This is a genomic window from Parasphingorhabdus sp. (genome assembly GCF_039982395.1).
GTDB lineage: Bacteria > Pseudomonadota > Alphaproteobacteria > Sphingomonadales > Sphingomonadaceae > Parasphingorhabdus.
The window spans coordinates 850314-906829 of the sequence record NZ_JBDWYO010000001.1; the positions used below are offsets into that span (position 1 = coordinate 850314).

At 52.8% G+C, this 56516-nt stretch carries 59 protein-coding genes (2 of these 59 cut by a window edge); 34 read left to right on the top strand and 25 right to left on the bottom strand.

The genetic code is table 11. The features are described 5' to 3' along the window. Positions 1-1324: the 3' portion of an EAL domain-containing protein gene (locus ABJV08_RS04245; protein WP_348041387.1), read on the top strand. It extends 1046 nt beyond the left edge of the window; only the last 1324 of its 2370 coding nucleotides appear in the window; its start codon lies off the left edge, out of view; the stop codon is at positions 1322-1324. 16 nt (positions 1325-1340) lie between these two features. Here ABJV08_RS04245 and ABJV08_RS04250 read toward each other — a convergent pair whose 3' ends face one another. Both ABJV08_RS04250 and arsC read right to left on the bottom strand, forming a co-directional pair. Further along, positions 1341-2072 (bottom strand): ParA family protein, encoded by a 732-nt coding sequence (locus ABJV08_RS04250; RefSeq protein WP_348041385.1) that lies wholly within the window; start codon positions 2070-2072, stop codon positions 1341-1343. Positions 2073-2118: 46 nt separating this feature from the next. Continuing rightward, positions 2119-2469, bottom strand: coding sequence for an arsenate reductase (glutaredoxin) (gene arsC, locus ABJV08_RS04255; RefSeq protein ID WP_348041383.1), 351 nt, complete (start codon positions 2467-2469; stop codon positions 2119-2121). A gap of 168 nt (positions 2470-2637) precedes the next feature. Here arsC and ABJV08_RS04260 point away from each other — a divergent pair, with 168 nt between their 5' ends. Beyond that, positions 2638-4755 carry a TonB-dependent siderophore receptor gene (locus ABJV08_RS04260; RefSeq protein WP_348041381.1) on the top strand — a complete coding sequence of 706 codons (2118 nt, stop codon included), beginning with the start codon at positions 2638-2640 and terminating at the stop codon, positions 4753-4755. Between the two features lie 80 nt (positions 4756-4835). On the opposite strand, the gene ABJV08_RS04265 is transcribed toward ABJV08_RS04260, so the two are convergent. Both ABJV08_RS04265 and ABJV08_RS04270 read right to left on the bottom strand, forming a co-directional pair. After that, positions 4836-5375, bottom strand: coding sequence for a (2Fe-2S)-binding protein (locus tag ABJV08_RS04265; RefSeq protein ID WP_348041379.1), 540 nt, complete (start codon positions 5373-5375; stop codon positions 4836-4838). A gap of 98 nt (positions 5376-5473) precedes the next feature. Beyond that, a complete protein-coding gene (locus tag ABJV08_RS04270) occupies positions 5474-6238 on the bottom strand; it encodes a class II aldolase/adducin family protein (RefSeq protein ID WP_348041377.1) in 765 nt (254 codons plus the stop codon). Positions 6239-6499: 261 nt separating this feature from the next. Here ABJV08_RS04270 and rpsU point away from each other — a divergent pair, with 261 nt between their 5' ends. From rpsU to ABJV08_RS04285, 3 genes are read left to right on the top strand one after another with little or no spacing between them, the layout of a single operon-like run. Next, on the top strand, positions 6500-6706 hold the full coding sequence (gene rpsU / locus ABJV08_RS04275; RefSeq protein WP_067197663.1) for a 30S ribosomal protein S21: 207 nt from the start codon (positions 6500-6502) through the stop codon (positions 6704-6706). A gap of 35 nt (positions 6707-6741) precedes the next feature. After that, positions 6742-7320 carry an FKBP-type peptidyl-prolyl cis-trans isomerase gene (locus ABJV08_RS04280; protein ID WP_348041375.1) on the top strand — a complete coding sequence of 193 codons (579 nt, stop codon included), beginning with the start codon at positions 6742-6744 and terminating at the stop codon, positions 7318-7320. 34 nt (positions 7321-7354) lie between these two features. Further along, entirely contained in the window at positions 7355-7969 is a 615-nt protein-coding gene (locus tag ABJV08_RS04285; RefSeq protein WP_348041373.1) for an FKBP-type peptidyl-prolyl cis-trans isomerase, read from the top strand. A 17-nt stretch (positions 7970-7986) separates the two neighbouring features. Here the strand turns inward: ABJV08_RS04285 and ABJV08_RS04290 are convergent, their stop codons facing one another. Beyond that, positions 7987-10077 (bottom strand): bifunctional (p)ppGpp synthetase/guanosine-3',5'-bis(diphosphate) 3'-pyrophosphohydrolase, encoded by a 2091-nt coding sequence (locus ABJV08_RS04290; protein ID WP_348041371.1) that lies wholly within the window; start codon positions 10075-10077, stop codon positions 7987-7989. Positions 10078-10251: 174 nt separating this feature from the next. Then, positions 10252-10581 (bottom strand): hypothetical protein, encoded by a 330-nt coding sequence (locus tag ABJV08_RS04295; RefSeq protein ID WP_348041369.1) that lies wholly within the window; start codon positions 10579-10581, stop codon positions 10252-10254. A gap of 176 nt (positions 10582-10757) precedes the next feature. Here ABJV08_RS04295 and ABJV08_RS04300 point away from each other — a divergent pair, with 176 nt between their 5' ends. The 3 genes from ABJV08_RS04300 (at position 10758) to ABJV08_RS04310 (ending at position 13464) form a co-directional block, all read left to right on the top strand. After that, complete coding sequence (locus tag ABJV08_RS04300; protein ID WP_348041368.1) at positions 10758-11297, top strand: helix-turn-helix domain-containing protein; 540 nt, start codon at positions 10758-10760, stop codon at positions 11295-11297. Positions 11298-11434: 137 nt separating this feature from the next. Then, positions 11435-12667 carry a histidine kinase gene (locus ABJV08_RS04305; protein WP_348041367.1) on the top strand — a complete coding sequence of 411 codons (1233 nt, stop codon included), beginning with the start codon at positions 11435-11437 and terminating at the stop codon, positions 12665-12667. Beyond that, positions 12664-13464, top strand: a complete 801-nt coding sequence (locus ABJV08_RS04310; RefSeq protein ID WP_348041366.1) for a LytTR family DNA-binding domain-containing protein — start codon at positions 12664-12666, stop codon at positions 13462-13464. Before ABJV08_RS04305 ends, ABJV08_RS04310 begins: the two co-directional genes overlap by 4 nt. Positions 13465-13467: 3 nt before the next feature. On the opposite strand, the gene tadA is transcribed toward ABJV08_RS04310, so the two are convergent. After that, positions 13468-13899: a tRNA adenosine(34) deaminase TadA gene (gene tadA, locus ABJV08_RS04315; protein WP_348041773.1), complete on the bottom strand. Its 432-nt coding sequence runs from the start codon at positions 13897-13899 to the stop codon at positions 13468-13470. A 178-nt stretch (positions 13900-14077) separates the two neighbouring features. Here tadA and rpmB point away from each other — a divergent pair, with 178 nt between their 5' ends. Next, positions 14078-14368, top strand: coding sequence for a 50S ribosomal protein L28 (rpmB, locus tag ABJV08_RS04320; protein WP_348041364.1), 291 nt, complete (start codon positions 14078-14080; stop codon positions 14366-14368). Between the two features lie 4 nt (positions 14369-14372). On the opposite strand, the gene ABJV08_RS04325 is transcribed toward rpmB, so the two are convergent. Then, positions 14373-15446, bottom strand: coding sequence for an esterase-like activity of phytase family protein (locus tag ABJV08_RS04325; protein ID WP_348041362.1), 1074 nt, complete (start codon positions 15444-15446; stop codon positions 14373-14375). A gap of 102 nt (positions 15447-15548) precedes the next feature. Here ABJV08_RS04325 and ABJV08_RS04330 point away from each other — a divergent pair, with 102 nt between their 5' ends. From ABJV08_RS04330 to ABJV08_RS04345, 4 genes are read left to right on the top strand one after another with little or no spacing between them, the layout of a single operon-like run. Continuing rightward, positions 15549-16256, top strand: coding sequence for a CoA transferase subunit A (locus ABJV08_RS04330; protein WP_348041360.1), 708 nt, complete (start codon positions 15549-15551; stop codon positions 16254-16256). Further along, a complete protein-coding gene (locus ABJV08_RS04335; RefSeq protein ID WP_348041358.1) occupies positions 16256-17200 on the top strand; it encodes a hypothetical protein in 945 nt (314 codons plus the stop codon). The genes ABJV08_RS04330 and ABJV08_RS04335 overlap by 1 nt, the downstream gene beginning before the upstream one ends. A 2-nt stretch (positions 17201-17202) precedes the next feature. Further along, positions 17203-17844, top strand: coding sequence for a 3-oxoacid CoA-transferase subunit B (locus ABJV08_RS04340; RefSeq protein WP_348041356.1), 642 nt, complete (start codon positions 17203-17205; stop codon positions 17842-17844). 9 nt (positions 17845-17853) lie between these two features. Then, a complete protein-coding gene (locus tag ABJV08_RS04345; RefSeq protein ID WP_348041354.1) occupies positions 17854-19125 on the top strand; it encodes a serine hydrolase domain-containing protein in 1272 nt (423 codons plus the stop codon). Here the strand turns inward: ABJV08_RS04345 and ABJV08_RS04350 are convergent. After that, positions 19044-19910 carry a TIM barrel protein gene (locus ABJV08_RS04350; protein ID WP_348041352.1) on the bottom strand — a complete coding sequence of 289 codons (867 nt, stop codon included), beginning with the start codon at positions 19908-19910 and terminating at the stop codon, positions 19044-19046. The genes ABJV08_RS04345 and ABJV08_RS04350 overlap by 82 nt on opposite strands. Before the next feature lie 147 nt (positions 19911-20057). On the opposite strand from ABJV08_RS04350, the gene ABJV08_RS04355 reads away from it, so the two are divergent. Both ABJV08_RS04355 and ABJV08_RS04360 read left to right on the top strand, forming a co-directional pair. Further along, a complete protein-coding gene (locus ABJV08_RS04355; protein ID WP_348041350.1) occupies positions 20058-21644 on the top strand; it encodes a fatty acid--CoA ligase in 1587 nt (528 codons plus the stop codon). A 22-nt stretch (positions 21645-21666) separates the two neighbouring features. Continuing rightward, on the top strand, positions 21667-22410 hold the full coding sequence (locus ABJV08_RS04360) for an enoyl-CoA hydratase/isomerase family protein (RefSeq protein WP_348041348.1): 744 nt from the start codon (positions 21667-21669) through the stop codon (positions 22408-22410). Positions 22411-22422: 12 nt separating this feature from the next. Here ABJV08_RS04360 and ABJV08_RS04365 read toward each other — a convergent pair whose 3' ends face one another. The 5 genes from ABJV08_RS04365 to ABJV08_RS04385 form a co-directional block, all read right to left on the bottom strand. After that, entirely contained in the window at positions 22423-23487 is a 1065-nt protein-coding gene (locus ABJV08_RS04365) for an NAD(P)-dependent alcohol dehydrogenase (RefSeq protein ID WP_348041346.1), read from the bottom strand. Positions 23488-23593: 106 nt separating this feature from the next. Beyond that, positions 23594-24352, bottom strand: coding sequence for an SDR family oxidoreductase (locus tag ABJV08_RS04370; protein WP_348041344.1), 759 nt, complete (start codon positions 24350-24352; stop codon positions 23594-23596). A 41-nt stretch (positions 24353-24393) separates the two neighbouring features. Beyond that, positions 24394-25179: a ThuA domain-containing protein gene (locus ABJV08_RS04375; RefSeq protein WP_348041342.1), complete on the bottom strand. Its 786-nt coding sequence runs from the start codon at positions 25177-25179 to the stop codon at positions 24394-24396. Beyond that, on the bottom strand, positions 25180-25728 hold the full coding sequence (locus ABJV08_RS04380) for a VOC family protein (protein WP_348041340.1): 549 nt from the start codon (positions 25726-25728) through the stop codon (positions 25180-25182). It abuts the gene before it with no gap. Beyond that, complete coding sequence (locus ABJV08_RS04385) at positions 25725-26354, bottom strand: glutathione S-transferase family protein (protein ID WP_348041338.1); 630 nt, start codon at positions 26352-26354, stop codon at positions 25725-25727. The genes ABJV08_RS04380 and ABJV08_RS04385 overlap by 4 nt, the downstream gene beginning before the upstream one ends. 192 nt (positions 26355-26546) lie before the next feature. On the opposite strand from ABJV08_RS04385, the gene ABJV08_RS04390 reads away from it, so the two are divergent. Next, a complete protein-coding gene (locus ABJV08_RS04390; protein WP_348041336.1) occupies positions 26547-28124 on the top strand; it encodes an aromatic ring-hydroxylating dioxygenase subunit alpha in 1578 nt (525 codons plus the stop codon). Between the two features lie 2 nt (positions 28125-28126). Then, complete coding sequence (locus ABJV08_RS04395; protein ID WP_348041334.1) at positions 28127-28564, top strand: PaaI family thioesterase; 438 nt, start codon at positions 28127-28129, stop codon at positions 28562-28564. Between the two features lie 3 nt (positions 28565-28567). Here the strand turns inward: ABJV08_RS04395 and ABJV08_RS04400 are convergent, their stop codons facing one another. The 4 genes from ABJV08_RS04400 to ABJV08_RS04415 form a co-directional block, all read right to left on the bottom strand. Then, positions 28568-29380, bottom strand: a complete 813-nt coding sequence (locus ABJV08_RS04400) for a helix-turn-helix transcriptional regulator (RefSeq protein ID WP_348041332.1) — start codon at positions 29378-29380, stop codon at positions 28568-28570. 121 nt (positions 29381-29501) lie between these two features. Next, entirely contained in the window at positions 29502-29735 is a 234-nt protein-coding gene (locus tag ABJV08_RS04405) for a biotin/lipoyl-containing protein (protein WP_348041330.1), read from the bottom strand. A 7-nt stretch (positions 29736-29742) separates the two neighbouring features. Then, the gene (locus ABJV08_RS04410) at positions 29743-30735 is read right to left on the bottom strand and encodes an alpha-ketoacid dehydrogenase subunit beta (protein WP_348041328.1); all 993 of its coding nucleotides are present in this window, start codon (positions 30733-30735) and stop codon (positions 29743-29745) included. After that, complete coding sequence (locus tag ABJV08_RS04415) at positions 30732-31715, bottom strand: thiamine pyrophosphate-dependent dehydrogenase E1 component subunit alpha (RefSeq protein WP_348041326.1); 984 nt, start codon at positions 31713-31715, stop codon at positions 30732-30734. Before ABJV08_RS04415 ends, ABJV08_RS04410 begins: the two co-directional genes overlap by 4 nt. A gap of 297 nt (positions 31716-32012) precedes the next feature. Between ABJV08_RS04415 and ABJV08_RS04420 the strand changes: the two genes are divergently transcribed. The 3 genes from ABJV08_RS04420 to ABJV08_RS04430 all read left to right on the top strand — a co-directional run bounded on the left by ABJV08_RS04420 (position 32013) and on the right by ABJV08_RS04430 (position 35463). Beyond that, positions 32013-33014 carry an NADP-dependent oxidoreductase gene (locus tag ABJV08_RS04420; protein ID WP_348041324.1) on the top strand — a complete coding sequence of 334 codons (1002 nt, stop codon included), beginning with the start codon at positions 32013-32015 and terminating at the stop codon, positions 33012-33014. Between the two features lie 86 nt (positions 33015-33100). Next, a complete protein-coding gene (locus ABJV08_RS04425; protein ID WP_348041323.1) occupies positions 33101-34312 on the top strand; it encodes an acyl-CoA dehydrogenase family protein in 1212 nt (403 codons plus the stop codon). 11 nt (positions 34313-34323) lie between these two features. Then, positions 34324-35463: an acyl-CoA dehydrogenase family protein gene (locus ABJV08_RS04430; RefSeq protein WP_348041321.1), complete on the top strand. Its 1140-nt coding sequence runs from the start codon at positions 34324-34326 to the stop codon at positions 35461-35463. 19 nt (positions 35464-35482) lie between these two features. Here ABJV08_RS04430 and ABJV08_RS04435 read toward each other — a convergent pair whose 3' ends face one another. Next, positions 35483-35863, bottom strand: a complete 381-nt coding sequence (locus ABJV08_RS04435; protein ID WP_348041319.1) for a nuclear transport factor 2 family protein — start codon at positions 35861-35863, stop codon at positions 35483-35485. A gap of 84 nt (positions 35864-35947) precedes the next feature. Here ABJV08_RS04435 and ABJV08_RS04440 point away from each other — a divergent pair, with 84 nt between their 5' ends. The 6 genes from ABJV08_RS04440 to ABJV08_RS04465 all read left to right on the top strand — a co-directional run bounded on the left by ABJV08_RS04440 (position 35948) and on the right by ABJV08_RS04465 (position 40976). Beyond that, positions 35948-36718: an SDR family oxidoreductase gene (locus tag ABJV08_RS04440; RefSeq protein ID WP_348041317.1), complete on the top strand. Its 771-nt coding sequence runs from the start codon at positions 35948-35950 to the stop codon at positions 36716-36718. Between the two features lie 84 nt (positions 36719-36802). After that, complete coding sequence (locus ABJV08_RS04445) at positions 36803-37216, top strand: OB-fold domain-containing protein (RefSeq protein ID WP_348041315.1); 414 nt, start codon at positions 36803-36805, stop codon at positions 37214-37216. 2 nt (positions 37217-37218) lie between these two features. Beyond that, the gene (locus ABJV08_RS04450) at positions 37219-38364 is read left to right on the top strand and encodes a thiolase family protein (protein ID WP_348041313.1); all 1146 of its coding nucleotides are present in this window, start codon (positions 37219-37221) and stop codon (positions 38362-38364) included. Positions 38365-38372: 8 nt separating this feature from the next. After that, a complete protein-coding gene (locus tag ABJV08_RS04455) occupies positions 38373-39548 on the top strand; it encodes an acyl-CoA dehydrogenase family protein (protein ID WP_348041311.1) in 1176 nt (391 codons plus the stop codon). 3 nt (positions 39549-39551) lie between these two features. Continuing rightward, positions 39552-40574: an NADP-dependent oxidoreductase gene (locus tag ABJV08_RS04460; RefSeq protein WP_348041309.1), complete on the top strand. Its 1023-nt coding sequence runs from the start codon at positions 39552-39554 to the stop codon at positions 40572-40574. Positions 40575-40589: 15 nt separating this feature from the next. After that, entirely contained in the window at positions 40590-40976 is a 387-nt protein-coding gene (locus ABJV08_RS04465; protein ID WP_348041307.1) for a limonene-1,2-epoxide hydrolase family protein, read from the top strand. Between the two features lie 8 nt (positions 40977-40984). On the opposite strand, the gene ABJV08_RS04470 is transcribed toward ABJV08_RS04465, so the two are convergent. Then, the gene (locus ABJV08_RS04470; protein ID WP_348041305.1) at positions 40985-41746 is read right to left on the bottom strand and encodes an SDR family oxidoreductase; all 762 of its coding nucleotides are present in this window, start codon (positions 41744-41746) and stop codon (positions 40985-40987) included. 280 nt (positions 41747-42026) lie between these two features. On the opposite strand from ABJV08_RS04470, the gene ABJV08_RS04475 reads away from it, so the two are divergent. Both ABJV08_RS04475 and ABJV08_RS04480 read left to right on the top strand, forming a co-directional pair. After that, positions 42027-44504, top strand: coding sequence for a TonB-dependent receptor (locus ABJV08_RS04475; RefSeq protein WP_348041303.1), 2478 nt, complete (start codon positions 42027-42029; stop codon positions 44502-44504). A 149-nt stretch (positions 44505-44653) separates the two neighbouring features. Further along, on the top strand, positions 44654-45445 hold the full coding sequence (locus tag ABJV08_RS04480; protein ID WP_348041301.1) for an SDR family oxidoreductase: 792 nt from the start codon (positions 44654-44656) through the stop codon (positions 45443-45445). Positions 45446-45499: 54 nt separating this feature from the next. Here the strand turns inward: ABJV08_RS04480 and gyrB are convergent, their stop codons facing one another. Then, complete coding sequence (gyrB, locus tag ABJV08_RS04485) at positions 45500-47992, bottom strand: DNA topoisomerase (ATP-hydrolyzing) subunit B (RefSeq protein ID WP_348052767.1); 2493 nt, start codon at positions 47990-47992, stop codon at positions 45500-45502. Between the two features lie 301 nt (positions 47993-48293). On the opposite strand from gyrB, the gene ABJV08_RS04490 reads away from it, so the two are divergent. The 6 genes from ABJV08_RS04490 (at position 48294) to ABJV08_RS04515 (ending at position 54216) form a co-directional block, all read left to right on the top strand. Beyond that, complete coding sequence (locus ABJV08_RS04490) at positions 48294-48695, top strand: PaaI family thioesterase (RefSeq protein ID WP_348038600.1); 402 nt, start codon at positions 48294-48296, stop codon at positions 48693-48695. A gap of 64 nt (positions 48696-48759) precedes the next feature. Next, complete coding sequence (locus ABJV08_RS04495) at positions 48760-49281, top strand: hypothetical protein (protein ID WP_348038598.1); 522 nt, start codon at positions 48760-48762, stop codon at positions 49279-49281. Positions 49282-49635: 354 nt separating this feature from the next. After that, positions 49636-52053 carry a TonB-dependent receptor gene (locus tag ABJV08_RS04500; protein WP_348038596.1) on the top strand — a complete coding sequence of 806 codons (2418 nt, stop codon included), beginning with the start codon at positions 49636-49638 and terminating at the stop codon, positions 52051-52053. A 279-nt stretch (positions 52054-52332) separates the two neighbouring features. Then, on the top strand, positions 52333-53019 hold the full coding sequence (locus tag ABJV08_RS04505; RefSeq protein ID WP_348038594.1) for a CPBP family intramembrane glutamic endopeptidase: 687 nt from the start codon (positions 52333-52335) through the stop codon (positions 53017-53019). Positions 53020-53340: 321 nt separating this feature from the next. After that, positions 53341-53664 (top strand): hypothetical protein, encoded by a 324-nt coding sequence (locus ABJV08_RS04510; RefSeq protein ID WP_348038592.1) that lies wholly within the window; start codon positions 53341-53343, stop codon positions 53662-53664. Positions 53665-53820: 156 nt separating this feature from the next. Continuing rightward, positions 53821-54216: a hypothetical protein gene (locus ABJV08_RS04515; RefSeq protein WP_348038590.1), complete on the top strand. Its 396-nt coding sequence runs from the start codon at positions 53821-53823 to the stop codon at positions 54214-54216. 217 nt (positions 54217-54433) lie between these two features. Here ABJV08_RS04515 and ABJV08_RS04520 read toward each other — a convergent pair whose 3' ends face one another. The 4 genes from ABJV08_RS04520 to dut form a co-directional block, all read right to left on the bottom strand. Continuing rightward, positions 54434-54838, bottom strand: a complete 405-nt coding sequence (locus ABJV08_RS04520; RefSeq protein WP_348038588.1) for an MAPEG family protein — start codon at positions 54836-54838, stop codon at positions 54434-54436. A 106-nt stretch (positions 54839-54944) separates the two neighbouring features. Then, positions 54945-55730, bottom strand: coding sequence for a molybdopterin-synthase adenylyltransferase MoeB (gene moeB / locus ABJV08_RS04525; RefSeq protein WP_348038586.1), 786 nt, complete (start codon positions 55728-55730; stop codon positions 54945-54947). Next, positions 55727-56134 (bottom strand): hypothetical protein, encoded by a 408-nt coding sequence (locus ABJV08_RS04530; protein WP_348038584.1) that lies wholly within the window; start codon positions 56132-56134, stop codon positions 55727-55729. The genes moeB and ABJV08_RS04530 overlap by 4 nt, the downstream gene beginning before the upstream one ends. Before the next feature lie 35 nt (positions 56135-56169). Next, positions 56170-56516, bottom strand: partial view of a dUTP diphosphatase gene (gene dut / locus ABJV08_RS04535; protein ID WP_348038582.1) — the 3' portion only. The gene runs 100 nt beyond the window's last position; 347 of the gene's 447 nt are visible here — the last part of the coding sequence; its start codon lies beyond the right edge, outside the window — the gene reads right to left on this strand; the stop codon is at positions 56170-56172.

A 56516-nucleotide genomic window follows, 5' to 3' on the forward strand; every position in this document is an offset into this window, starting at 1 on the left:
TAAAATTTCGCATATGGCGAGATTCGACACGCTTACCCGTCTGCCCAATCGCCTGCAGCTGACCGAAGCGGTCGGACAATCGATTGAGATGTCCGACAAGTGGAACGGTCGCTGTGGTTTCATGATGATCGACCTTGATCGATTCAAGGCGGTGAATGACACGCTCGGTCATCCGGTGGGTGATCGGCTGCTAGCGCGCGTGGCGGATCGTTTGCGCTCGATCATGACCGAGAATGAGCTCTGTGGTCGCCTGGGTGGTGATGAATTTGCTATCGTGGTCAGAGACGCGAGCGACACGAATTACATGGAGTCGTTGGCGCGACAGATTATTGAAACGCTCTCGCGGCCCTATGAGGTCGATCAGCATACATTATATATTGGCGCGAGCGTCGGAACGGCACTAGGCCCTCGTGATGGACGCACCGTGGAAATGCTGATGCGCAGTGCGGATCTCGCGCTTTATCGCTCAAAAGATCAGGGCGGCGGTTCCTTCAATCAATATGAACCCAAGCTTCACGTGCAAGCGGAAGAACGGCGCGTGATGGAAATGGCGCTGCGCAAAGCGCTGGATAATGATGAATTCTCGCTCAACTATCAACCTGTGGTCAGCGCTGAATCGGGCGGAGTAGTAGGATTCGAGGCACTTCTGCGGTGGACCAGTCCCCAATTTGGCGTTGTGTCACCGGCTAAGTTCGTGCCGTTAGCAGAAGACGCGCGTCTGATCGTTCCGATTGGCGAATGGGTCATGCGCACGGCCTGTAAGGAAGCCATGAAATGGCCATCTACAGTTAAAGTTGCCGTAAATGTCTCTGCCGATCAGCTGACCGAACCCAATTTTCTCGAGATGGTTGTGTCCGCGCTCGAAGACAGCGGACTTCCTGTCAATCGCCTGGAAATTGAAGTGACCGAGAGCATCTTCATGCGCGAAGGTACTGGCGCTGCCGAAATGCTCGATCAAATTATCGCGCTGGGAATAAATCTATCGCTCGACGATTTTGGCACAGGCTATTCTTCTCTTGGCTATTTACGCAAAACGCGCTTCACAACGATCAAAGTCGACCGCAGCTTTGTTCAGGGGGCCGCGAAAAATGCCCCAGAAAGTCTTGCGATCATTCGCGCGGTTGTTGCGATGGCCGACGCGCTTGGGATGTCCACTACCGCCGAGGGAGCTGAGACAGAAGAAGAAGTGAGAATGATCAAGAAGCTGGGTTGCCGGAAGATCCAAGGATATTATTTCGGACGACCCATGATCGCCTCTGATGCGCAAGAATTGTTCAGCACATTTGATGCTGGGCAGCCGGAGTATAATCAACGGTCCGCATAAGACCGCTGTACGCTGCCTATTTCTTCGCCAATCGCTTTTCAATGCCGCGCCAAATTTTGGTGTAAGCCTGCGCAGCCGGACTGCGCGGAGCGAAGCTACCGACCGGTTTTTGCAATTTTGTCATCTGTTCAACCGCACTCGACATCGGGATAACGGGCCATTTTGGTTTTCGGATCAAGCCTTGCTTATGGATCGATCGCCGCCGATCGACCATCGTGTATATGGGCAATAAAGGTGCGTGCTTTTTCCCTTTGCCGTTGAGGAACATCTGGACATCAGTCAGCGCTCGTTCCGAGAGTGGAGAGGGTATGACTGGTACAATGACGACATCCGCATTGCGCAAAATTTGCTCGCTCGTTTCCGCCAGACCTGGAGGGCAGTCGAGAATGATTCGATCATAGTCTTTGCTCATTTCCTTAAGCAGTTTGCCGAGATGCCGCTTTTTGCTGATCTGGAAAAACAGTCGATCAAGGCCGCGCAGAGAGACGTCGGCGGCCAACAGATCCAGGTTTTCCAAATCCGTATGCTTGATCAGCTTGCTCGGCTTGACATTGCCGGCAACCATTGCGCGTGCGCGGTCCTTTTCCGCCTGTCCCCCTTTGAGAATGAACGAAGCGGCGCCCTGCGGATCAAGATCCCATACCAGCGTTCTGCGCGAGCTGCCGACGGCGCTATTCCAGGCCAGGTTGACGGCGGTACAGCTTTTGCCAACGCCGCCTTTCATACTGTACACTGCGATTACCGACATAGTCTTTCCCGGTTGGTTTCTTCAAATCTGCCGAGAGAGCATCTTGTCAGAGTATTTCTTGTACGATGTCCTGTGGCCGGCACAGTCTGACCCCTTTTTCCGTCTCAACGAGAGGCCGGTTGATCAGGCTCGGTTCCTGAGCCATCGCATCCAAGATCTGATCGGCTGTCGCACTATCATTTGTCAGCCCCAATTCCTCGGCAGGGGATCCGCGCACTCTTAAGCCTTCCTGGGGGGTCATGCCAGCATCGCTGTACAGCTGTTCCAGCTTGGCACGTTCAGGCGGGTTTTTGAGATATTCAACGACGGTAAGCTCTACTCCGGGCGCTTCCTGCAAAATGGCCATGGTCTTGCGGGACGTACCGCATTTCGGATTGTGCCAAATAGTCGCTTTCATTTCTTCCTCCTCAAATATTTCGTTTGTTGCCAAAAAACATCATCATTTCCCAACTGCAAGGAAAAACGCAGTTATCAATATTTCTCGTTGCTTGTGAGAATCATTATCATTACCAGCAGGGTGATATTGAGAATGATTCTCAAGGACTGTTGATCAGGGAAATATTGAATGTTCAAGCCTAAAGCGACTTTGGCCTTTCTGGCTACAACCATGATGGTTCCATATGTTGCCCATGCCGCAGAAGCGGACGCCGAGAATAGAGACGACGATATCGTGGTCGTAGGTGATGTTCTGTATTCGAATCAAATCAATGCCGTAAAGACGCCAACGCCTATTATCGACGTTCCTCAGAGTCTGTCTATCACTACTGCTGATGAAATCAAACAGCGCGGCTTTACCAGCATCGGTCAGATAATCGACTATACGCCCGGTGTGAATAATACCCAGGGAGAAGGCCATCGTGATGCGGTCGTTTTTCGCGGTGTCCGTTCAACCGCTGACTTCTATATCGATGGTGTTCGTGACGATGTTCAATATTATCGAGGCCTCTACAATCTGGAACAGGTAGAAATTCTGCGCGGTCCAAACGCGCTGCTCTTCGGTCGTGGCGGCACTGGTGGCATATTGAATCGGGTGACCAAGAAAGGAACAATTGGCGAAACCTTTGGCGGAGGGCAGGTCGCGATCGATACTTTTGGTGAGTTTAGCATTCAAGGAGATCTCAACTTCTCTGCCGGTGAGAATGTTGGAATCCGTGTCAACGCAATGTATGAGAGCCTGAACAACCACCGCGATTTCTACAACGGGGATCGAATTGGATTCAATCCCACTATACGGTTTCAAGCCGGACCCGATACAACGCTCGATCTCTCTTATGAATATGCAAACCATGAACGTTTCATAGATCGCGGCATTCCAACAGGCACCGACGGGCGACCGGTTTCCGCTCTCAGAAACGTTGTTTTCGGAGACCCGGATCTTAACTTCACTGAATTGGAGGCGCATCTTCTGCGGGCCAATCTTCAGCATAGCTTCTCGGACAATTTCAAAGGCAATTTTAGTGCCTTTTATGGCGATTACGAGAAGGTCTATTCGAACTTCTATGCATCAGGCTATGATCAAGCAAACACACCTAATGTCGTTACGCTTGATGGCTATATCGATACAACCGAGCGTCAGAATCTAATTCTCTCGGGCAATCTGGTGGGAGAATTTGAAACGGGCAGCATCGGTCATACATTGATGTTCGGCGGTGAATATATCAGCACCTCATCTGATCAGAATCGGCTGAATGCATTCTGGAATACCACAATGGACGACAATGAGGTTTTTGCGATCGAACGTCCTCTGAATTTGCGTGGCGGCATTGGCGTGAACGCTGCGGGCATCGCGACCGCGAATGATTTTTTTGTTGATACCAACGATGACACGCGGGTCGATATCGATGTTTTCTCTTTCTATATTCAGGACGAGATTAAGGTGACGGATTGGCTGAATGTTGTCCTTGGCGGGCGTTTTGATAGTTTTGACATTACCGTCAATAATGTTGTGGCCGGAGATATCCGGACGCGCAAAGACGAAGAATTCTCGCCGAGAGCCGGTCTTGTTTTCAAGCCGATGGAGAATGTCTCTTTCTACGCAAGTTACAGCAAAAGCTTTTTGCCGCGCAGCGGAGAGCAATTTGCAAATATAAACGGAAGCAACAATGCTCTTGATCCCAATACATTCACGAATATGGAAGCAGGGATAAAGTGGGATTTTGAGCAAGGCTTGAGTTTCACAGCTGCGATATTCGAAATTGAGCAAAGTTCGCCGCAACCGAATGACAATGATCCTTCAACCCTGGATGTTATCGATTCTGACATTCGCGGATTTGAACTACAGCTTCGAGGCCAAGTGACAGACAATTGGTTTGTTTCTGCGGGCTATAGCTATCTTTCTGGTGAACAGGTCGATCGTGCGGGCGCGACAGGGCTGCGTCCACGCGAGCTTCCAGAAAATACATTTTCGATCTGGAACAGCATTCAGATATCAGACCGCATTGGTTTTGGCCTTGGATTGACCCATCAAGATGAGACTTTTGTTAACAATGGGAATACCGCTATTTTGCCAGCCTATACCCGTATCGATGCGTCAGCCCATTTTGATGTTTCCGAGAATTTGCGATTGCAGGTCAATATCGAGAATTTGACAGATACATTGTATTTCCCGAGTTCTCATAGCACGCATCAGACAACAGTGGGAGCGCCGTTGAACGCCCGTTTTTCGATTACCGGGCGATTCTAATCGATCTCTATAATGGTGGAGACTCGACCCCCTGATCGGGTCTCCAATTTCCCACCGAGTCTCGGCAAATATTGTAGATTCTAGTCTTTGGGTGTTAGCGCCGGCACGGCCTTGGCCGCGTCCTCCGGATCAATGCCGGGCGGTGGTGCTGCGCTGAGTACCGTTTCTCCGCGAGCGACGCGTCCGGCGCGCTGGATGGCTTCTCGGATCCGTGGATAGGTGCCGCAGCGACAGATGTTGGTAATTGCCTCATCAATATCATCGTTGGACGGATTGGTATTTTTCTTCAGCAGCACCGCGGCAGCCATGATCATGCCGGATTGGCAGAAACCACATTGCGGTACATTCTCGGCTGCCCATGCCTGTTGCACAGGGTGACTCCGGTCCCTCGATAGTGCCTCGATTGTGGTAACAAATCGGCCTTCCATTTCACCAATAGTAACGAGACAGGATCGGATAGCCTCGCCGTCTACATCGACCATACATGCTCCGCAATCGCCGGTACCGCAGCCATATTTGGTGCCGGTGAGATTGGATGCATCGCGCAATGCCCAGAGGAGCGGGGTTTCCGGGGCCATGCGATATTCGACCGGGCGATCATTGACGGTGAACTTTGTCATAGGACGTTACTCATCACCCCGAACCTGTTTCAGGATTTCCTAGGCTTGATCTATTCAATAAGACTTGCTGAAACAAGGTCAGCATGAGGACGGCACTATCATTCGCGCCAGCTTCTATCTTCGCGATCCACCAACCGCACCATGGCATCAAATTCTGGCACGCCCTGTTGCATAGGATCGATCGACGCTTGTGACAGGTTGTCGAGATGCTTCTTGATCACCTCTTCGCCGATCATCACTGGTTTTCCCATCGACAAAGTCTGCATCTGGATTTCGCAAGCGCGTTGCAACACCCAGTGGTTGAGGAACGCTTGTTCCAATGTCCGTCCCATGACCACAGGACCGTGATTCTCCAGCATCATCATCCGCTTCTTGCCGAGGCTGGCGAGAAAGCGCGGACCTTCATCTTCATGCACGGTAATCCCTTCAAACTTGTGATAGGCGAGGCGCGGGACGACCGCAGCTGCATAAAAGTTTATCGGTTGGAGCCCGCCTTCAATGGAGGATACCGCCATGGTAGCCGTGGTGTGCGTGTGGATGATTGCATGGACATCGGGGAGCTCGCGGTGGAACAGGCTATGCTGCGTGAAGCCGGCCTTGTTGATCGGGTAAGTCGAACCATCCAGCGTGTTCCCGTCGATATCGATCTTGACCAGTGTCGACGCCGATACTTCGCTGAAATGCAGGCCATAGGGATTGATCAAAAAGGCATCATCCTCACCGGGCACTTTCAGGGTGATGTGATTGAAGATCATCTCGTCCCATCCAAGATAAGCGAAAATACGGTAGCAGGCGGCAAGCCGCTGGCGCGCCTTCCATTCTTCTGCGCTACAGCTGGACTGCACATTGATCGCGGTGGCCATTTTGTCTCTCCTCGAATCGGCTGATGCCTTGTTGTTTCGATATCCTATAGCAAAGCCCATAAAACAGGAATGCAAAGCTCTTGGCAGAGCCGCCAATAAATCGTGGAAAAGCTTGCCTCCGTGCCGAGAAATTGATAGGCGGCCCGAGATTGAAGCAGATTGATTCTGCTGCAAACCCTTATTTATGGCTTTTACACCAATTCAGGCCAGAAGAAATTGCTTCTGGTCCGCTACGAAATTTGAACGGAGTTACTCAGTCTTATGCAAATCATGGTTCGCGACAATAATGTCGATCAGGCCCTCCGGGCGCTCAAGAAAAAGTTGCAGCGCGAAGGCGTCTATCGCGAAATGAAACTTCGCCGCCACTATGAGAAGCCTTCTGAGAAACGTGCTCGTGAAAAGGCTGCTGCGGTGCGCCGTGCCCGTAAAATGGACCGTAAGCGGATGGAACGCGACGGCCTGATTTAAGCGCTTCAGCATCACAACTAGAAGGTAGCCTATCGATGTCTGTTACGACCGTTCCAATTCATCCCATTAAAAAGGGCTCCCTGACCAAAATCTGGATCGGCGTTCTGTTCATTGCTGTTGCGGCGATGGGAATTGCTTATGCCGGCACTCAGGATGTTGTTGTGAATGGCGCGTCCAATGAACAGTTTCTCGCTGCCAATGCGGGAGAAGATGGGGTTATCACAACCGAATCCGGCCTTCAGTATAAAGTGATCAAGCCCGGCGAAGGCACTTCGCCAACGCTAACAGACACAGCACTGGTCAAATATGAAGGCACGTTGCGGGACGGCACGGTCTTTGATGCCAATGAGCAGACCCCGATGCCGGTTGGCGGCGTCGTACCTGGTTTCTCCGAAGCGCTGCAACTGATGCAGAAGGGCGGAGAATATCGTATCTGGATTCCGTCAGACCTCGCCTATGGCGAAGCATCCCCGGGTGAACAAATTCCCCCGAACAGTCTGCTGATGTTTGATATCACTTTGCTAGACTTTATTACCGCAGAGCAAATGGAAGAGCTGCGGCAGCAAATGCAAGCACAAGGCGTACCTGGCGCTCCCGGTGCCCCTGGCCGTTAGACGATCGGCTTGGTTCCATTTCGGAGAATAGTTCGTGGGTAACGACCGCTCTCAACTCGATATTGATAGACCATCCTTGCCGATCAAACCCTTCGGTTTCGGACTGCTATTCGGCGTCATTCTAATGGCCGTGCTCGCCGCGGCAATTCCGGAAAAAACCAGTCCGACAGAATTTGCTCAAGCCGGGTGGGAAAAGTTTTTCCCGCCGCCTGGTAACGCGGAATTTCTGATTGAGAACGGAAAACAGGCGGATGTCGTAACAACGCAATCCGGCTTGCAATATAAAGTCATCAAGCCGGGTGAAGGTGATTCGCCTACGGCTACGGACACTGCTTTGGTCAAATATGAGGGGACGTTGCGGGACGGCACGGTCTTTGATGCCAATGAGCAGACCCCGATGCCGGTTGGCGGCGTCGTACCTGGTTTCTCCGAAGCGCTGCAATTGATGCAAAAGGGCGGAGAATATCGCCTCTGGATTCCTTCAGATCTGGCATATGGCGAAGCATCTCCCGGCGAGAATGTTCCGCCCAATAGCCTGCTGATTTTCGATGTGACTCTGCTGGATTTTATCACCGCCGAGCAGATGGAAGAATTGCGGCAGCAGATGCAGGCACAAGGTGTCTCCGGCGGACCGCCCCCTGCTCCTTAAAAATTGCCGAAGTTGCGTTAAGCGCGTTCGGCTTGGGCGACCGCTTCAGATGCCCGCAGCGCAGACAATATCCGCATCAGATGATGGACATTGTGAACTTCGAGATCTACATCAAACGTATGGAACGGCCCATCGCGGTGTGAGAGGCGCAGGTTCAAGATATTTGCGTTGTGAAAGCCGAAAATCCCAGCCATCTCGGAAAGCGTTCCCGGCTTGTTGTGCAGTACGACGCATAGCCGTGCTGCCGCGCCATCGCTTTCCGTGCCCCAGCTGAGGTCCACCCAATCCGCATCCACACCATCGGCCAGCGTATGGCAATCGATGGTATGCACTTCTACATTTTCACCGCTACGGCGCAGCCCGACGATGCGATCACCGGGCACAGGATGACAGCATTCTGCCAGGTTAAAGGCAACGCCTGGCGTCAGGCCCTTGATTGAAATCGCACGATCCTGTTCAGGCCATTGGCGCTCGTCGTCATTGTCGTGGACACTGCCGGGAACAATGGCTTCCATCACCTCGCGGTCGCTTAGCTGGCGGGTACCAATTGCGATCATCAGATCATCGGTCTCCGGCATGTTGAGTCGATTTAGAGCCGCCTTGATCGCCCGCTTACCAATTTTTCCGGGTAGTCGTTCGATGATTTCTTCATAGAGCTCTGTGCCGATTGCGACCATCTCATCACGTTCCTTGAAGCGCACATTTCGTCGGATGGCCGCTCGTGCCTTGCCGGTGATGACAAAAGAGAGCCAGCCCGGTTGTGGTTCTTGCCCTTTGGATTTCAGAATCTCTACAACGTCGCCATTTTGCAACTGGGTCCGCAATGGGACATGCCGACCATTGACCTTTGCACCCACCGCCTGATTGCCGAGATCGGTGTGCACGGCATAAGCAAAATCAACGGTGGTCGATCCTCGAGGCATTTGCAGCAAAGTGCCTTTAGGCGTGAAAGCAAAAATGCGATCCTGATACATTGCAAGCCGGGTGTGCTCGAGCAGCTCTTCTGCATCTTCCGCTTGGTCGAGAATCTCGATCAGATCCCGAATCCAGCCAGCCTGGCCGTCGGGTTGATTGCCCTGCTTATAGGCCCAATGTGCGGCGAGCCCATATTCATTGTCTTCGTGCATGCGCTGCGAACGGATTTGAATTTCCACCCGCATATTATTGCCGTGCATGATCGTGGTGTGCAGCGACTGATAGCCGTTGCGTTTTGGCGTCGAAATATAGTCTTTAAACCGGCCCGGCACCATTTTCCAATTGTTGTGTAGGATGCCCAGCGCGCGATAACATTCTGTACTATTGTCGGTGACGACCCGGAAGGCCATGATGTCGGTCAGCTGCTCAAAGCTGACATGCCGTTCCTGCATTTTTCGCCAAATGGAATAGGGGTGTTTTTCCCGACCGCTGACCTCAGCTACCAAACCACCACTTTCCAGAGACTTCTGGATTGACTGGGCTATTTTATCAACCTGGCCCTCGTCCCCTTCCTTGATAGCCTGCAACCTCTTCGTGATGGTTTCATAGGCTTCGGGTTCCATGTTTTGAAACGCCAACAATTGCATCTCGCGCATATATTCGTACATGCCCACTCGCTCGGCCAGCGGAGCGTAGATATCCATTGTCTCATGCGCGATCCGGATCCGCTTTTCTTCACTTTTGATGAAGTGCAAAGTCCGCATATTGTGCAGCCGATCCGCAAGCTTGACCAAAAGAACCCGGATATCATCGGACATGGCGAGTAGGAATTTGCGGAGGTTTTCGGCGGCACGTTCATTGTCGGTTTGGGCTTCGATCTTGGAAAGCTTGGTTACGCCATCGACCAGCCGGGCGATTTCCTTACCGAATAATTTTTGGATTTCTTCTGATGTGGTCAGCGTATCTTCCACGGTATCGTGGAGCAAAGCAGTGACAATCGTCTGCTGGTCCAGTTTGAGGTCGGTCATCAAACCGGCAACTTCGATTGGATGGCTGAAATAGGGGTCGCCGCTGGCACGTTTCTGGCTGCCATGCTTTTGCACAGAAAAAACATAAGCCCGGTTGATCAGATCTTCATCTGCATCGGGATCATAGGATCGCACCCGTTCCACCAGTTCATATTGCCTGAGCATTCAGGGAAGATGTCGGGCTTTCGAGGCTGGGGCAACAAAAAAGAGCGCCGAAGCCAGTTCTAATCTTCTGAGGTTGGAAGATTAGTCTGACTTCGGCGCTTAGGCTGACCGGTGGGGGCCGTTACATTGGCTGCTTTTTGGGAGCATTGGGCCGGTCAGGAGGGGGTTGCTAGATCAGTTGTTGCACTTGGCAATGGCTTCGGGGTCAAATGCTTTGCCTTTATAGGCGAAGCTTTCGACCGGACCGAATTCATCGACCAATTTGGCGCAGATCGTTCGGGGTGATGAGCTGCTTTGTGCACCGATACATTCTGTGCCAGCACAGCGGATGACGGTGCCTCTGATTATTTCCTGCGCGGCTTGCACCGGTGCCTGCAATTCCGCGGTATAGGCGATCGGTGTGCCGCGCGCTTCGGCTGTCGTAGCGGTAAACAGCGTGAGCGAGGTCATCGCAGCAACACAGAAGATCATGGAAGAACGAAGCGGGCTTTGGGAGAGAAGCATGATAATTCCTTTCGTATCAGTTGGTTTTGTGGTCCCCGTTCGGGCAACCAGCAGGGAGAAAAATTTCGTTTGCAATATCAGTTGCGAATCAATACTTAGATTAATAGGTTTTAAGTTGCAACTAAAAACTTATATTTTTTTCGCACTCATCGGAAAACTGGTTTAGGAATAGGGTCATGGACAAAATTAGAGAAAATCTATCGAGCCTGGCGGACGATGAGTGTAGTTTACCCATATCTTTGGAAGTGATCGGTGAGCGCTGGTGCTTCATGATATTGCGTGCCGCACTGAATGGCGTTGGGCATTTTGAAGATTTCCTGTCTGAAATTGGCATTGCCCGGAATATCCTGGCCAATCGGCTTACCCGGATGGTGGAAGCGGGTATTATGACGCGTCGTCCCTGTGACCATGACAAGCGTAAGGTTGAATATCGGCTTACCGACAAGGGACAAGGCTTACTGCCCACCATGATTGCGCTCCGGCAATGGGGCGAAAAGTGGGAGACCGGCGTACCTTCCAATCCAATATTGTGCGATTCGCGTGATCGCCAACCGATCGGCGAGATCACGATGCGGGCGCATGATGGCCGGGTTCTCGAAATGGATAATCTGTGCTGGATAGATGAATCTGAATTGAAATCCGATTCAGATCGCAGCAGTCGCGATGACATGGTTGTTCGTCATCTTAAAGAAATCGGCGAATCTTCGGTGGCCTAAAGCCTGTTCGATATCCTTTCTTCCCGTCCGGCTTGTGGAATTTCGATTCTCATCGACCGGGCATCATTTTCTGACATATTTGTTCAAATGACAGGCGATTCTTTCCCAAGCGGCATTGCCCCGCTATAGATAGCAAGATGGCCGTTATGGAAATCCGTCCCCAGCCGTTTTTTGGCAACAAGAATCGGGCATTTTGGAACCTGCAATCCGCAGGTTGGGCCGGCGCGCTTATTCTGCGCGCGGTCGGCGGCATCTCCAATGGACTGCCGCTGAGCTTCCTGGTCCCCGTGATCATATCCACCATCACCGGCTATTCCATCTCTCTGCTTTTGTCGGTGGTGTACAAGAATCTGATTCACCGCCGACCGATTGTCACGTGGAGCATAACGGCGGCGATCCTGGCGGTGGCGGCTTCCCTCTACGCCTTCATCGATGCCTGGGTTTTCCTTATCCAAAATCCAGCGACGGAAACCGCGTTTGGTACCCTGTTTCTGGGCTCTCTGTTTCTGGGTATCATGTTGCTTGGGGCCTGGTCGGCGCTTTATTACGCCATCAATTTCTTCCTTCGGGTGGAAGAACAAAATGATCAATTGCTGCAGTTGGAAGCGCAGGCAACGCGCGCGCAGCTTGCAATGCTGCGATACCAACTCAATCCGCATTTCCTGTTCAACACGCTGAACAGCATCTCCACGCTGGTGCTGCTCCGGCAGACCGAACCGGCCAATGCCATGTTGTCTCGTTTGTCCTCATTCTTGCGTCACACGCTGGTCAATGAAGTGCACAGCCGGGTGACGTTGGCCCAGGAAGTGGAAACCCTGCATCTGTATCTCGATATCGAGAAAATGCGTTTTGAAGAGCGGTTGCGATCGAATTTTGATATTGATCCCGCGGTTCGCGATGGCCTGTTGCCATCATTGCTACTCCAGCCGTTGGTCGAGAATGCCATCAAATACGCGGTGACGCCGCAAGAAGACGGGGCTGATATCCTGGTTGCTGCCCATCTTGACGGGGACAAATTGCGCATAACCGTCTCGGATACCGGGCCAGGAAAGAACAATGCCTCAGTCGGAAAAACAGATTCCACCGGTGTTGGACTTGGCAATATTCAGGAGCGATTAAACCGGGCTTATGGAGAAATGGCAACGTTCGAGACGCAGTCGTCCCCGGGCGAAGGCTTTTCGGTCTTCATCGCTTTGCCATTCGAAACGAGAGAGCAGATCGAACGGGAAGCTGCAGACGATTCTGCAACAGACGAACAAGTAAGAAACGAGACAATTTTTGGGGAGCATGCATCCAGTGATGACCATCAGCGGGAACCGGTGAATACGCCGGCGATGGCATCGTTTCAGCATAAGGATTTAAAAACATGACGATCAGGACCATATTAGTCGATGACGAAAAGCTGGCGATCCAGGGTTTGCAGATCCGGCTCGAGAAATTTGATGATATCGAGATAGTCGACACTTGCCGCAATGGCCGGGAAGCGATTCGCAAAATCAAGACATTGAAACCCGATCTGGTGTTTCTCGATATCCAGATGCCAGGGTTTGACGGCTTTTCAGTGGTCCAGGGGATCATGGAGATTGAGCCACCCATGTTTATATTCGTGACGGCCTATTCAGAACATGCCGTCCGCGCTTTCGAGGCCGAGGCGATAGATTATCTGGTGAAACCGGTCGAAGAAGATCGGCTGGCTGATGCAATAGACCGGGTCCGCAAGCGGCTTTTGGAAAAACGGGGCGCAGACGAGATAGAAAAGCTGAAATCGGTGCTCAACGAAGTGGCACCCGGTGCGATGGCCGATATGGACGAATCGGAAGAGCCCGCAGCCGCCAACCGCTATGAGAAGTTGATCAACGTGAAAGATCGTGGTCAGATTTTCCGGGTGGATGTCGATACGATCGAACGCATTGATGCGGCTGGCGACTATATGTGCATCTATACGGCGGACAATAGTCTGATTCTCCGGGAAACGATGAAAGATCTCGAGAAGCGCCTGGATCCCCGGCATTTTCAGCGGGTGCACCGTTCGACCATCGTCAACCTCAGCCAGGTTAGAGAGGTGAAACCGCACACCAATGGCGAATGTTTCCTGGTGCTGGGTTCAGGAGCGCAGGTAAAAGTCAGTCGCAGCTACCGCGACGTTGTGGCGCGCTTCGTTCACTAGAGTCTAGTTTCGGCGGCTCTGGAAAAATTCTACAAGCAATTTCGCGGAAATATCTTCTGCTATTCCTGCATAGACTTCCGGTTTGTGATGGCAGGTTGGCGATTCGAAGAATTTGACCCCGCTATCGACCGCGCCACCCTTAGGGTCATCCGCTCCGAAGTAGAGCCGTGCAATGCGGGCATGGGCGATGGCGCCTGCGCACATGGTACATGGTTCCAATGTGACCCATAGATCGCAACCTTCGAGTCGATCATTGCCAAGAAACTGCGTCGCCTGCCGAATCGCTACCATCTCGGCATGGGCAGTGGGATCATTGTCGATGCGGGTGCGATTATGGCCCCGGCCAATGATTTTATCATCTTTCACGATCACCGCGCCTACTGGCACTTCCCCGACAGCGATGGCCGCATTGGCCGATTTTAGCGCGTCGTCCATGAAAGAGGTGAATTTTGTTGCTACCATCGCTAAGGATTAGCGGGGAACCGACGGGAAGGCCATAGTCAGACGTATCGTGCAATTTGGCCCCGATATGCTTGACGCATGGACTGATTGAGGTTAGGGGACCGCTCTTTCCCGCTGGGAATCATTCAATAACAAAAAATTGGACTAAGCGATGTCGCGGATTTGCGAACTGACAGGTAAGACTCGGCTGGTAGGCAATAATGTGTCCCACGCCAAAAACCGGACCAAGAAGACATTTTTGCCCAACCTGCAAAATGTAACCCTTTTGTCCGACACACTCGGCAAAGGTGTGAAACTGAGGGTTTCCACCCATGGTCTGCGTTCAGTGGAACATGTCGGCGGCCTCGACAATTGGTTGCTAAAGACCAAAGATGATAAGCTAAGCCTGCGGGTCAAGCGCCTCAAAAGGGAAATCGTGAAAAAGCAGGCACCTGCCGCTTAAGCGATCAATCTTTTTCGAATGTTGAAAAGCCGGGGTTCGCTCCGGCTTTTTCATTTTTGCCTCTAGAGTCGCGCTTTTTCTGAGCAGTCTTCCCCTTCAGCAGTTTGAATTTGAGGAACAGCGTTTCCTGCAGCGGTGAAAAATTGTCATCCGAGGCTATCCAGATGATCTTTTCCTTACCGTCCTGCGTGACAGCCAGAGCTTCCATATTATCAACTTTCAACGGCGGTTTCAGAGTAGCGATCTGGGTGGATGTCGCTATCTCCCCCGGTTGGAAATCCTCAAGCTGAGCGATTGACAATATCGCAGACATCCCATCGAGCGGCGTGAAGCGCCGGTGTAGCATCAAAGCGGAACTATCATCGAGCATGGTAGCGTCCGTTAGCTTGTAGCCCTTTGGGGGCTTATATCCGAAGCGGACTGACTGGCTTTCCGGATTGGACGGGTCGATATCAAATATTAGTGCCTGATAGCCGCCTTCCGAATGTTCTGCCGATTCCGAAAAGACTAGAAAACGGCCATCGTTCAATCGGAGCATGGCTTCTGCCCCTCCATTTTCAGGCCATTTTTGCATCGCTTTCGGATAATGTGCGGATTCTTTCCGCGCAAAGGACGGGCCGTAGCGCCAGATACTATGTTGATGCTCATAGCTGACCCAGAATTGGCTCGTTTCAGGATCGTGAAGCAGGGATTCGGAATCCCAATTTTGCTCTGCAAATTCATTGGGCTTTGCCGGGCCGTCTGGCAGGGGGGCAATGAACGGACGAACCGCCTGATGCTTATCTTCATCGAAGGTAAACCCGACAAGCGAGCCATTGTCGCTGAGCATCAAGAAACGGCTGTCCGGTAGTGCTAGCATGGATGATATGCCACCGAAGGCCGCATTGTCGCTGGTAATTTTCCAGCCCCCAAGAAACTTGAGGCGACCAACCTTGGTGCGGTTTGCGTCCTTTGCATCGAGAGCAATTGGTTCGAGTTTGATATATTGGCTATCGTTAGCCGGCGGTGCGGGCCCGCGTACATAAGTGACCGGCACGAGAAAAAATAAAAGCGATAAACAAGCAAACAAGCGGATCATGGTGCTGCCCATAACCGATAAGTGGGTTCAAACATATTCTATTCTGGACGCTCGGGCGCTACCTGCGCTAGATGACTGGCAATCTGTCAAGGAAGCCCGAATATGAAAAAAATCTACCCGGATGCAGCCGCCGCTCTCAGCGGTCTTTTGTTCGATGAAATGCATCTTTGTGTTGGCGGCTTCGGCCTGTGCGGGATTCCGGAAAGGTTGATCGACGCGATTCAGAGTGACGGAGTCAAGGGCCTGACAATTGCATCCAACAATGCTGGAGTTGATAATGAAGGTCTCGGTAAACTGCTTCGCTCGCGGCAGGTGAAAAAAATGATCTCTTCTTATGTGGGCGAGAATAAGGAATTCGAGCGTCAATTCCTCTCCGGTGAGCTTGAAGTTGAATTTTGTCCGCAAGGCACTCTGGCTGAACGGTGCCGCGCTGGCGGAGCCGGTATTCCAGGTTTTTACACAAAGACCGGCGTTGGCACGCAGGTTGCCGAAGGCAAGGAGCATAAGGATTTTGATGGAAGCACCTATATCCTGGAACGCGGCATTTTTGCAGATCTATGCCTGATCAAGGGCTGGAAAGCAGATAAGGCAGGCAATCTGATGTTCCGCAAGACTGCGCGCAATTTCAACGCACCGATGGCAACCGCAGGCAAGATCTGTGTTGCCGAGGTTGAAGAGATTGTCGAAGTGGGGGAACTGGATCCGGATTGCATCCACGTGCCGGGTATATATGTCAAACGACTGATCAGCGGTGCACCTTATGATAAGAAAATCGAATTCCGGATGACACGGGAGCGCGAAGAAGCCTGATGACTCGCAGGCCCCTGTCCCTGATCGCATTGGCTACTCTGCCATTGCTCTCCGGTTGCGTGGCAGCATTGTTGCCGCTCGCGGCTTTCGGGACTATCGGCAAGCAACAGGTGGATCGCATCAGGGCCAAGCAGGAACTGGTCTCAGCAGGTGCCATTGATCTGGCTATGCCGGTTGGTACTGTCACGATCAGCCCCCACGTCGATGTCATAGATGCTCTGATCGATGCGGATGAGAAATTCTCCGGACAAGGCGGCTCTCTGGATGTTGTAGAAGCTGGCATTGATCGTGATGTGGCTGATTACAGCTCGCGTTTCTCTGGCCCCTTGGGACCGGGAACTTCGCCTTATGCCGATTTCGTTGCACATGCTTTGAAGCAATCGGCCAGACAGCAAGCGGGAGAAGGCGTTGAATCGGTGGTGCTGATCCCGCGCGTCGATATCTTCAAACCGAAAACAATAGGATGTGCAGGCAAGCCATTGGCTGTGGCGATTGATCTGGATGAGAAGAATAGCCAAGATTGGATGGAAGCCGAGACGCTTTATCGGCAAAATGGCCTGGTTGAAATATTGCAACGTCTGCGCGCCGCCGAAATCAGTGTGATTTGGTTGTCTGATCAACCTGTAGCGGCATCGCAGAAAATATCGGCCATTCTGAACGAAGCTGAATTTTCGCACTCCGAATCGGATGATTTCCTTTTCCTGGACCGCGGCGGGGATGATCGCAAACAGGTTCGGCGCTGGGATGCTGCGCGCAATTATTGCATCGTTGCCATAGCAGGCGACGACCGCGCAGATTTTGATGAGCTATATGACTATTTGCGGGATCCCGATGGCGCAATCACGTTAGAGAATATGTTCAACAATGGTTGGTTTATAACGCCGCCGCCTCTGGTGGAAGCCACCGACGCAATAACGGCAAAGCCCGAAGATAAAGAAGGATAGATATGCCCTGGACTCGTGATGAAATGGCCGCTCGGGCGGCGCAGGAACTGCAGGATGGCTATTATGTGAATCTTGGAATTGGCATCCCGACGCTGGTTGCCAACCATATTCCCGAGGGCGTTGAGGTCACGTTGCAAAGCGAGAACGGGATGCTCGGCATCGGCCCATTTCCTTATGAGGACGAGATTGATGCCGATCTGATCAACGCCGGCAAGCAAACGATCAGCGAGCTGCCTTCTTCAAGCTATTTCAGCTCATCCGACAGCTTTGCGATGATTCGGGGCGGGCATATTGACTTGACCGTATTGGGAGCGATGGAAATCGCTGAAAATGGCGATATTGCCAACTGGATGATCCCCGGGAAGATGATCAAAGGCATGGGCGGTGCCATGGATTTGGTCGCGGGCGTGAAGCAGATTATCGTTGTCATGGATCATTGCGCGAAGGACGGGAGTTCCAAGTTTATTCCCGCATGCACATTGCCGCTAACCGGCACCAACGTGGTCGATATGATCATAACCGATCTTTGTGTTTTTCGGCGCAAGGATCATGACAGCCCTTTCCAGCTGATCGAACTAGCTCCGGGCGTCAGTGCAGAAGATGTCGCTGCGAAAACGACTGCGACATATGAATCTGCACTTTAAATATCGAACGTGAGAAAATTTCTCGCGCTGCTGTTCGGGGTTGCCGCACTTCTGCTTGTTGGCTGGTATGGCTATCGAACTCTCGTTGAACAGCAGGTCGGCTTTCCTCTGTCAGCGCTCCTCGAGCCAGAGCGAAAATCGTCATTGCCCACCGAACCGGACGACTGGCAGGGCAAGATCGACTATCGCAATCTCGACCGCGACTTTGCCGCTATGGCGGCGCGCCCGGAAATGGCCGGATTGGCTATTGCGATTGTCGAGGATGGCGAGATCCGCTTCGTGCGGACATATGGTGTAACGGACAAGCGCAGCGGAGAACCAGTGACACCGCAGACGGTGTTCCGTTGGGCGTCGGTATCAAAAGGTGTCGCTGGCTCACTGGCCGCAAAATTGGCAACAGAAGGCACGCTTAATCTCGAAGCCCCGCTCAGCGGCTGGCAAACGTCTCTGCGGCTTCCGAAAAGCGCAGAGATGCGAATTTCCCTAGCCCAGTTGCTGTCACACCAGACCGGTCTCACCAAAAATTCCTATGACAACAAGCTGGAGGATGGAGAAAGTCCAAGCTTGCTGCGTGGCCAGCTTTCGGTGGCGCCTTTGAAGTGCGAGCCAGGCACCTGCCACAGCTATCAGAATATCGCTTTTGATGCGGTTAGCGAGATATTGGGACAGGCGACGGGAACATTATATTCCGGCGCGGTGCGAGAGCAGCTTTTTGGCCCTCTGGGCATGAGCAGCGCACAATTTGGACGGATAGGGCTCACCGGCGCAGAAAGCTGGGCGCGGCCTCATCGTGGCGATGAAGTGCTAACCCTGTCGGAATCCTACTGGCGGGTACCGGCTGCTGCCGGCGTTAACAGTGATATTGTCGACATGGCGCGCTGGATGCGCGCTCAGATGGGTGTTGATGAACCGATATTGTCCCGTGAGACGATCGCAATCGCTCAGGCACCATTGGTAAGGACGGGGCGGGTTTATGGCGGCGACCTCGCACGGGCTCTTACAACACCATCTTACGGACTGGGTTGGCGTAGTTTCAACTATACTGGCCGGCAATTGGTCGGACATAGCGGGGCGGTGGATGGCTATCGGGCGACAATGATATTCGATCCCGCTGCCCGCACGGGCGTGGTCGCGATGTGGAACAACGGCTGGGGTAGGCCTTTCACCATACCTTTCGCGGTGCTCGATAGCTATTATGGTCAGTCCGTGAGCGATTGGCTTGATTTGTCAGAGGTGCCTTTGCCAGCTCCGCCAACTGATGTGCCTGCTTTATCGAACTGACTCTGGCTGGCGGCAATGGCGCGATTCGCCCATGATTTTCTCTCGTCTTCCGCAACAATCTCGAAATTGGGCACCTCGATGTCGATATCGACATGTGGTCCAAGCAGGGAAACGAGCTCTTTTAGCGGGAACACGCCTTCGCCGGGTATCATCCGGTTCATGGCTTCTGGAACATAATCATCTGACCGTCGAAAATCAGGACCATCGCACAGCTGGACATAGCCGATGATTGCCGGATCCACGGCTTTTAGATGATCCAACGTGCCGCCAGTGCGGAAAAGATGGAGCGCGTCTATCGCTATCTTCAGATTGGATTTGTTCATCCGGTCGTGCAGCGCGACGGCGGCATTCAGACTGTTGCATCCATGTGCAAAGCCGGTAAATTCGAGACCAACTTCCAGCCCGTTGTCATTGGCCATTTCGCACAAATCAAACAGCTGATCTTCCGCACGTTGCCGAGAGGTGTCGTGAATATGGGTCACCAGTCGCTTGGCGCCGAGCTCTGCGGCCAAAGCGATCGCTGGCAGATAATGCGAAACATCTTGCCCATTCATGACCGGAAAATATTCAGCGTTGATGACTCGCACATCATGCTGGCGCAACAGATCTTGAAACGACTTCACCTTGGCTGCCCCGACTATCGGGAACATATTCCTGCCATTTTCGTCGGTTGGTGTAGCGGTGAACAGGCAAACCCGATCGAGCCCAGCTTTGGCGGCAAAGCGCACGAGGCCTTCCGGTCCGCCGTCCATCATCGTGATCTGATGCAATGCGAGTTTGTGCATGATCCAACTCTAGAACAGCAAGGCGGTGTTTTGCCATTGGATTTCGGTCTTGCGGGCTAGTCAATATGCTAGGCTGTATGCTCCTCCACCATCCCTATGTATTCGGAGGCATAGCCGATCACAGAATCGCGCAAAGAGGATGAAGATATGACGGAAGAAGAGATTATTTCCATTGGCGATGTGGTGCGTTTTCACGCGCAGGAACAGCCGGACACGGTCGTCTTCACCTTTGAAGGTGATGAGATGACCTATGCTGCCCTGGATAGCGGAAGCAATCGAGCCGCACAGGCATTGGCCTCCAGAGGTGTCAGCAAAGGCGATCGGATCGCCTATATGGGCAAGAACAGCCATCTCTATTTTGAAATATTGGTCGGAGCCGCCAAATTGGGCGCCGTCATGGTTCCGGTCAATTGGCGACTGGCGCCGCCTGAAGTGGCCTATATCCTGAACGATAGTCAGGCAAAAACTCTCTTCATCGGCCCTGGTTTTGATGATCTTGTGCGCAAGATCCAAGACCGTCTGGAACATGTCGAACTGATATTGGGCAGCGAGAAGGCCGAAGGTAACTTCGCCGCCTATCCGGACTGGCGAGACGGTTTTGATCCAGTCGACCCCTTGACGCCTTGCGCGGAAGAAGATGACGCGCTGCAGCTTTATACATCGGGAACGACAGGTCATCCCAAAGGCGCGATCATGACGAGTGGATCGATTTTTTCATCGCGCAGTGCTGGTCTTACCGAGGACGATCTGATGGATTGGCAGAAGCCGATACCGGGCGAGATCACTCTGCTCGCTATGCCTTGTTTCCACATAAGCGGCACCGGCACAGGACTGGCTGTGATGTTCAGCGGCGGCAGCGCTATTGTTCTGCCGGAATATGATCCGACGCAGGCTCTGGATCTGATCGAACAATATACGATTTCGAAGATCTTCATGGTTCCGGCAGCGATCCAGATTCTGCTCAATCATCCGCGGGCCAAAGAAGTCGATTTCTCAGATCTCAAATATATCACCTATGGTGCCTCGCCCATCCCGCTCGAGTTGATGAAGCAGGCCATGGATGTGCTGGGCTGCGGTTTTGTCCAGATGTACGGGATGACCGAAACAAGCGGCACTATCACGACGCTCAATCCCGAAGATCATGACGTGAACGGCAACGAGAAAATGCGGTCTGTGGGGACGCCTTTGCCGGGGGTCGAGATCAAGATCATAGATCCGGATACAGAAAAGACATTGCCACCGCGCACGATTGGCGAAATCGCAACGCGATCGGCCAAAAATATGAAAGGCTATTGGAACCGGCCGGATGCCACAGCCGAAACGATCGACGCCGAAGGCTGGTTGCGCACCGGAGATGCTGGCTCTCTTGATGAGGACGGCTATCTCTATATTCAGGACCGGCTCAAAGACATGATCATTTCGGGTGGAGAAAATGTCTACCCGGCGGAGGTCGAAAACGCGATCTACGCCAATCCAAAGGTTGCCGACGTGGCGGTCATCGGGATTCCTGACGAAAAATGGGGGGAGGCGGTCAAAGCCTGTGTTGTTGTCAAAGCGGGTCAAGAGCTGACCGAAGCCGAATTGATCAGCGATGCTCGCGAGCGGATTGCCGGTTTTAAATGCCCGAAATCGGTTGATTTTATCGATGCTTTGCCACGCAATCCTTCGGGCAAGATTTTGCGCAAGGATCTGCGGGCACCTTATTGGGAAGGCAAAGACCGGGCGGTAAACTGATTTTTGGGATAGAGGACGCAATATGACAAATCTGGTGCTCCGCGAAGATCAAGATGGTTGGGCGCTTCTGACGCTCAATCGTCCGGATAAGCTCAATGCTCTGACCGTCGCGATGTTTCGAGAGTTGCGAAGCCATGTTGCGGATTTGCGCAAAGATAAAAGCATCGCTTGTGTCGTGCTGCGCGGAGCAGGGAAATGCTTCTCAGCTGGCCACGACTTGGGTGACATTGCCGAGGGTGAGGCGGTGCCGTCCGCCGGTTGGCATTCCGAAACTTTGCGCATGTTGGAAAAGCTCCCTCAGCCGGTTATCGCCGCGGTACATGGCCATTGTTATACAGGCGCGCTGGAAGTGGCTCTGGCAGCAGATTTCATCCTCGCGGCTGACTCCGCTCGTTTTGGCGACACTCATGCAAAATGGGCGCTGACCCCGGTTTGGGGAATGAGCCAGCGTCTGCCACGCCGGGTTGGGATCGCGACCGCGAAACGCCTGATGTTCACCGCTGACATGATCAATGCCGATGAAGCTATGCGCATAGGATTGGCGGAAAACGTGGTACCGCTCGAGGATTTCGATAGCGAGGTTGCGACATTGGCTCAGAAGATCGTTGCCAATTCGGGCTTCTCCCATGCCGCGAATAAGCGCCTCTTGGAGGCAACCGATGGGGGACCGATCGACGCAGGCCTACAATGGGAAGTGATGGAAAGCGAGGGCCATGGCCCCGACATGCACGAACGAATTGCAGCCTTTATGGGCAAAGGCAAATAGGCTCGCGCTAGTTTAAGCGAGCGTCTCCATATCAATCACAAACCGGTATCGGACATCCGATTTTTCCATCCGGTCATAGGCGTTGTTCACATCCTGCATCGCGATCATCTCTATCTCTGGAAGGATGTTTTCCTCGGCACAGAAATCCAGCATTTCTTGCGTTTCGGCAATGCCGCCAATGCCTGATCCGGTGAGGATCCGCCGGCCCAGAAGATGGCCGCTGTGCATTTCCGGAAGGACACCGATAACGCCGACCAACACCTGGGCGCAGTCGATTTTCAACAAGGGCATATAATGGGTTACCGGGTGCGGAACCGGAACGGTGTTCAATATCATATCAAAGCTGTTGGCAGCGGCCTTCATCGCGGCGCGGTCAGTCGATAATAATATATTTTTTGCGCCCAAAGCTCGCGCGTCCGGGAGCTTGTCTTCGGTGCGGGTCAAGACCGTGACCTCTGCGCCCATTGCAGCGGCAAGCTTAACTCCCATGTGCCCGAGACCACCAAGGCCGACGACCGCCACTTTGCTACCCGGTCCGACGTTCCATTGTTTGAGCGGAGAATAAGTGGTGATTCCGGCACAGAGCAAGGGAGCTGCCGCGCCCATGTCCAGGCCGTCGGGAATGCGTAGGACAAACTCCTTGCGCACAACGATCTTGTCAGAATAGCCACCGTGGGTGATGCTGCCATCGCGGCGGTCTTTGCCGCCATAGGTGCCAGTCATGCCGTTCAGGCAATATTGTTCCAGGCCTTGCGCGCAATGATCACATTCGAGGCAGGCATCAACCATGCAGCCTATGGCAACACGGTCGCCTTCTGCAAAGTCGCTGACATCTTCGCCAACCGCTCTGACATGACCAACAATTTCATGACCCGGGACCACCGGATATTTGCTTCCACCCCAGTCATTGCGAGCGGTGTGCAGGTCTGAATGACAGATGCCGCAATGCGATATCTCGATCAGAACATCATCGTTCCGCAGGCCCCGGCGGTTGAATGCAAAGGGTTCAAGCGGCTGATCCGATGCATGGGTGGCATAGCCTTTGGCGGAATATTCGTTGGTCTGCTTGTCGGTCATGATCATGCCTTTAAAACAAAATCGGGTTCCGGCGGATAAGCCGGAACCCGGGAGACGAAGCATTGCTGTCTATATTGCTCCGCATCAAGTGCGGGGCAGAAAGCGCTTAGAATTGGACGCGTTTGGTGAAGCCACCATCGATCACGAGATGCGCGCCTGTCGTGTAGCTTGATGCCGGGCTGGCAAGGAAGACGACGCTGCGTGCGACATCATCAGCATTGCCGAAGTCACCCAAAGCAAAACCCGCTTTGGTCATTTCGTAAAACTCCGGCATACCGGCTTCGATCTGTGACCAGTTGCCGCCTGGGAATTTGATCGGTCCAGGGGACACCATGTTCACGCGGATGCCCTTGGGCCCCAACGACTGGCTGAGTTGGCTGCCAAAGGTGATCAGCGCGGCTTTCATCGCGTTAAATGCCTGTGGTGCGACAAAGGTTTCAAATGCGGCGGTGGAGGACATGAAGATCACGCTGCCATCGTCGGATTTTTCGAGATGCGGTTCGAGCACTTCCATCGCCTTGACCGCGCCGATAATATCGGTCTGGAAAGTGACTTCCCAATCGCCGGTAGCGCCAGCGCCAGACGAGCTAACGTTATGAATGAAAATATCACAGCCGCCGAGATCGCCGGCAGCTTTTTCAAGCCACGCGGCATAGCCATCAATATCGGTCATATCCAGCGCATCGGCGACAACCTTGCCGCCATGGGCTTCCAGTTCGCCTTTTGCAGCTGCGACTTGCTCAGCATTGCGGGAGAAAAATGCAACATCTGCGCCTTCTTTGGCGAAATGCTCCAGCGCTGCGCGCCCGAGGCCCCGGCTTCCGCCGGTTAGAATGACTTTTTTGCCCTTGAGTCCTAAATCCATTTTATGCTCCTTTTACGTTTTTTCTGGTGTTGGTTTTTCGTTTAGAATTTGGCGATGGTAGTTTCGCAGCTCCAGCCGATCCCGCGTCTGAGCAGGTCATAAATGATCGGTTGCTGCCAACCGGACCGATCTACTTCCGGCCACCAGTCGAGCACTGGCTCCATGTCATAATGGCCGCGGCAATGTCCCATGGTCAGATAGAGTACGGCGCCTTCGCCCATGCGGCGGATATAGAATACAGGGTGACGGCTCTTCTTGATGTCGCTGTGGACAAAGCCGCTAATATCGTCTTCGCCATTATACTCGGTATCGAGCAGAATATCGAGCTCCGCCCGGGTTTCGACGAGATATTGCTCGTCGGTGGTTTCAAAACTGGGGATGCCTTTTACGAGCGGATGGTCCGGCTGGGCGTTGTCGACCGTGAAGGGAATGATCGGCGGATGGGATAAAAAGCGTGTGCCGAGCGTGTCGGCGAAGACCGGCATTTCATCCGGGGCGTCGACCAGACCATCTTCTAGAAATTTCAGAACGGCGTTGGTGCCATGCAATGCAAAATAGCGACCGCCACCATTGACGAAATCCTGTATCGTTTTCTGTGCCGCTGCACTGGGTTGTACGTCGCAAGTATAGCTTACCAGAAAATCAGCGTTCTTGATCGCATCAAGATTTTCGTAGTCCTCGAATACCCGCACCCGGATGCGGTCATCCTCGGCGAGCAGCTTCATCACTTCGAGTCTGGCATAATCGATATCATGATATTTGCCAGCTGCGACCAATACGCACTGAATCGGTTTCTGGTCGGGGCGGCGTTCTGGCGCTTCGCTCATCTATTCTTTTCCTATCACGGGGTTTGTTTTTCCATCCCAGTCGAGATGCATTTGGCGCATTGCGCCAAAACCGTCGATACCGGCTTGCGGGATTTGCAGATATTCTATGATGGTTCCCGGTCCACCGCCATAATCGGCGTAAAATGCTCCACCGGCGCCGCCGGGCAAACTGACTTCCTGGATGATTTCGCCGCCGGCATCTTGGGTCAAGGCGCGGGCATGTTCGAGATCATCGACTATGAGGCAGAGATGCTGGACGCCCTGCAACCCCTTCTCGCGCCAATCCTTGAACATCGATGGTGCGTCGTTGTTCGGACGGATGAGCTCGACCTGGATATCGCCCCAATAGCCGATCGCCATTGAAAACTGGATGTCCGATGGCTCGCCGCGATATTTGACATTTTCCAGCTCGACAACTTCGGTGTGGAAAAAAGGGCCAGCGCCCATTTTTGTGGTCCAATAGTCAAGCGCTGCATCATAGTCGTCCGGCACATAGCTGATCTGCATGATCGAGCCGAGCTTAGCGAGAGAGGCAGGTTTTTCGTTCATTCTTCACCACGCCAGATTTCGGCCGAAGGCCTTTCTTCCATCATCGCGGTAAAGCGCGCCAGATTGTCTGTACCCGCTGGCAGGCTCCACCCAACCGTGCCGCCAAATTTGATGAAACAGAAGGCCACCAAATCCGCCAAGGTCAGTCGGTCGTGGCAAATATAGTCTTTTTTGCCCAATTGGCCGTCGAGCCAGTTCCAGTGCTTGTCTGACATAGCGGACAGCTCGGCTGCTGCTTCGGTGCTTACCACGTTCATCCGTGGCTCGAACATCGGGCGGCCCGCGCCACCACGGAACCCCATGGTCATGGGAATGGCTATTTCTTGATCAATGCGTCGCGCCCAGCGCCGTGTTTCGGCGCGCTCCAAAGCGGTCGATCCGATCAGCACCGGGTCTGGTTTATATTCTTCAAGATATTCGCAAATCACGGTCGACTCGGTCAGCAAGGTGCCATCGTCGAGTTCCAGTGTCGGCGTCGTTTGCATCACATTCTTCTGCGCATATTCATCCGAGCGATTCTCGCCCGTGATAATGTCGAGATGGATTCGTTCGACTTCGATATTCTTTTCCACCAAGAACATCCGCGCAAGGCGAGGGTTCGGGCCTAGACTCGAGTAGAGTTTCACGGAAATTTTCTCCTTTGCGCATGTTGGACACCGGCAGACTCATATCTGCTTCTTGGAAGAGAGGATACACAGGTAACGGGTCCGCGCTATCCTCTCAAAAACAACAGGGTCGGCTGCCAGAATCACTAGTGGCAACGCCCAACCTATGCGCTAACTTGATCGTCAAAGAATATCTGTTTTCAGGAGAAGATAATGGTCGAGACGTTAACCGGACATAATCGGTCGAACGGCATTTCCTACACCGAATTGCTGGAAGGTGATAAAGTTGCGCCTCCCGCCATATTTCTTGAAGAATCGCCAATGGAGCCAGGCGTCACGACTGTTGAAGTCAGTCGCTACTGGACCAAGGAAGAACATGACCGCGAAGTAGAGATGCTTTGGAAACGCGTCTGGCAGATGACCTGTCATAAGGACGATATCAAGGACGTTGGAGATACGTTTGTCTACGATATTGCCGGACTTTCTTTTCTGATCGTCCGTGTGTCCGAAGATGAAATCAAAGCCTTTCCCAACAGCTGTATGCACCGGGGCAGGGCTATATGCGACAATCACAAAAAGGGACAAAAGGCGTTGCGTTGTCCGTTCCATGGCTGGTCTTGGGAACTGGATGGCAAGCTGAAGGAAGTGCCCTGCCAGTGGGATTTTCCATCAGTGAGCGAAGAGACCCACAGTTTACAGGAAGTCCGTATTGGCGAATGGGGTGGTTTCGTGTTCATCAACCCTGACCCCAATTGTGAACCATTGGAAGATTTTCTTGGTGATATCGACCGCCACTTCCAGATCCCGTTCGAACGCCGGTACAAAGCCGCTCACATGATCAAGCGCTTGCCGTGCAATTGGAAAATTGCGCAGGAAGCTTTCATGGAGTCCTACCACGTTGTCGGCACGCATCCTGAACTGATGCCTGCTTTTGCCGATGCGAACAGCAAATATGATGTCTGGCACAATGTGTCCCGAGCGATGTCCGCTCATGGTCAACCTAGTCCGCATACCGATCTGGTAAACCCGGATCCAACCGCCTTCCCCGATGCCAAGGCATTCCAGAGTTTCATTCACCCGATCAGCAAACACAAGTTTGAACGGCTGGAAGAAAATCGAGTCAAAGTCTCTCTGCCTAACGGAAAAAGCGGTATTTTCGATATGGAATCCAACTATATCGAAGGCGATCTAAAATCAGCCGATCCGCATATGTGCAACTGGATCGGAGGCAAGATTGCGCCGGAAGAGGAAGAGATGCCGATGGTCTATACCGACGTTTCGGCTCATGCTTTACGGGATGACGCGGCCCAGGCGCGGCGTGAGGAAATGCGGCCGGCTTGGGGCGATATGGTGGACGATATCAGCGATGCAGATCTCGTGGACGCTATCTTCTACAGCGTTTTTCCGAACTTCAGTCCTTGGGCGGACTTCAATCCGATCTTCTATCGGTTTAGGCCGGATGGCGATAACCCAGAGCAATCCCTACATGAGGTAATGTTCATGGTGCCGTTGCCCGAAGGTGCGGAACGTCCCGAACCAGCAAAATGCACTTTCTTGGACCTGCATGACGATTATACGCAGGCGACCGAATTCGGCAGCTATCTGAACAAGATTTTCAATCAGGATTATCTGAATCACAAAGCCATGCAAAAAGGTGTGAAGAGTCAACCGAACGGCGTGTCCCTCTTTGCTGAATATCAGGAATCAAAACTCCGCCATTTTCATGAAACCCTCGATCTGTGGCTAAATTCTGAAGAGCCACCGAAGAGTCCGAAAAAAGCGGTTGCCTGACATTGAACGATAGCTCTGGGGACAATATCTCGGGGAACAATATCCCGGACGGCTTTGAACGGGCGACATTTTCCAACCCGTTTCTGGATATGGCTGGGCCTTATTATGTCCGCTCAGATGGCGATCGCATCGTCGTTGGGGCGCGGATTCACAAAGGCCAGATTAATCATATCAAGGTTGCCCATGGGGGCGTCCTGGGGACACTTGCCGATGTCGCCCTCAGCCTGCAGGTGCACGAGGCCGAACGACCCCGCTTGCCCGTGGCAACCATGAGCCTGAATACAAATTTTCTAGCAGCAGCCAATCTTGGTGATTGGGTCGAAGCTCATGCGAGCATCGACCGTATGAGCAAACGCACGGCTTATTGCAGCGGACGAATAGTCTGTGGAGATGTTGTGCTTATGACGATGACTGCAGTATTCGCTATATTGCGGAGATAGGCGTTAGTCGGTGGCGCCGAGATATCCCAACTGACCGGCTTTGAAAATTGTTTGTCCGCGATTGACGCTGTTCAGCTTTTGCCCGGCCCGGTTAACGTGATAGCGGATCGTGGCATGGCTAAGCGAGAGGATCATGCTGATCTCTTTGTCGGTCTTGCCAATGGCGGCCCAATGCAGGCATTCGGCTTCGCGCTTGGATAGGATGCAATTGGCCGGCATCCTGTGCTTTTCACGCATGGCGAGGACATAGCCAGTGACGAACCGGCCGGTCACAATCGCGAAAAAATCCGAATAGAGCCGATAAGGCTGAGTTAGATCGGTTATTTCCTGGTCAAGTGGCGTGAAGCTAACCGCGGCAATCTGACCGAAGGGAAGGTGAACAGGAATCAGTATTGCCGACTTGGTGGTAGCCCCTTGCGTATAAAAATCTTTGAGGTCGATTTTGTCGAGATATTCATTAGGCCAATGGCCGTGAAAACCTTCTGCATTGCACCAGACTGGTTCGCTCTCATAACGACAGGCTCTCGGTAGGGGCGAGCTGAGTGCTAGACGGGTATCTTCCCACCAGCGTTCTCCTTCGGCGACCCAACCGAACACATCCTTGTTGATCAAATTGCCGTCGGCATCAACCAGATGGGCCTTGGATGAAATATCCGCTGAAACCGCGATGCGGAATCCATAGGAAAGCGCGATCTCATGAACCGCTTCAGCTGCAGGACGAATTTCCGCTGGAACTGTAATGGTGACACTGTCCAGATTCGCGCGAAATCTCTTCCGACCAATTTCGGGGATTTCGGCGATAAAATTCTCGGCCATCCAGCTACACTCCTTGCGACATTTATCATTATTGTCCGCAGTGTGTCGCTTTGTTTGGTTTTGCAGTCAACCAAACATTCCTATTTATAGTGATAGGAGGGATGGGCCCGTTCAGCCTTTCCTATTCGATCGTGCCGATTAGCTCGCCAACGGGGTATTCTTCCCCATCGGCCTGGATGACAATTTTCAGTTTTCCGGTCGCTGGTGATTCGACTTCTTGCGTCGATTTCTCATTTTCCAGCGCATAGATTTCCTGTCCTGCGGTCACATCCGCTCCATCTTCGACCAACCATTCTGCCAGGATGCCGGATTCCATGCTAAAACCCAGCTTTGGTATACGTATTTCTGTAGCCATTGTAATTTTACCCTAAGATTTTGTGTACTTCGCGTTCGACGTCATCCTGATTGAACATCCAGGCTTTCTCGATCGCTGGTGAGAAGGGAACCGGCGCATAGCCAGAGCCCACCCGTCCAACGGGGGCCTTGAGTTCGGAGAACAGTTCTTCATGAATACGTGACGAAATTTCTGCGCCGACCCCAAAGTTGCGGACCGCTTCGTGAACGACCACCGCGGCTTTGGTTTTGGCAACGCTTTTGAGGACAGTCTCTTCATCGAAGGGAGCGATGGTGCGGAGATCGACAATCTCGCATGAGATACCATCTGCCGCGAGCTTGTCTGCAGCGCCGTGGCATCTGCTGATACTGCTGCCATAACCGATAAGCGTGATATCCGTGCCTTCGCGGGGAATAGAGGCTTTGCCTAGCGGCACAATATGATCAGGCGCTGGCGCTGGGCCTTTGACAAAATAGCCTGGCGTATTCTCAATGAAGATCACTGGATTTGGATCCATGATTGACGAATAGAGCAGACCATAAGCATCGGCCGGATTGGATGCTGCAACAACCTTGAGTCCGGGAACGTGAGCGAGCCATGCTTCAAGCATATCACTATGCTGTCCGCCAAGGCCGGTGCCGGCGCCAGTGGTTGTGCGGATGGTTAGCGGCACGGTGGTTTGGCCGCCCGACATGAACCGCAATTTGGCAGCGTGATTGACGATCTGATCCATGGCAACGGTGATGAAATTCATCAACATGATTTCGGCGACCGGCTTGTAGCCAACCATCGCAGAGCCAACGGCTGCACCGACAATCGCCTGCTCGGAAATTGGAGTGGAACGGACGCGGTCTGTGCCGAATTTCTCGGACAGGCCCAGGGTGACTTTAAACACGCCGCCGCCTTGTTCATCGGCGATATCTTCGCCCATGATGATGACTTTCGGATCGTCTTCCATTGCTTTGGCCATGGCCATGTTACAGGCTTGGGCGAACATGATTTCTGCTGGTTTCTCGGTCATGCTGCGATCTCCACGTCCAGAACATCGATGCGATATTCCTCACCGGGAGGATAAGGGGTGTCGAGCGCAAATTGCGACGCTTCTTCTATGATCGCGGCATTTTTCGCTTCAATTGTAGCAATATCAGCTTCGCTGACCTGAAGATCGAGAAGCTGTTGGCGCAGGATTGGCATTGGATCATCCTTCTTCGCCTGCTCCATTTCTTCTTTCGGAATATAATGGCTGGTGTCGCCGAGCAAGTGACCGTGGAAACGGAAGGTCATTGCTTCGATCAAAGTCGGCCCATGGCCGGCGCGCGCATATTCAACGGCTTCCTTTGCCGCGGCATACATAGCGCTGGCATCATTGCCATTGACCTGCACCGAACGCATACCAAGGCCTTCACCGCGCTGTTTTATGGAATCCGAGCTGGTGGCAAAAGCCATTGGCGTGTGTTCGGAATACAGATTATTCTGGCATAAGAAAATGACTGGTAGCTTCCAGACCTGGGCCATGTTCAGCCCTTCGTGAAACGCGCCGATATTGGATGCACCATCGCCAAAGCAACAGACCGTGACTTTGCCGTCCTTGTCGAGCTGGCTGCCGAGTGCCAAGCCGTTGGCGATCGGAATGCCGGAACCCACAATGCCGGTGGTGACCATCACGCCAGTTTCGGGATGCGTGATATGCATCGGGCCGCCCTTGCCTTTGCAAGTGCCAGCCATTTTACCAGCAAATTCTGCCCAAAGGTCTTTGGAGGGAATGCCCTTGGCAAGTTGATCATGCAGGCCACGGTATATCGTGACCAAATAGTCTTCTTGATTCACGGCAGCCATCATGGCCGACGAGACCACTTCCTGGCCGCGGACGGGATAATAGACGATTTGCAATTGTCCTGCGCCAATCATTTGACGGAATTTGATATCCGACTGCATGATGAGGTCTGCGCGGGTAAAAATATCTATGAGGACGTCTTTGTCTGCCAGTTCAATATTGGCCAAGGCTTTGCTCCTTAAAATTGCGGCCCTCTGATGGGGGCGCTTTTCGCTGAAAACTTCATAGCGCAGGTAGGGACACTCGCCACTATTGTTATAGGGAGTAAGCAACGAATGTCAGGTGCCGCGATCAAATATAGCGATTGGCAAAATTGCTATGGAATATTCTGGTCTTTCTCCAAAAACCGATGCTGAGGGAGATGATGATCTCGCCAATTGCTTGCCTAGCTATCAAAGCTGGCAGTTCGATTGTCTCGCTGAATCCGTCTAACAGGCTTCCAAGTCTTCCAATGGAGAGAAATAATGACCGACAACAGGCAGTGGCTGATCAACGGACGTCCCAAGGGACGAGGACTCGTGGACGATGATTTCAAGAAAGTCGTAACCGAAGTGCCGGAATGTGCGGAAGGCCATGTGCTGGTTAAAAACGAAATATTGGGATTTGACCCGGCGCAAAAAGGCTGGATGGAGAATATTGGCGGTTATGTTGCGCCTACGGAAATTGGTGAAGTGATGCGTGGTTCGGGCGTCGGAACCGTTGTCGAGTCGCGGCATGCTAAATTCGCTGCAGGTGACAAAGTCATGGGCATGTTGCGCTGGCAGGACTATGCGCATGTTCCAGGTGGTGAGCTGAATAAAGTGCCTGACGATGAACTGCTGGCAGCAAATTTGGGCGCGCTGGGCACCACGGGAATGACGGCTTATTTTGGCCTGCTTAAACATGGCCGGCCACAGCCGGGAGACACAGTGGTTGTGTCTGGTGCGGCCGGCGCCACAGGTTCGATGGTTGGTCAGATTGCCAAGATCGCAGGCTGTCGCGTCATTGGCATCGCGGGTGGTGAAGAAAAGTGTAAATGGCTGACCGATGAAGTCGGCTATGACATTGCCATCGACTATAAGAATGATGATGTGCGAGCCGGACTGAAAGAGCATTGTCCGCAGTCAATCAATGTCTTTTATGACAATGTCGGCGGCAAGATTCTGAATGATGCCTTGGCGCATTTGGCTTTGCACGCCCGGGTGGCAATCTGCGGCGGGATCTCTCGCTATGAGACGGGCAATTTGCCGGCAGGCCCAGAAAATTATTTCAACCTGATCTTCAAACGCGCCAGCATGTCTGGTTTCATCGTCTCCGACTATGCTAGCGAATTCCCAGAAGCTCAGAAGCGTATGCGGCAGTGGATTAAGGAAGGAAGAATTACCTTCAAGGAAGACATTCAAGAGGGCTTCGATAATATCCCGACAACCTTGAAGCGCCTGTTCGCGGGTCAGAATTTTGGTAAGCAAATGCTTCGTCTGGATTGATGCACGGGATGACAACGCTAACTAAATGCGCAGTGCCCGCGTCATGCAAGCTGACATATGACATTTTCGTGACGAGAGGTTAGATCATGAGCGATCTGGAAAATTTCCGTACTGAAGTGCGGGCATGGCTGGAAAAAAACTGCCCCGCAGAAATGCGTGATGGTGATATTACCGCTGAAAATCAGTGTTGGGGTGGGCGCCAATGGGAATTCCAGTCCGAGGCGCAGAGGCTCTGGTTTGAGCGTGCGTTGTCCAAAGGCTATACCGTTCCGACTTGGCCGCAGGAATATGGCGGCGCTGGCCTGTCTGCGGACGAAGCAAAGATTCTCGATGAAGAGCGACAGGCGCTCAATGCCCGGAAGCCGCTAAGCAATTTTGGTATTTCGATGCTCGGCCCTGCATTGCTTGCCTATGGCACGCATGAGCAGAAACAACAGCATTTGACCGCAATCGCACGCGGTGAAATCCGCTGGTGTCAGGGCTATTCCGAGCCAGGAGCCGGCTCGGATCTGGCATCTCTTAAAACGAAATGTGAAGACAAAGGCGATCACTGGCTGATAAACGGCCAGAAAATCTGGACATCAAATGCAGATATTTCGGACTGGATTTTCTGCCTGGTCCGCACCGATTTTGATGCCCCGAAACACAAGGGTATCACATTCATTCTGATCGACATGGCGAGCGAAGGCATCAGCGTGAAGCCAATCGTTCTCATTTCCGGCCACTCGCCATTTTGCGAGACATTTTTTGACAATCTCAAAGTGCCAAAGAGCTATGGTGAAGGCAATAACGCGGTCGTCGGCGAGGTCAATCGCGGCTGGGATGTGGCGAAAAACCTGTTGGTGCATGAGCGCGGAATGTTAGGCACAATGTCTCCATTGCGCGGGACCAGCGGACCGGAAAGTCTTGGAAAATTTGCAGCAGAGATGATCGGGCTGGATGAGGCTGACCGGCTCGATGACCCTTCTCTCCGCCAGCTTATTGCGCAAGCAGAGCTCGACGATTGGGCCTATAATCTGACGGTCGAACGCATGACGGACGAGGCCAATGCGGGCAACGGTCTGGGAGCCAAGTCTTCCATGCTGAAATATGCGGCGTCTGAATTGACCAAGCGTGGCACCGAATTGCGGATGGATATCGAAGGCACTACCGGTGCAACTATTGGGGAGGATGGCATTGAATATGGCAGTCTCGCAAGCAGTTGGCTCTACAACCGGGCTTATTCGATCCTCGGCGGCACCACCGAAGTTCAATTCAACATCATTTCCAAGCGCGTCTTGGGACTGCCGAGCCAATAGGGCGAACGAATATGCCTCTCATACTCAACGAAGAACAAGAAATGTTGCAGGATGCCGCGAACGGCTTCCTAGCGGAAAAAGCGCCTGTCGCTGCCTTTCGCAAGGTACGCGACAATAAACCAGCGGATGGGTTCTGTCGCGAGCTTTGGTCGGAAATGGCGCAAATGGGTTGGGCGGGGATTATCGTAGACGAAGAGCATGGCGGCAGCGGTTTCGGCTATGTTGGTGCTGGTGTGCTGGCGGAACAAATGGGCCGTAATCTGACCGCCTCTCCCTTTTTCTCTACATCCGTTCTGGGCGCCACGGCGATTCAGCAATATGGAACTGATAAACAGAAGCAGGCAAATCTCGCGGCGATCAGCAGCGGCGAAACCTTGTTTGCTCTGGCGGTAGATGAAGGCCCGCGTCACAACCCCAATAAGGTCGCATTTTCTGCCAAACCGGCAGGCAATGGTTTTTCGCTGTCGGGCACAAAAACTTTCGTTGCCGATGGTCACGTTGCCGACAAGCTAATTGTTGCTGCCCGCACGTCGGGAGAGCGCAACGACCCGCAGGGTATTACGTTATTCCTGATCGATGCTGATGCACCGGAGATCACGCGCGAGCATACGCCGATGGTGGATAGTCGCAATGCCGCCAATATCTCGATCGATGGCCTCGAAGTAACGGGTGACGATATTCTAGGCGAGCTTGATGGCGGCTATGGCGCGCTGGAAGGTATATTGTCTGCCGGTCGCGCCGTGTTGAGTGCCGAAATGTCGGGCTCCGCGCAGCAAGTATTCGGTGTTACGACCGACTATCTTAAAGAGCGTGAGCAGTTTGGGCAGAAAATTGGTTCCTTTCAAGGATTGCAGCATCGAGCTGCCCATTTGGCGACCGAGATAGAGATGATGAAATCGGCGGTCCTTAAATCGCTGAAGGATCTCGACGAGGATTTTGACAATGCGGGCCTGACCTGTTCGCTGGCAAAGGCCAAAACCGGACAAGTTGCGCAGCTGGCAACCAAGGAGGCTATCCAGATGCATGGCGGAATCGGAGTGACCGACGAATATGATGTCGGGCTCTATTTCAAACGCGTGCACGTTGCACAGCAGATGTTTGGTGATTCTGGTTTCCATAGTGATCGTTGGGCGAAGAATTCCGGTTATTGATCGACCGCCACTAAGCGAACTAGGCGTTCTGGACTGTCAAATTGGTGGGCCCAAAATGAGCTGTCATCTTGGCCACTTTCCCATCGGGATCAAATTCAAAAATATCGATGACTTCAACGACCGTAAGCTGTCCCTCCGGACCTGCTATCTCGGCACGAAATGGGAAGGCTGCTGCTTTGGCCGAAATGCGCACCGGGCCGGTCAATTCAACCTTGGCGCCGCCGGAAAAGGCGTTCGTATAAAATTGCAGAATTGCATTGCCGCGCTTGGGCTCTGTGCCAGCCGGGTCTTCGACCGAAGCATCATCGGCATAGAGTGCCATCACCGCTGGCATGTCGCCGGCGTTGATGGCGGACAAATATTGGTCCACGGTTTGCTGCATATGTTCCGGCGTGAGCATCAAGCATCCTTTCACTATAAATTATGTCGAAGCTAGATGGTTGGGGCAGGATAGACTTCTGCTGAATTAGATAGGGAGATGAATATGTCAGGTCAATTGGAGGGTAAGGTCGCGATTGTAACCGGCGGCGCATCGGGTATTGGCGCGGCCACGGTCGAGCGCTTCGTGAAAGAAGGTGCGAAGGTTCTGTCCACCGATGTTCAAGAGGAACTGGGTCAGTCCGTCGCGGAGGCGGCGGGCGCGATGTTCATGGTGCAGGACGTCGCAGCGCCGGTATCTTGGGATCAGGTGACGGCCAAAATCCAAAGTGAATATGGCCGCCTCGATATCATGGTCAACAATGCTGGAATCGTGATGGGCAAGAATATCGAAGATGTCGATCTGGACAGCTGGCATCATTTGCTCGCAATCAATCTGACCGGTGTCATGCTGGGTTGTCAAAAAGCCATTGCAGTCATGAAAGAAAATCCCGGTGGATCTTGCGGTTCCATCATCAATATTGCGTCGACCAGCGCCTTCGCTGCCCTTCCTGGAGATGTGACCTATACGGCATCCAAAAGTGCGGTGCGGATGCTGTCCAAATCAGTCGCTGTCCACTGCGCGCAGGCCGGATATAATATTCGGTGCAACAATTTGGTGCCCGGTGCGACCCATACAGGCATTATCGATACGGCAGCGAAAACCGTCCCTGGTATGATCGAAATGGCCGCCAACATGTCACCTTTTAACCGAATCGGACAAGGGAGTGATCTTGCCGCGGCGGCAGTGTTCCTGGCCAGTGATGATAGTGGTTTCGTCACCGGCAGCGATTTGTTGGCTGATGGCGGGATGCTGGCGGTTCATCCCGGATACTGACGTCCGGTTATCCTAGCCGTTTTGGCAGTTATTGGCGGCCTGCTTTCCACCTTATAGGACTTCCAGAAAAAGGGAGAGAGTTTCGTGAGCGCACAGCCGATTGCCGACAATCTGTTCACCTCTGACATGAGCGCGCTTGTTGGCGCGCGAAACAAGGAAACCGGACATATATTCTTTCCATTGCCATTGACTCCCAATGACAATATCGAGCCGATCGCTTTGGCGTCGCGTGGTACAGTCTGGACATATACCGTCCAGCGCTTCCCGCCCAAGACACCCTATGCCGGACCAGCCGAACCCGAGACATTCAAGCCTTATGTGGTCGCTTATGTCAGTCTGCCAGAGCAGACTATGGTGGAATCGCGTTTGACCGGCATTGAACCGGAAGATGTCAAAATTGGCATGGAAGTAGAATTGACGGCGATACCGCTTGATCCAAACGCGCCGCCGTCGGAGCAAATACTCATTCACGCATTCAAGCCTGTTCAGGGAGAATAATCATGTCAGACGTTTGTATTGTAGGAGCAGGCATTCATCCTTTTGGTCGTACCGAAGGACGTGACGGGATGGATCAAGGGGTTTTCGCTGTACGGCAGGCGCTCGCCGATAGCGGCATCGAATGGAAAGATGTGCAATTTGCTTTTGGTGGCTCTGCTGCTTCGGGCAATGCAGACAATATGGTGTCCCAGCTCGGGCTGACCGGCATTCAGTTTATCAATGTTTCCAATGGCTGCGCGACTGGCGGTTCTGCGCTCAATGCCGCGGCCAGCGCGATCAAGTCGGGTGAATATGAGATTGGCATGGCCGTAGGTTTTGACAAGCATCCGCGCGGCGCTTTCAACGCTGATCCGGCGAGCTATGGCCTGCCAAATTGGTATGGCGAGGCCGGCTATATGCTGACCACGCAGTTTTTTGGCGCCAAAATTATGCGCTATTTGCATGAGCATAACCTTAGCCGGGAAGTGTTGGGTCGCATTGCCGAGAAAGCGTTTCGTAATGGTGCCAAAACAGATCATGCGTGGCGGCGTAGCGAAGTCGATCTCGAAACGATTATGAACGCGCCGATGATTTCCGATCCGCTTAACAAATATATGTTCTGTTCGCCTGCTGAGGGCGCTGTCGCGCTGATCCTGGCGAGCGAGAAAAAGGCCAAGGAATTGGGCATGCCGCTCATTCGCCTCAAAACATCGGTGATGCGAACGCGGCCAACGGGCTCTTTTGAAGTCTTTGCTGCCTCTATTGATGTCGAGCGCGGTGGGACGGCAACAGAACTGGCTGCAAAGGCAGCTTTCGAGCAGGCGGGCATGGGGCCGGAAGATATCGATATAGCCCAATTGCAAGATACCGAAGCCGGTGCGGAGATCATGCATATGGCGGAAAATGGATTCTGTCCCCATGGGGATCAGGAACAATGGCTGATCGAAGGCAAGACCGAGATTCGTGGCGAACTGCCGGTCAACACAGACGGTGGCTGTCTAGCATGCGGCGAGCCTATCGGCGCGTCGGGCTTGCGTCAGGTCTATGAAAATGTGGTGCAGTTACGCGGAACCGCGGGCGAGCGGCAAGTGCCGGGTGATCCTAAAACCGGCTATACACAGGTCTATGGCGCACCGGGCGTATCTGCCGTAACGATTCTCCAACGATAGGAGATTTGATGACCAAAGATATCAGTGCCGAGGCACATGACATAGCCGAACGGGTAGAGACTTTCGTTCGCGAAAAAATATTTGCCTTTGAAAAAGATGACCGTTGCGAAGACCATGGTCCGACCGACGGACTGGTGCAGGAAATGCGGGTGCTGGCCAAAGAAGCTGGTGTTCTGACACCTCATATCCGCGAGGATGGCAGTCATTTGACGCATCTGGAAACGGCGCTGGTGCTACGCAAGTCTGGCTTGTCGCCGCTTGGGCCGCTGGCCGTGAACACGTTCGCGCCCGATGAAGGCAATATGTATCTGCTCGGCAAATGCGCTTCTCCGGAACAAAAAGAGCGGTTCCTGGAGCCGCTGGTATCCGGCCGGGAACGCTCCGCTTTTTTCATGACCGAGCCAGCGAGTGAAAATGGCGCGGGTTCCGATCCGATGATGATGCAGACCACGGCCAAGCCGGATGGCAACCATTGGGTGATCAACGGCCGCAAGACTTTTATCACTGGTGCCAAAGGGGCGAAGGTCGGTATCGTCATGGCGAAATCGGAAGAAGGAGCGACGATGTTTCTCGTCGACCTTCCCGACCCTGCGATAAAGATCGAGCGCGTGCTGGACACGATTGATAGTTCGATGCCGGGTAGTCACTCGGTCGTACAAATCGATAATCTTCGCGTCCCGGCGGATCAGATGCTGGGCGAAAGCGGCGAAGGTTTCAAATATGCACAGGTGCGATTGTCTCCGGCGCGACTGACTCATTGCATGCGCTGGTTGGGTTGCTGCGACAGGGCGCAGGAAATCGCGATTGATTATGCCTGCAAACGGCAGGCCTTCGGCAAACCGCTGATCGACCACGAAGGCGTTGGTTTCATGCTCGCTCAGAACCAAATCGATCTCAAGCAGGCCGAATTGATGATAGACTGGTGCGCCACCGTGCTCGATACCGGCGCATTGGGAACCACCGAAAGTTCCATGGCCAAAGTTTCTGTTTCCGAAGCCTTGTTCCGCATCGCCGATAATTGCGTCCAAGTCATGGGCGGCACAGGGCTGAGCAAAGATACGGTGGTCGAACAAGTGTTCCGCGAAGTGCGAGCTTTTAGGGTCTATGATGGGCCAACCGAGGTCCACAAATGGTCCCTCGCCAAGAAAATCAAAAAATCACACAAGCTTGCGAATGAAGGATAATCTATGACCAAGAACCGCAAATTTACGCTCGTCAGTCGCCCCGTTGGAGAACCAAAAGAAAGCGATTTTGCGTTGGTTGAAGAAGATCTTCCTGCGATAGATGATGGCGCGTTTATCGTGCGCAATCACTATATTTCATTGGATCCGGCTCAACGTGGTTGGATGAGCGATGCGGAAAGCTATATGCCACCAATCGCTTTGGGGGCAGCGGTCACCGCCAGCAGCGTTGGCAGAGTCAGTGAGTCCAAAAACCCCGATTTCCCGGTTGGCCAATGGGTCGTCGGTCTGGGTGCGATGGAAGAATATTCTGTTGTACAAGCGGGGGGCTTTACCTCACCAGTGGACGCGTCGCTCGTCCCTTCGCCGACCAACTTTCTATCGGTTCTCGGCGCTGTTGGCATGACCGCCTATTTTGGCATGATTGACGATGGCAAGCCCAAAGAGGGTGAGACCTTGCTGGTCACCGGTGCTGCCGGGGCTGTGGGTTCGCTGGTCGGGCAAATCGGCAAGATCAAAGGTTGTCGGGTTGTTGGCATTGCTGGCGGAGCGGAAAAATGCGCACGGCTTGTGGATCATTATGGATTTGACGCCGCTATTGATTATCGCGGCAAAAGCCAGTCGGACCTTGAAAAGGAAATCGCCGCAGCGGCTCCCGATGGCGTGGACATCATTTGGGAAAATGTTGGTGGCGAAATTCTCGATGCTGGGATTACCGCCATCAACGAACATGGCCGCGTCGTGCTCTGCGGAATGATCAGTGAATATAATAGCCCGGATCCGATTGGAATTCGCAACCTATGGTATCTGATCTCGCGGCAGGCGACGATCAAAGGCTTCCTGGTTCGCGACTATCCACCTCGCTTCCCTGAAGGTATTGCCCAAATGGCGCAGTGGATGGGCGAAGGCAAAATCAAGCATGATGAGGATATCGATACAGGTATCGAAAACAGCTACGCCGCATTTATGAAGCTATTCTCCGGCGCCAATCAGGGCAAGATGATCCTTGATGTCTCGCCCGCAAAATAGAAGAGGAGATTGACGATGTCTGACAGCAAGCAACAGGTTCTCGATTTTATCGAAGCTTGGAACCGTATGGACTATGACGCGATCTACGCTGCTATGGCAGAGGATATTTTCTACCATAATATTCCCATGGAACCCTGTGTTGGTCTTGGCGCGGTAAAGGCGTTTTTTGATGGCTCCGGCATGGGTTCTGAAGGCGCGGAATGGATCGTGCATCACATAGTTGCTGAAGGCGATACGGTTTTGACCGAGCGCACCGACAAGTTCAAGATCAACGGGCAGTGGATCGCGATCCGCGTGATGGGGACGTTTGAAATGCGCGAGGGTAAGATTGCGAAATGGAGAGACTATTTTGATCTCGCGGAGTTTCAGAGCCAAATGGCGGCTGTGATGGGTGCAGCCTAAGCCTGGTTTTAATCCGGTTTGTAGAGCAAACCATTGTCTACCGGATATTCGCCTGCCGTCATGAAGCGGGATTCATCGCTAGCGAGATAAACGCATAATTTGGCAACATCGTCAGGATGCCCCAATCCGCCAAGCGGGATTATTCCGGTTGCCGGTGTGGCATCTCCAGCTGCGCCGACCGATTCTTGTCGAACCATCGGTGTATCTATGCCAGCCGGATGAAGGCTGTTGCACCGGATTGGATAATTTTGTTCCTTACAATGCAAGGCCACTGACTTGGTCATCGACCTGACTCCACCCTTGGCTGCAGTATAAGCGATAAACGGTGAATATCCTTGCAGCGCTGCCATGGAGCTGAGATTGATGATCGAGCTCGGCTGGTCATTGGCTTTCATGACATTGACCGCGGCGCGACAACCGAGAAACACGCCGTCGAGCATAACAGATGTCTGTTTGCGGAACAGTTCGAGTGAGCAGCTTTCGATTGTGCCGGGGAGAACGAGACCGGCATTGTTGACCAAGATGTGCGGTGTTCCAAAGGCGTCAATTGTTGCCTGTACAATGTCATCCCATCGCTGTTCATCGACAACATCTTGCTGCAATGCGATTGCCTGTGTGCCAATTGCATTGGCAACCTTCGTCGCGCTGTCCAGATCAATGTCGGTCAGAACAACTTGCGCGCCTTCGTCCGCGAATGTTTCGCTGATCGCTTTCCCGAGGCCAGAACCGGCTCCGGTTACGATCGCGATTTTTCCTTTTAGGCGGCCCATCTCTTGTTCTCCCATAATGACTAATATGTCTCTATAGGCGTGGGGCAGGGCGAGGGTGCAATGCTTATTATCGCTAGCATTGTCGCTACGGCATCTTCCGATTTTTCGCTAAAAACACCTAAATGTTGCGGGAAAAACACAGTTTTCGATATTTGCTATCAATTTGGCTAGCAGAGCCAACCGAAACTCACGCTTAGAACCAAAACATATCAAGGCGCTTATAACCGCCAGTTTTTTAGTGAGGATCCGGTTCAAGCACCGGATCAAATGGGAGAGAGCAATGACCACATTTTCGTCGCGTAACAAGTCCGTTTTGGGAAGCAAGTCCGCTAGATCGTTATTGTTGGGTTCGGTCGCAACAATGGCACTGGCCGGAATCGCATCACCAGCTGCGGCGCAGGATGCAGATGAGCTTGATGAAAGTAATGTAATTACGGTTATTGCGCGTAAGCAAACGGAAACATTGCAGGAAGTGCCAGTCACCGTAACGGCAATTGGCGGCGATACGCTGGATAAATATCAGGTGGATGAAATCGCCGATGTTACCAGCCGCGTTCCTGCGCTGAATGTTCAGGTGGGTGGTTCCGGTTCCGGTGGTCAGATAAGTTTACGGGGTGTCGGCTCTTCCAATATCTCCGCATCTTTTGATTCTGCAGTGGCGTTCGACTTCGACGGTGTCCAGGTTAGCACCATGCGTATGGTGCAGGCTGGCTTTTTCGACGTGGCGCAAATCGACGTTTTGAAAGGCCCGCAGTCTCTATTCTTCGGTAAGAGTGCTTCTGCCGGTGTTTTCGCTATCCGGTCTGCAGACCCAACGCCTGATTGGGAAGTCGGAACCAAAGTTTCCCATGAGTTTGAAGAAAATGGCACAACCGTAGGCGGTTACATCTCTGGTCCTATATCGGGTGCTCTAGGTATTCGCCTGGCAGCGCAATATCAGAATATTGAAAATTATGTCGATCTCGCTCCAGGGACACCGGCATTCAATTCTGGCGGTGCTTTCAAAGGCAGCCGTGGACTGAAAAACTTCGTTGGCCGTGCAACTTTGCAATGGGACCCGTTTGACAATTTCAGTGCCAATCTGAAGGTCAATTATATCAACAACAAGAATGACGGCGCGATCGCCCATTCTGATATCAATTGCGGTGCAAATGGCCGTGCCGATGAAATCTTCCTGCTCGGTGGCGGCGTTGTCATTCCGTCAAATGCAGATTGTAACGACTCAGATGGCCTCTATCATCACACCGATGCCCATCCTTCTTTGAGAATTCTTCCTCCTGGCGCTCCCGGGTTGGGCACGCTTCAAAATGGTCGGCCTTTCGGTGAGACGGATATTTTCTTCGGTCGCCTAAAATGGGATCTGGACGTTTCGGATTCCTTCACCGTGTCTTCGGTCACCGGCTATCTTAATCTCGATGCCATTGACTACGATTGCTATGGCTATGTCGGTATCTTGCCGGGCGGAGCTCCAGGCGGTGTCGGCTGTAGTGATCCAAACAACCGCACCGAGCAATTCACTCAAGAATTGCGTTTGGCAAGTGACTTTGATGGTCCATTTAACTTCATGGTTGGTGGGTTCTACGAAAGCCGCGAAATTGATTTCGATACGTCGCAATTGGGTGTGAATATCGGCCTTTTGGCACCTGATCCGGTTACCGGCAGCGGCTATGATTGGTTGAAGAAACATAACACCAAAACTGAAGCGATTTCGTTCTTCGGAAGCATGGTTTTTGATATTACGGATCAATTGGAACTTTCTGGAGGTCTGCGTTGGACCAATGAAACCAAGGTCAACACAATCGCAGTTCCCTATGTTCATGCATTCCTGTCCGCGGGACCGGCATTCATTAACAGCGGTTTCTTCTCCGGTCCTATCAACTTCTCGGACTCGAATTTCTCACCTGAAGTCACCCTGAAATATCAGGCGACTCCGGATGTGAATGTCTATGCTGCGTTTAAAACCGGTTTCAAATCCGGTGGCATCGACAATAGCGCACTGCCATCTTCCAGTTTGCTAGGTTTTGATAGCCCCGATCCAGCTGTTAGAGCAGCAGTTGCTAACGCTCTGATCTTCCAGTCTGAAACTGGTCAAGGCGGCGAAATCGGTGTGAAGTCGCAATTTGCAGATCGTACGGTCACTTTGAATGCTTCTGTCTTCTACTATGTGTTTGATGACCTGCAGGTGCAGAACTTTGACGCTACAACTGTTCAGTTCCAGACATTCAACGCAAGTCAGCTGACCAGTCAGGGTATTGATCTGGAGTGGGCTTGGTCCACGCCTGTTGAAGGCCTCAACCTCTCGGGTGCCATGGCTTACACTGACGCGAAGTTCTCATCGACCTTTGTAACCACCTCAGGAGAGGATTTGGACGGACGCGCAGCGGCTCGGGCTCCAAAATTCGCAGCCAATGTCGCATTTGACTGGGCTACTCCAATCGGAGACTCCTTCGAACTGGGTTTGAATGGTAACCTGCAATATAGCGGATCCTATTTTACCAATGAAGATTCCCTCTCGGATCTTCGCCAGGACAGCTATGTTTCCATCGATGGCGCCATTTCGATCGGTGATCCGGATGGTGCTTGGAAGCTCTCTCTCGTTGGCGTTAATCTGACGGATGAAATCTGGATCAACACAAGTGGTGGTCGGCCGTTCCTTGCTCCAGGCGGCAATGCTCTGGGCCTACCGGCTGGTGATGACCTCGTTGTCACGCAAAACCGTGGCCGTCAGGTGTTCGTGGAAGCCAAATTTAAATTCTGATCAACCTCCCGTTGATCTGATCTGGCCGGGACAGCTTGCTGCTCCCGGCCTTTTCGTTTTTGGCGTAGAGCAAATAGCCATATTGAGAGTGGAAACAGGCAACCGTGACACGTTAAGTCTCGGATAGCCTATAAAGAGGAGCGGATTTCATGGGACGTCTAGAAGGTAAAAAAGCTGTCATTCTCGGTGCTGCTGGCCAAGATAATATGGGGCAGATTATCGCAAAACGTTTTCGGGATGAAGGGGCGGATGTTCTTGTTGCCGGGCGTAAGGAAGACGAGCTGAAACGCTTCTCTGAAGAGATTGGCGGCCATTATGCGCTTTGTGATCTAACCAGCGAGTCGGATGTCAAAGAGCTTGCTGAAGCGGCCAAGAGCAAAATGGGCGGGGTTGATATTGCCATCAACGGAACCGGTCTCGGGTTCCTTAAACCCTTTTTGGAAAATACCCGCGAAGAATTGGAAATGATGTCGGCGCTGCAACTGGTTGGCCCGTTTCAATTTTACCAAGAGATGATCAAGGCGATGGAAAATGGTGGATCGATCATTCAACTCAGTTCTGCGACCGCCAAAATTATGCTCAATGACCATGCTGCTTATATGGGCACAAAGGCCGCGACGGATCATATCATTCGCTGCGTTGCCCATGAATTCGGCGAGCGCGGAATTAGGGCAAATAGTATTTCGCCAGGCCTTACAAGAACCCCAATGACGGCAGGTGTTGATCAAGTGCCTGGTTTGGTGGAGTCATTCGAAGCGCGTTATCCGCTGGGTCGCATTGGAACGAGCGAAGATATCGCAGCCGCAGCCGTATTCCTGGCGAGTGACGAATGCTATATGAGCGGCGAAAATCTGCAAGTGAATGGCGGCTTGTGCTTACGCGGCAATCCAACCCGCAAGGACCAGGAACTGATGATGGGGGCGATCGCGGCCGCTTCCTAGATACTGCAAATGCGGAGGCTGGCCTTTTGCGCCACCCTTCGCAGCACAGGCCAATTAGATATCTAGATTTGCTACATTCAAGGCGTTATCGACAATGAACTCGCGCCGTGGCTCGACCACTTCGCCCATAAGCTTGGTGAAGATATCATCCGTCACATCGGCCTGTTCCACAGTCACCTGCAATAGCGAGCGCACTTCGGGATCAAGCGTCGTTTCCCAAAGCTGTTCGGCGTTCATCTCTCCAAGACCTTTGTAACGGGAAATGGCCAAGCCCTTGCGACCTGCCGCCATGACTGTGTCGAGCAGTTCCGAAGGTCTTGTGATCAATGTGCCATTGGAGCCCAAAGCTTCATCATCACCAGCATCCGTGTCGCCGGAAGCCGATTTCACCAACCGGCTGCCGCTATTATAGGTAGTGGTTTCTTCAGATGCGAGGCGATGGAGTTTGCGAGCTTCGGCGCTTTCCAGAAATTTTGCTTCGATGATATGGTGATCGGTGACACCGCGCCAAAAGCGTTGGAACAAATAGCCGCCTTCTTCCGACACTTGGCCAGACCAGCGGCCCTCTTCGTCAACTTTGTCCATCCAGGCGGCGGTTGCGTCCACGGCGGCTTGCCGTTCTGTGCGGCCATGATCGGGGTTGAGAGCGCCGGTGAGCGCCATTCCTTCAACAATGGTGCTGTCATAGCGCCGCGGCACATAAGTCATCAGACTGCGCATGCGGCGAGCATGTTCTATCAGGCCGCGCAGATCTTCGCCGCTTCGCGCGCCTTCTCCTGTCTGGAGGATCATACCGGTCAAGCCAGCCTCGACCAGATATTGGTCGAGCGCATTGTCATCCTTGAGATAGACCTCGCTTTTGCCCTTGCCCACTTTGTAGAGCGGTGGCTGGGCGATATAGAGATGTCCGTTGAGGATGATCTCCGGCATCTGGCGATAAAAGAAGGTCAGCAGCAATGTGCGGATATGCGCACCGTCGACATCAGCATCGGTCATGATGACGATCTTGTGATAGCGCAGCTTTTCCAGATTGAAATCATCGCGGCCAATGCCGGTGCCCATGGCCTGGATGAGCGTGCCAACTTCCTTGGACGAGAGCATCCGGTCAAAGCGGGCGCGTTCCACGTTGAGGATCTTACCTTTCAGTGGCAGGATCGCCTGATATTGGCTGTCACGGCCCTGTTTCGCAGAACCGCCAGCGGAGTCTCCTTCCACCAGGAACAATTCGCACTTGGTCGCGTCACGCTCACGGCAATCGGCGAGCTTCCCAGGCAGCGAGGCAATGTCCATTGCCCCTTTGCGCCGGGTAAGTTCTCGCGCTTTTTTCGCGGCTTCACGAGCCGCCGCGGCATCGATGACCTTCTGGATCACCATGGCGGCATTCTGCGGATTTTCTTCAAGCCATTCGGCGAGCTTGTCGGCCATCAGGCTTTCCAGCGGTTGCCGCACTTCAGAAGAGACCAGCTTGTCTTTGGTCTGTGAGCTGAATTTCGGATCGGGCAGCTTTACCGAAACGATGGCAGATAGGCCTTCGCGCATATCGTCGCCGGTCAGTTTGACCTTCTCTTTCTTCAGCGCGCCGGAACTCTCGGCATAATTGTTCAATGTCCGGGTCAAGGCCGAACGAAAAGCCGCCAAATGGGTCCCGCCATCGCGCTGCGGAATGTTGTTGGTGAAGCAGAGAACATTCTCATAATAGCTGTCATTCCACTCTAGCGCGACGTCGATAATGACATCGTCCCGGTCGCCGTGAATAGCGATCGGTTCGGGCACCAGAGCCGTTTTATTGCGGTCGAGATATTGAACAAAAGCAGCGATTCCGCCTTCATAAAACAGGTCGATTTCACTGGGCTCTTCATGCCGTGCATCGCGCAAAATTATGTGCACACCGCTGTTGAGAAAGGCCAGTTCGCGGTAGCGATGCTCCAGTTTTTCGAAATCAAATTCGGTGATTTTAAACGTCTCTGGAGAAGGAAAAAATGTTACTTTTGTCCCCTTTTTTACCCCGGTTTCATTATCTGCTGGCGGTGCGTCGCCGGTCACGGCTAGCGAACGAACGGCTTCGCCAAATTCAAAGCGCATATTATGCGCCTTGCCTTCACGCCAGATGTCCAGCTCGAGCCATTCGGACAGAGCGTTGACCACCGACACTCCGACACCGTGAAGGCCGCCGGATACCTTATAGGCATTGTCGTCAGACGTATTCTCGAATTTGCCGCCGGCGTGAAGCTGGGTCATGATGACCTCGGCCGCCGACACGCCTTCTTCACTGTGCATGCCGGTCGGAATGCCGCGCCCATTATCCTCGACCGATACGCTGCCATCGCCGTTGAGCGTGATCAGGATCAGGTCGCAATGGCCGGCCAGGGCTTCATCAATTGCGTTGTCGGAAACTTCGAACACCATATGATGGAGTCCGCTGCCATCATCGGTGTCGCCGATATACATTCCCGGGCGCTTGCGAACAGCATCTAGGCCCTTGAGAACCTTGATGGAATCTGCGCCATATTCATTTTGGTTGGAAGTATTGGAAGCATCTTCCGGCATATCATTTTCACTAATATCATTCATCGCCGGACCATAGCCGCTGGCGCTGGCAAACCCAAGAAAAATGTAGGATTTTGCGATATTAAAAGCATTTAAAATCAAGGATTTATATTGATTTATCAGCGCACGTCAAAATCCTGCGAAAAGTCAGGACCATCAAAATGAATAGGGGTGCAAATTGGCGGTCGATGTGCCATCATTTGTTGGAACCCGAGAGCATTTGGCAGCTTTTTGGCCCTGCTACCAATCAAATCGAATCGTTGCTTTTTTTGACCGAAAAACCCCAAAAGGATTCAAATCTATGACCAATCCAGCTGACATGGTGCCCTTTGCCAAAACCATGGGTATCACGATCACTTCGATGGAAAAGGAGAAGGTTTGCGGCGAGATGCTCGTGCGGCCAGAGATATGCACGGCCGGCAATGGACGCGGCACACCCAGCATCCATGGCGGCGCGGTGATGACCTTTGCCGATGTGCTCGGAGCCTTTGGCGGTTTTGCCAACCTACCGGAAGGGTCGAACGGCACAACGACATCGGAAAGCAAAACCAATTTTCTCTCCGCGGCCCCGGAAGGCAGTATCGTCTATGGCGAGGCCATGCCGTTCAAGGTCGGGCGGCGACAGTCTGTCTGGCAAACAAAAATCACGCTGGAAGACGGTTCATTGGTGGCGGTGGTGACGCAAACCCAGATCGTGCTGTGACGGGTTGGAGGCACTTTATATTCGCAGCTTCCCAAAGACACCGCTTTTGCGCTAAACCACCTTCATGAAACGATCCCTGCTCGCCGCGTCCCTAATATGCCTGACCATAACAGCATGCTCAGAATCCACCAAGGTCAGCGATGATCTGGCGGACAGTAGCGATTATCTCGAAAATCCAACCGGCCGGACCGAGCGGGTCGAGGCAGGACTCACGGCCAAGGCGGTACGGATAGGCGAAGGCGGTCCCCGTTTCGATGCCTGTCAATCTGTGGGCCAGGTCGGTCGCCATGTCAGCGGCGCCCTGCCGGTGCTCAGCGCGCCTTTTGATGCTGCTAACAAAGTTGATAGCCTTGGCGCGGGCCAATCTGTTCATATTTGCACCCGCAGTCACGACCAGCAATGGTATGGCATCGTCTATGACAAGCCATCCAAGTCGGCGGCGCAAGAAGGCGAAACAGCCGCCGCTCCGGCGCAAGGCGTCTTGGATTGCGGTGTCTCGTCTCCGGTGCGCGTAAAACGCAACTATGAAGGCCCGTGCAAGAGCGGCTGGGTCGAAAGCACTTATGTGGTGCTAGTCGCGGGATAGGCCGGTCTGCCGGGCCAATTCCGCTAAGATGCGATCTTCTGGCACCATTCAGAAATAGCGTCCGTATCAAACGCAAAAACGGAGATCCGATTTGCGTGGATCGATCGTCCTGCCCGAAATTGAATGGGCGGTCGCGTTGGATTGCGATGACATGGAATGAGCAAATCCATTCCATTCTTTCACCTCCGCCAAGACCTATGTTCTTAATGGGATGATGTTTTCGGGCGCCTAGTGGTTTGGGTAGTGGCGCATTCCGTAGCGTCTTTCATTATGCAACAGCAGATTCCGGAAAAAGATCTTCAAAAAAACTAACCCGGGATAGTCAAAAATGACTGCGCAGGGGAGACGTTTGAGATGAATATAATTTCACATCACGCCGACATAATTTTTACCACAAAAAAGCTTCGGGCCGCGCTGATGACTTCAGCAATGGCTATTGGTGCCTGCGGTTTTGCCGCTCCGGCTTTGGCGCAAGATATGGCTGAAGTAGAGAATAATGAGAATATCATCATCGTTACTGCGCGTAGCCAGGCAGAGTCTTTGCAAGAAACGCCGGTGAATATTACGTCCATTGGCGCCGACACTCTGGAATCATTCCAGGTGAATGAAATTGCTGACGTCGTTGGCCGGATTCCGACGTTGAATGTTCAAATCGGAGGCTCTGGCGCGGGTGCTCAAATCAGTTTGCGTGGCCTTGGTTCAAGCAACATCTCCTCCGCATTTGATTCTGCGGTTGGCCTTGATTTTGATGGCGTGCAGGTCAGCACCCAGCGGTTGTTGCAATCGGCATTTTTTGATGTGGAGCAAATCGACATTCTCAAAGGCCCGCAATCGCTTTTCTTCGGGAAAAGCGCATCGGCAGGGGTTTTGTCTTTGCGATCGGCCAATCCGACGGCGGAGTGGGAAATCGCCGGCAAGGCATCTTATGAATTTGAAGAAGAAGGCTACACATTTGGAGGCTATATTTCCGGGCCGATCAGCGATACGCTGGGCGTTCGTGTCGCGGCGCAATATCAAGATATTTCCAAATATGTTGAACTGGAACCGCAAGTTGCCGCACGTGACCGGGACAAAGGGATAGAGAATTTCATTGGCCGCATCACCCTTCAATGGGATCCAGCGGATAATTTCAGCGCGAATCTGAAAATAAATTATAACAAGCAAAATAGCGAAACGATCCTTGGCCATTCCGATCTTTCTTGTGCCAATGCCACGCCCAACCCGACGTCATCCGTTTTCGGCGGCGCCTTCGCTTCCAGCCACAGTTGCAACATCAATGACGGGCTCTACCCTTTTGCCGATGGTAATCCTGCGCTCGGAACGGTTCTCGCTGGAACAACGGGGGACGGTCGAGATCTTTCCCAGCCGTATAACGATACCAAGATTTTCTTTGCGCGGCTCGCTATGGATTTGGAGCTGACCGACACGCTGACCTTGTCATCGCGAAGCGGTTATATCGATCTGTTTAATGAATATAACGGCAACTTTAACTATACCGGCAATGCCAACGGATCGCCCGCCGGATTCATGGCCCCCTTCCGGAATGAGCTGATTCAGTTCACGCAAGAATTTCGTCTGGCCAGTGATTTTGATGGCATGTTCAATTTCATGCTGGGCGCGTTCTGGGAAGACAGGAACATCCCATATGGAACGTCGCAAAATGCGTTTACTGCAGGATTGGCGCGGCCCTCCATTCCGGGAGGAGAAACATTTGACTGGTATGCAGAACGAAACGCCAAGGCGGAAGCTCTGTCTTTCTTTGGCAGTGTGACTCTGGATATTACGGATCAGCTGGAATTGTCAGGCGGCGTTCGATGGACCGATGAAAAGAAATCCACCACGATCGCTTTCCCATATGTTCATGACCTTATCACGACGGCCTTTGGCTTTGTGTCCTCTGGATTTTTCGCCGGTCCAGTCAGGTTTTCCGACAGCAATGTGTCACCCGAAGTTTCATTGAAATATAAGCTGTCCGATGATGTGAATATTTATGCAGCTTACAAGACCGGTTTTAAATCTGGCGGGGTCGATAACAATGCGCTGCCGTCCAATTTGGTTACACAATTGAACAGCGCTGATCCGGCGGTCGTCCAGGCGGCGGGAGACGCATTGCGTTTCGCGTCTGAAACATCACAGGGCGGAGAAATTGGCGTAAAATCGCAATTGGCCAATCGCTCAGTCACCTTCAACGTGGCGGCTTTCTATTATGCATTTGATAATTTGCAGATCCAGGAATTCGACATTAATATTTTCAATTTCCAAACCTTCAATGCCAGTAAAGTGACAACAAAAGGCATCGATATTGATTGGGCGTGGCAGACTCCTGCCGAAGGACTGATCCTATCGGGTGCCGCATCCTATACCGACACCAAATATGGCGAAGATATTGTGAGGCCCGATGGTTCGGTTGCCTTGGTCGACGGTCGCGCAACGGCGCGCGCCCCGAAATTCTCTGGCAATATCGCCTTTGACTGGCGGATGCCGATGGGTGATGCGCTTGAGTTTGGATTGAACGGAAACGCCAGCTATTCCGACTCTTATTGGACCAATTCGACCGATACAATCTATCGCCAGCCATCCTATGTTACATTGGACGGTTCGATATCAATCGGCGATCCCGATGATAAATGGAAATTGTCTTTGATCGGTCTAAACCTGACGGACGAGATTTGGACAAACACCAATGCCGCCGCTCCGTTCACCGCTGGTGACCGGGTGCACACACAAAACCGCGGACGACAATTGTTCGTGGAGGCCGCTTTCAAGTTTTGATCAACTCTCCCGTTGATCATAAATGGGGTCGGGTAAGCATGTGCTTGCCCGGCCCTTTTTTTGGGATGGACGTGATTGCGCTAACGTCCGCTTTGGGCGCAAGAGCGGAGGCTTCTAATTGGCCGGACGTTGAGCATCTGAGCGCTGGCGGTGTAAGGAAAATCAATAGCACAAGAGGAAAAGTCGATCAGCATCAAGGCAAGTAACTCCTTCGCTCCCCGCTCACTGTTCACGGCTTTATCAGTGTGCGTTGGACTAATTTATGCCAGCTATAGTGGCATGCTTCTGACGTCTTTTGTGTCGATGGATGCCATGAAGAATATTCCTTATCTGCGGTCAGCGCTTGCATCCCTCAGTGATATCGCGGTGATGCTTTTGCTAATCAGCCTTGTCCAGCGCCAATCCCTATCCGAACTATTGGCAATCACTGGGCTGCGCGGCCCATGGAGCCCCGCTTTCATTTGGATTGTGCTGGTAATTGCGCCTGCCGGGCTAGTCTGTTTGTTGGCAGCAAAATTCTCTCCCGACTTGTCGGTACCGGCGTTAGCCTGGCTAGGCATCGGTGGCCCAATAGCTGAAGAAATTGTCTATCGCGGATTGGCGATTGGCGTCCTGATGCAGCTATGTGGATGGAAGTTTTTGCCCGCCTGCCTTCTGCCCGCACTGTTCTTTGGCTTTGCCCATTTCTCTCAAGGCAGTGATTTGGAAAGCACTCTTGGAATTGTTGCGATAACCGGCGCGGGTGGGTTGCTCTTTGGTTGGTTGTTTGTGCGCTGGGGATATAATCTCGCGCCGCCATTGCTATTGCATGTTGCCATGAATTCGCTCTTTGTCCTGTTTGATCTCGGCGACAATGCCATCGGAAGCTGGCTACTCAACGGGCTTCGCATTGCGATCGTCGCAATCGCTATTGGAGCAACTCTTAAGTTCGCCCCAACGCGCAATATTGGTGCGAGCAGCTCCTAGAACCTTCGCTTCACACATAAAAGACGAGTGGCAAATTGGATTCATCGAGGGCAAATTTGGTGAACATATTGCCTGGTTACCCTGGTAAATTTCAATGTCCTTGACATTCGCAAACACTTGCGCATAAATTTGCGTATATTGTCGAATAGCCCCTTCTTTGAACAGCTTTCTGTTGCACCGGCCTTTGTTGGCGCACGCGCTTTCAGGCTTGCTAATCTGATAAGCGAGCAGGTTCAGGCGTTTCTGAAAAATGCTGATTTGGTCATCCCGACACAATGTGTTTCGCTCGTTTTGTTTCTGGACAAAAACGGTCCCGCGTCTTTGGTCGAGATAGCGCGCGCTCTGGATGAGCAACATCAACTAACCGCTCATCGCGCTAAGCAGCTTGAAAGCCTTTCACTGGTGAGACGAAAGCAAGATGCAAATGACAAAAGACGACGCACATTTCATTTGACGCAAAAAGGTAGGGTCGAGGCTGAAAAAGTCGAAGCTGTCTGTCGCCAAGGAGTTGAAATTTTTGAAGACCTAAGTGAAGAACTCGGTTGCGATCTGAATAGGGTTTTGAACAGCGCCCATGCGCTGCTTCAGCAACGACCAGTGGTCAGTCGCGCTATAGAGAATCAAAAGAATGATGTTCGGTCCTAGCATGAGCATCGGTCCTGTCGCTCTGTTCGATTCATCGTCTTTTTTCTTGGCCCGACGATCATGTTCATTCGGTGACGAGCATGGCTAAGACCGCAATTATGATGTGATGGATATGTCTACAGGAAACACAAAGATAAATGGAAAGTATGGCCTAGGATGAAAGATACGGAACACACCAAGTCGGCTCTCCTAAACATCAGGAAGATGGAAAAAATCAAAGTCAGCGTGTTGGGACAATGCTATTCAACCCTCGGCAATGTGATTTGGCAAATCCTATGCGAAATTTATCTGCGGACGATTGAAGATGTCGATTTTTCCGGACGCGACCTCGCCCAATCGATCTTGGTTTCCGAAACACTGACCAAGAGATTCATCGCTGTCTTGCAGGCCGAGGGTCTCATTATCTCATCGGGAGCAACCCTGAGCGCACTGGACGATCATCTCTCGCTTACTGAACTTGGTGTGTCGAAGGTCTCGCAAATTATCGAGGAAAGCGCGAGCGAAACCTCGCATGCGACCGATACCCGTCAAGCCAGTGTCTTTTTCGCCTAATGCCAATTCCGGGGTTCAGTTGAACCTGACAATATACATATTTACGCATCCATAAAGGCAAGCATCGGGGTGCCTGACGGCACTTTCCTATGACATCATTGAACTATGGGGCATGCGAACTTAGCGAATTGGGCGAGCGGTAAAACCAGTGCGCGCTGCCACCCCGATCCTGACGGATCGGCGGCCTGCCGTTCGCGTCTCGAGATTTCAGACGGCTCTAGAGGTTGACCGTCACGAACAGATAGAGGATCCAGAATGCCATCGCGACGATCGAAATGGCTGTGCCCAATACGCCAATTTGGCGGAAGCGCAGATTGCCGGCGCCGTGATGCTGGTACATGCCATAGATGTGGAGCACGCGAGAGATCAGGAATAGCGCGGCCAGCCCGGTGAGGGTCCAGTGATGGGCACTGGCCAGTTCCAGCAAGGCCATCAGGATCAGGGCGATTGGCGCATTCTCGGCCAGATTGGCGTGGGTGCCGCGGACCATTTTCATCTCGTCATCGTCGCCGGCACCAAACATGGTTTCGGTCTTGACCCGCTGACCGATCACTTTGAACTTCATGAAGATGAGCATCAGTGCGCAAATTGCGGCGGCCAATGCGGTTATGGTCAATGTCATGATGTTTCCCCTGCCTTTTCTCTACATCTTAGGCGCTTTTGGAAAAAGCGCAAATCGGCCGCCGGGATTGGCTTGGGCGAAGAGCAGGGACATGACAACGTCGTGCCTATTGAGGGGAGGGTGCTGTGCCGCAACCTTTGCAATGGGCATCCTTGGGCAGATTGATGCTGCGCATGGCGGGGGCCAGACCGTCGAACAGCTGGAGCTTCCCGGCCGGATCCTGGCCAAAGCCGGTGACCACGCGTATCGCCTCCATCGCCGCAAAACTGCCCATCAGGCCGACCATCGCCCCGAGAACGCCAACTTCGCTGCAATTGTCGCAATCATCGGGATCGAGCGCATCGCCGACGAAACAGCGATAGCAGGGCTTGTCCTCTTCCCATCCACGGAACGTGCCGAGCTGTCCCTGAAACTGACCGATTGCCGCAGAGATTAGCGGAACGCGGTGCGCGACCGACAGATCGGAAACCAGCAGGCGGGTCTGGTAATTGTCCGAGCCGTCGATGATCGCGTCAAAGGGCGCGAAAAATGTTGCAGCATCTTCGTCAAAATGCTGCGCGGTAAGTCTTTGATTAATAGTATTTATTGCAATATCCGGGTTGATCCGCTGGGCAGCGTCTTTGGCGACCGCCACTTTCGCTTTTCCAATATCATCATCGGTAAAGAGAACCTGACGCTGCAGGTTCGAAAGCGACACCACGTCATCATCGACAATTGTCAGAGCGCCGACTCCCGCGGCCGCGAGATATTGGATGGCGGGGCAGCCAATGCCGCCCGCACCAATGATCAATATATGCGCGTCGAGTATATTCTTCTGTCCCGCACCGCCAATATCCTTCAGCACGATATGGCGGGCGTAACGATCCAATTGCGCGTCGGTAAGTGCGCTCATTCAGGCCAGCGGAACGTGATCGCCTGACGGTACCATTTCTGGTCTCCCGTGCGTTTGACCGCACCATTATGTCCGGCATATTTTGTTAGATGTGCGATGACATATGCCTCCAGTTCCCGGCAGCCGGTGTCGACAGGCACGACTTTGGTCACGCGCCCATCCGAAGAAACCTCGAGCGCAACATCGACGCGCGCATGGACCCAGCCAATATCGGTCGGCAACTTGCAATTGGCTTGCTTGGCGACACGTTCGGCTTGCCGTTCATGTCGATCACGAATCGGGAGTTTCTTTTTGAACGTGGCCAATTCCAAATTGTAGAAATCGGAAGACAGTTCTTTGATTTCAATATCATCGGCAGAAGCGGCAGCTCCTGAAAGGACCATGGCAGCTAGAATATCGATCATCACATCACCTCTTTAAAAAACCTTATGAACCTTGTTTATATGCCAGTTGACCCAAAACCGCCAGACCCACGCTCCGTTTCGTCCAGATCTGCCACTTCCATCAGAATAGCGCGCTGGACAGGGGCAACGATGATCTGGGCAATCCGGTCCCCGCGCTGGATCATGAAATCCTCCGCACCATGATTGATCAGAATGACTTTCAATTCGCCGCGATAGTCGCTGTCGATGGTGCCCGGTGTATTGGGTATGCTGACGCCCTTCTTCAGTGCAAGGCCGGATCGCGGGCGCACCTGAATCTCATAGCCAGCAGGAATCGCAAATGCGAAGCCCGTCCCGACGAGCGCGCGATTGCCTGGCGCGATCACGGCTTCTTCGGCAGCGC

Coding starts and splice junctions, on each gene's coding strand:
- ABJV08_RS04250 (WP_348041385.1), bottom strand. CDS start 2,072: ATGTCGGTAATCGCAGTGTACAGTATGAAAGGCGGCGTTGGCAAAAGC.
- arsC (WP_348041383.1), bottom strand. CDS start 2,469: ATGAAAGCGACTATTTGGCACAATCCGAAATGCGGTACGTCCCGCAAG.
- ABJV08_RS04260 (WP_348041381.1), top strand. CDS start 2,638: ATGTTCAAGCCTAAAGCGACTTTGGCCTTTCTGGCTACAACCATGATG.
- ABJV08_RS04265 (WP_348041379.1), bottom strand. CDS start 5,375: ATGACAAAGTTCACCGTCAATGATCGCCCGGTCGAATATCGCATGGCC.
- ABJV08_RS04270 (WP_348041377.1), bottom strand. CDS start 6,238: ATGGCCACCGCGATCAATGTGCAGTCCAGCTGTAGCGCAGAAGAATGG.
- rpsU (WP_067197663.1), top strand. CDS start 6,500: ATGCAAATCATGGTTCGCGACAATAATGTCGATCAGGCCCTCCGGGCG.
- ABJV08_RS04280 (WP_348041375.1), top strand. CDS start 6,742: ATGTCTGTTACGACCGTTCCAATTCATCCCATTAAAAAGGGCTCCCTG.
- ABJV08_RS04290 (WP_348041371.1), bottom strand. CDS start 10,077: ATGCTCAGGCAATATGAACTGGTGGAACGGGTGCGATCCTATGATCCC.
- ABJV08_RS04295 (WP_348041369.1), bottom strand. CDS start 10,581: ATGCTTCTCTCCCAAAGCCCGCTTCGTTCTTCCATGATCTTCTGTGTT.
- ABJV08_RS04300 (WP_348041368.1), top strand. CDS start 10,758: ATGGACAAAATTAGAGAAAATCTATCGAGCCTGGCGGACGATGAGTGT.
- ABJV08_RS04305 (WP_348041367.1), top strand. CDS start 11,435: ATGGCCGTTATGGAAATCCGTCCCCAGCCGTTTTTTGGCAACAAGAAT.
- ABJV08_RS04310 (WP_348041366.1), top strand. CDS start 12,664: ATGACGATCAGGACCATATTAGTCGATGACGAAAAGCTGGCGATCCAG.
- tadA (WP_348041773.1), bottom strand. CDS start 13,899: ATGGACGACGCGCTAAAATCGGCCAATGCGGCCATCGCTGTCGGGGAA.
- rpmB (WP_348041364.1), top strand. CDS start 14,078: ATGTCGCGGATTTGCGAACTGACAGGTAAGACTCGGCTGGTAGGCAAT.
- ABJV08_RS04325 (WP_348041362.1), bottom strand. CDS start 15,446: ATGATCCGCTTGTTTGCTTGTTTATCGCTTTTATTTTTTCTCGTGCCG.
- ABJV08_RS04330 (WP_348041360.1), top strand. CDS start 15,549: ATGAAAAAAATCTACCCGGATGCAGCCGCCGCTCTCAGCGGTCTTTTG.
- ABJV08_RS04335 (WP_348041358.1), top strand. CDS start 16,256: ATGACTCGCAGGCCCCTGTCCCTGATCGCATTGGCTACTCTGCCATTG.
- ABJV08_RS04340 (WP_348041356.1), top strand. CDS start 17,203: ATGCCCTGGACTCGTGATGAAATGGCCGCTCGGGCGGCGCAGGAACTG.
- ABJV08_RS04350 (WP_348041352.1), bottom strand. CDS start 19,910: ATGCACAAACTCGCATTGCATCAGATCACGATGATGGACGGCGGACCG.
- ABJV08_RS04355 (WP_348041350.1), top strand. CDS start 20,058: ATGACGGAAGAAGAGATTATTTCCATTGGCGATGTGGTGCGTTTTCAC.
- ABJV08_RS04360 (WP_348041348.1), top strand. CDS start 21,667: ATGACAAATCTGGTGCTCCGCGAAGATCAAGATGGTTGGGCGCTTCTG.
- ABJV08_RS04365 (WP_348041346.1), bottom strand. CDS start 23,487: ATGACCGACAAGCAGACCAACGAATATTCCGCCAAAGGCTATGCCACC.
- ABJV08_RS04370 (WP_348041344.1), bottom strand. CDS start 24,352: ATGGATTTAGGACTCAAGGGCAAAAAAGTCATTCTAACCGGCGGAAGC.
- ABJV08_RS04375 (WP_348041342.1), bottom strand. CDS start 25,179: ATGAGCGAAGCGCCAGAACGCCGCCCCGACCAGAAACCGATTCAGTGC.
- ABJV08_RS04380 (WP_348041340.1), bottom strand. CDS start 25,728: ATGAACGAAAAACCTGCCTCTCTCGCTAAGCTCGGCTCGATCATGCAG.
- ABJV08_RS04390 (WP_348041336.1), top strand. CDS start 26,547: ATGGTCGAGACGTTAACCGGACATAATCGGTCGAACGGCATTTCCTAC.
- ABJV08_RS04400 (WP_348041332.1), bottom strand. CDS start 29,380: ATGGCCGAGAATTTTATCGCCGAAATCCCCGAAATTGGTCGGAAGAGA.
- ABJV08_RS04405 (WP_348041330.1), bottom strand. CDS start 29,735: ATGGCTACAGAAATACGTATACCAAAGCTGGGTTTTAGCATGGAATCC.
- ABJV08_RS04410 (WP_348041328.1), bottom strand. CDS start 30,735: ATGACCGAGAAACCAGCAGAAATCATGTTCGCCCAAGCCTGTAACATG.
- ABJV08_RS04420 (WP_348041324.1), top strand. CDS start 32,013: ATGACCGACAACAGGCAGTGGCTGATCAACGGACGTCCCAAGGGACGA.
- ABJV08_RS04425 (WP_348041323.1), top strand. CDS start 33,101: ATGAGCGATCTGGAAAATTTCCGTACTGAAGTGCGGGCATGGCTGGAA.
- ABJV08_RS04430 (WP_348041321.1), top strand. CDS start 34,324: ATGCCTCTCATACTCAACGAAGAACAAGAAATGTTGCAGGATGCCGCG.
- ABJV08_RS04435 (WP_348041319.1), bottom strand. CDS start 35,863: ATGCTCACGCCGGAACATATGCAGCAAACCGTGGACCAATATTTGTCC.
- ABJV08_RS04440 (WP_348041317.1), top strand. CDS start 35,948: ATGTCAGGTCAATTGGAGGGTAAGGTCGCGATTGTAACCGGCGGCGCA.
- ABJV08_RS04450 (WP_348041313.1), top strand. CDS start 37,219: ATGTCAGACGTTTGTATTGTAGGAGCAGGCATTCATCCTTTTGGTCGT.
- ABJV08_RS04455 (WP_348041311.1), top strand. CDS start 38,373: ATGACCAAAGATATCAGTGCCGAGGCACATGACATAGCCGAACGGGTA.
- ABJV08_RS04460 (WP_348041309.1), top strand. CDS start 39,552: ATGACCAAGAACCGCAAATTTACGCTCGTCAGTCGCCCCGTTGGAGAA.
- ABJV08_RS04465 (WP_348041307.1), top strand. CDS start 40,590: ATGTCTGACAGCAAGCAACAGGTTCTCGATTTTATCGAAGCTTGGAAC.
- ABJV08_RS04470 (WP_348041305.1), bottom strand. CDS start 41,746: ATGGGCCGCCTAAAAGGAAAAATCGCGATCGTAACCGGAGCCGGTTCT.
- ABJV08_RS04475 (WP_348041303.1), top strand. CDS start 42,027: ATGACCACATTTTCGTCGCGTAACAAGTCCGTTTTGGGAAGCAAGTCC.
- ABJV08_RS04480 (WP_348041301.1), top strand. CDS start 44,654: ATGGGACGTCTAGAAGGTAAAAAAGCTGTCATTCTCGGTGCTGCTGGC.
- gyrB (WP_348052767.1), bottom strand. CDS start 47,992: ATGCCGGAAGATGCTTCCAATACTTCCAACCAAAATGAATATGGCGCA.
- ABJV08_RS04490 (WP_348038600.1), top strand. CDS start 48,294: ATGACCAATCCAGCTGACATGGTGCCCTTTGCCAAAACCATGGGTATC.
- ABJV08_RS04495 (WP_348038598.1), top strand. CDS start 48,760: ATGAAACGATCCCTGCTCGCCGCGTCCCTAATATGCCTGACCATAACA.
- ABJV08_RS04500 (WP_348038596.1), top strand. CDS start 49,636: ATGAATATAATTTCACATCACGCCGACATAATTTTTACCACAAAAAAG.
- ABJV08_RS04505 (WP_348038594.1), top strand. CDS start 52,333: ATGCTTCTGACGTCTTTTGTGTCGATGGATGCCATGAAGAATATTCCT.
- ABJV08_RS04515 (WP_348038590.1), top strand. CDS start 53,821: ATGAAAGATACGGAACACACCAAGTCGGCTCTCCTAAACATCAGGAAG.
- ABJV08_RS04520 (WP_348038588.1), bottom strand. CDS start 54,838: ATGACATTGACCATAACCGCATTGGCCGCCGCAATTTGCGCACTGATG.
- moeB (WP_348038586.1), bottom strand. CDS start 55,730: ATGAGCGCACTTACCGACGCGCAATTGGATCGTTACGCCCGCCATATC.
- ABJV08_RS04530 (WP_348038584.1), bottom strand. CDS start 56,134: ATGATCGATATTCTAGCTGCCATGGTCCTTTCAGGAGCTGCCGCTTCT.